Origin of the sequence: Microbacterium sp. (assembly GCF_047972865.1) — a bacterium.
GTDB lineage: Bacteria > Actinomycetota > Actinomycetes > Actinomycetales > Microbacteriaceae > Microbacterium.
Genome location: NZ_JBKEAY010000068.1, coordinates 1 through 49,184, shown reverse-complemented (window position 1 = coordinate 49,184; position 49,184 = coordinate 1). Strand labels below are relative to the sequence as shown.

47 protein-coding genes and 1 tRNA gene are annotated in these 49,184 nt (G+C 69.0%); 24 read left to right on the top strand and 24 right to left on the bottom strand.

Annotated features, from left to right (window positions below; genetic code table 11):
* Window positions 1-895 (top strand): FAD-dependent oxidoreductase (locus ACK5KK_RS04360; RefSeq protein WP_416888868.1); only part of this gene is annotated, 895 nt, incomplete at its 5' end.
* An 82-nt stretch (window positions 896-977) separates the two neighbouring features.
* The gene (gene pyk, locus ACK5KK_RS04355) at window positions 978-2,426 is read left to right on the top strand and encodes a pyruvate kinase (protein WP_416888867.1); all 1,449 of its coding nucleotides are present in this window, start codon (window positions 978-980) and stop codon (window positions 2,424-2,426) included.
* Between the two features lie 21 nt (window positions 2,427-2,447).
* Here pyk and ACK5KK_RS04350 read toward each other — a convergent pair whose 3' ends face one another.
* From ACK5KK_RS04350 to ACK5KK_RS04340, 3 genes are all read right to left on the bottom strand, one after another.
* The gene (locus ACK5KK_RS04350) at window positions 2,448-3,101 is read right to left on the bottom strand and encodes a TetR/AcrR family transcriptional regulator (protein ID WP_416888866.1); all 654 of its coding nucleotides are present in this window, start codon (window positions 3,099-3,101) and stop codon (window positions 2,448-2,450) included.
* A gap of 52 nt (window positions 3,102-3,153) precedes the next feature.
* Entirely contained in the window at window positions 3,154-4,419 is a 1,266-nt protein-coding gene (locus tag ACK5KK_RS04345; protein ID WP_416888865.1) for an MFS transporter, read from the bottom strand.
* Window positions 4,420-4,605: 186 nt separating this feature from the next.
* Window positions 4,606-4,688 (bottom strand) — tRNA-Leu (locus ACK5KK_RS04340).
* A 94-nt stretch (window positions 4,689-4,782) separates the two neighbouring features.
* Between ACK5KK_RS04340 and ACK5KK_RS04335 the strand changes: the two genes are divergently transcribed.
* A complete protein-coding gene (locus ACK5KK_RS04335) occupies window positions 4,783-5,400 on the top strand; it encodes an ANTAR domain-containing response regulator (RefSeq protein WP_416888864.1) in 618 nt (205 codons plus the stop codon).
* A gap of 13 nt (window positions 5,401-5,413) precedes the next feature.
* Here the strand turns inward: ACK5KK_RS04335 and ACK5KK_RS04330 are convergent, their stop codons facing one another.
* Window positions 5,414-5,842 carry a PaaI family thioesterase gene (locus ACK5KK_RS04330; RefSeq protein ID WP_416888863.1) on the bottom strand — a complete coding sequence of 143 codons (429 nt, stop codon included), beginning with the start codon at window positions 5,840-5,842 and terminating at the stop codon, window positions 5,414-5,416.
* A gap of 52 nt (window positions 5,843-5,894) precedes the next feature.
* Here ACK5KK_RS04330 and polA point away from each other — a divergent pair, with 52 nt between their 5' ends.
* Window positions 5,895-8,528: a DNA polymerase I gene (gene polA, locus ACK5KK_RS04325; RefSeq protein WP_416888862.1), complete on the top strand. Its 2,634-nt coding sequence runs from the start codon at window positions 5,895-5,897 to the stop codon at window positions 8,526-8,528.
* Here polA and ACK5KK_RS04320 read toward each other — a convergent pair.
* Window positions 8,522-9,361 carry an alpha/beta hydrolase fold domain-containing protein gene (locus ACK5KK_RS04320; RefSeq protein WP_416888861.1) on the bottom strand — a complete coding sequence of 280 codons (840 nt, stop codon included), beginning with the start codon at window positions 9,359-9,361 and terminating at the stop codon, window positions 8,522-8,524. The two genes, polA and ACK5KK_RS04320, sit on opposite strands and share 7 nt — an antisense overlap.
* Complete coding sequence (locus tag ACK5KK_RS04315; RefSeq protein WP_416888860.1) at window positions 9,358-10,428, bottom strand: LLM class flavin-dependent oxidoreductase; 1,071 nt, start codon at window positions 10,426-10,428, stop codon at window positions 9,358-9,360. The genes ACK5KK_RS04320 and ACK5KK_RS04315 overlap by 4 nt, the downstream gene beginning before the upstream one ends.
* Window positions 10,429-10,503: 75 nt before the next feature.
* On the opposite strand from ACK5KK_RS04315, the gene ACK5KK_RS04310 reads away from it, so the two are divergent.
* A complete protein-coding gene (locus ACK5KK_RS04310; protein WP_416888859.1) occupies window positions 10,504-12,183 on the top strand; it encodes a DUF885 domain-containing protein in 1,680 nt (559 codons plus the stop codon).
* Between the two features lie 6 nt (window positions 12,184-12,189).
* Here ACK5KK_RS04310 and ACK5KK_RS04305 read toward each other — a convergent pair whose 3' ends face one another.
* Window positions 12,190-12,831: an HD domain-containing protein gene (locus tag ACK5KK_RS04305; protein WP_416888858.1), complete on the bottom strand. Its 642-nt coding sequence runs from the start codon at window positions 12,829-12,831 to the stop codon at window positions 12,190-12,192.
* Window positions 12,832-12,983: 152 nt separating this feature from the next.
* On the opposite strand from ACK5KK_RS04305, the gene ACK5KK_RS04300 reads away from it, so the two are divergent.
* From ACK5KK_RS04300 to ACK5KK_RS04255, 10 genes are read left to right on the top strand one after another with little or no spacing between them, the layout of a single operon-like run.
* A complete protein-coding gene (locus tag ACK5KK_RS04300; RefSeq protein ID WP_416888857.1) occupies window positions 12,984-13,784 on the top strand; it encodes an IclR family transcriptional regulator in 801 nt (266 codons plus the stop codon).
* Window positions 13,785-13,837: 53 nt separating this feature from the next.
* Window positions 13,838-15,118: a cytochrome P450 gene (locus ACK5KK_RS04295; protein ID WP_416888856.1), complete on the top strand. Its 1,281-nt coding sequence runs from the start codon at window positions 13,838-13,840 to the stop codon at window positions 15,116-15,118.
* 1 nt (window position 15,119) lies between these two features.
* Window positions 15,120-16,193, top strand: a complete 1,074-nt coding sequence (locus ACK5KK_RS04290; protein ID WP_416888855.1) for a PEP/pyruvate-binding domain-containing protein — start codon at window positions 15,120-15,122, stop codon at window positions 16,191-16,193.
* Between the two features lie 56 nt (window positions 16,194-16,249).
* Entirely contained in the window at window positions 16,250-18,085 is a 1,836-nt protein-coding gene (locus tag ACK5KK_RS04285; protein ID WP_416888854.1) for a PEP-utilizing enzyme, read from the top strand.
* 19 nt (window positions 18,086-18,104) lie between these two features.
* The gene (locus tag ACK5KK_RS04280) at window positions 18,105-18,860 is read left to right on the top strand and encodes an SDR family NAD(P)-dependent oxidoreductase (protein ID WP_416888853.1); all 756 of its coding nucleotides are present in this window, start codon (window positions 18,105-18,107) and stop codon (window positions 18,858-18,860) included.
* Between the two features lie 16 nt (window positions 18,861-18,876).
* A complete protein-coding gene (locus tag ACK5KK_RS04275) occupies window positions 18,877-19,197 on the top strand; it encodes a 2Fe-2S iron-sulfur cluster-binding protein (RefSeq protein ID WP_416888852.1) in 321 nt (106 codons plus the stop codon).
* Between the two features lie 10 nt (window positions 19,198-19,207).
* On the top strand, window positions 19,208-20,497 hold the full coding sequence (locus ACK5KK_RS04270; protein WP_416888851.1) for an NAD(P)/FAD-dependent oxidoreductase: 1,290 nt from the start codon (window positions 19,208-19,210) through the stop codon (window positions 20,495-20,497).
* A gap of 7 nt (window positions 20,498-20,504) precedes the next feature.
* Window positions 20,505-21,146 carry an HD domain-containing protein gene (locus ACK5KK_RS04265; RefSeq protein WP_416888850.1) on the top strand — a complete coding sequence of 214 codons (642 nt, stop codon included), beginning with the start codon at window positions 20,505-20,507 and terminating at the stop codon, window positions 21,144-21,146.
* A complete protein-coding gene (locus ACK5KK_RS04260) occupies window positions 21,143-22,636 on the top strand; it encodes an aldehyde dehydrogenase family protein (RefSeq protein WP_416888849.1) in 1,494 nt (497 codons plus the stop codon). The genes ACK5KK_RS04265 and ACK5KK_RS04260 overlap by 4 nt, the downstream gene beginning before the upstream one ends.
* 9 nt (window positions 22,637-22,645) lie before the next feature.
* Window positions 22,646-23,410, top strand: a complete 765-nt coding sequence (locus ACK5KK_RS04255; RefSeq protein ID WP_416888848.1) for an SGNH/GDSL hydrolase family protein — start codon at window positions 22,646-22,648, stop codon at window positions 23,408-23,410.
* A gap of 12 nt (window positions 23,411-23,422) precedes the next feature.
* Here the strand turns inward: ACK5KK_RS04255 and ACK5KK_RS04250 are convergent, their stop codons facing one another.
* The 4 genes from ACK5KK_RS04250 to ACK5KK_RS04235 form a co-directional block, all read right to left on the bottom strand.
* A complete protein-coding gene (locus ACK5KK_RS04250) occupies window positions 23,423-23,863 on the bottom strand; it encodes a nitroreductase family deazaflavin-dependent oxidoreductase (protein WP_416888847.1) in 441 nt (146 codons plus the stop codon).
* A 398-nt stretch (window positions 23,864-24,261) separates the two neighbouring features.
* Complete coding sequence (locus ACK5KK_RS04245) at window positions 24,262-24,435, bottom strand: aureocin A53 family class IId bacteriocin (protein WP_416888846.1); 174 nt, start codon at window positions 24,433-24,435, stop codon at window positions 24,262-24,264.
* A 512-nt stretch (window positions 24,436-24,947) separates the two neighbouring features.
* The gene (locus tag ACK5KK_RS04240) at window positions 24,948-26,480 is read right to left on the bottom strand and encodes a PH domain-containing protein (protein ID WP_416888845.1); all 1,533 of its coding nucleotides are present in this window, start codon (window positions 26,478-26,480) and stop codon (window positions 24,948-24,950) included.
* Window positions 26,464-27,021 carry a PH domain-containing protein gene (locus ACK5KK_RS04235; RefSeq protein ID WP_416888844.1) on the bottom strand — a complete coding sequence of 186 codons (558 nt, stop codon included), beginning with the start codon at window positions 27,019-27,021 and terminating at the stop codon, window positions 26,464-26,466. Before ACK5KK_RS04235 ends, ACK5KK_RS04240 begins: the two co-directional genes overlap by 17 nt.
* A gap of 184 nt (window positions 27,022-27,205) precedes the next feature.
* Here ACK5KK_RS04235 and ACK5KK_RS04230 point away from each other — a divergent pair, with 184 nt between their 5' ends.
* Window positions 27,206-27,862, top strand: coding sequence for a response regulator (locus ACK5KK_RS04230; protein ID WP_416888843.1), 657 nt, complete (start codon window positions 27,206-27,208; stop codon window positions 27,860-27,862).
* A 142-nt stretch (window positions 27,863-28,004) separates the two neighbouring features.
* Here the strand turns inward: ACK5KK_RS04230 and ACK5KK_RS04225 are convergent, their stop codons facing one another.
* A complete protein-coding gene (locus ACK5KK_RS04225; protein WP_416888842.1) occupies window positions 28,005-29,312 on the bottom strand; it encodes a trypsin-like serine protease in 1,308 nt (435 codons plus the stop codon).
* A gap of 123 nt (window positions 29,313-29,435) precedes the next feature.
* Between ACK5KK_RS04225 and ACK5KK_RS04220 the strand changes: the two genes are divergently transcribed.
* The gene (locus ACK5KK_RS04220; RefSeq protein WP_416888841.1) at window positions 29,436-30,359 is read left to right on the top strand and encodes an AEC family transporter; all 924 of its coding nucleotides are present in this window, start codon (window positions 29,436-29,438) and stop codon (window positions 30,357-30,359) included.
* A gap of 87 nt (window positions 30,360-30,446) precedes the next feature.
* The gene (locus ACK5KK_RS04215; RefSeq protein ID WP_416888840.1) at window positions 30,447-30,992 is read left to right on the top strand and encodes an HdeD family acid-resistance protein; all 546 of its coding nucleotides are present in this window, start codon (window positions 30,447-30,449) and stop codon (window positions 30,990-30,992) included.
* Here the strand turns inward: ACK5KK_RS04215 and ACK5KK_RS04210 are convergent, their stop codons facing one another.
* Window positions 30,993-31,757 carry an SDR family oxidoreductase gene (locus ACK5KK_RS04210; RefSeq protein ID WP_416888839.1) on the bottom strand — a complete coding sequence of 255 codons (765 nt, stop codon included), beginning with the start codon at window positions 31,755-31,757 and terminating at the stop codon, window positions 30,993-30,995.
* 128 nt (window positions 31,758-31,885) lie between these two features.
* Here ACK5KK_RS04210 and ACK5KK_RS04205 point away from each other — a divergent pair, with 128 nt between their 5' ends.
* The 4 genes from ACK5KK_RS04205 (at window position 31,886) to ACK5KK_RS04190 (ending at window position 34,579) form a co-directional block, all read left to right on the top strand.
* Window positions 31,886-32,359 carry an NfeD family protein gene (locus ACK5KK_RS04205; protein ID WP_416888838.1) on the top strand — a complete coding sequence of 158 codons (474 nt, stop codon included), beginning with the start codon at window positions 31,886-31,888 and terminating at the stop codon, window positions 32,357-32,359.
* A complete protein-coding gene (locus tag ACK5KK_RS04200) occupies window positions 32,352-33,278 on the top strand; it encodes an SPFH domain-containing protein (RefSeq protein ID WP_416888837.1) in 927 nt (308 codons plus the stop codon). Before ACK5KK_RS04205 ends, ACK5KK_RS04200 begins: the two co-directional genes overlap by 8 nt.
* Window positions 33,275-34,048, top strand: a complete 774-nt coding sequence (locus ACK5KK_RS04195; RefSeq protein WP_416888836.1) for a glycerophosphodiester phosphodiesterase family protein — start codon at window positions 33,275-33,277, stop codon at window positions 34,046-34,048. Before ACK5KK_RS04200 ends, ACK5KK_RS04195 begins: the two co-directional genes overlap by 4 nt.
* 165 nt (window positions 34,049-34,213) lie before the next feature.
* On the top strand, window positions 34,214-34,579 hold the full coding sequence (locus ACK5KK_RS04190; protein WP_416888835.1) for an RNA polymerase-binding protein RbpA: 366 nt from the start codon (window positions 34,214-34,216) through the stop codon (window positions 34,577-34,579).
* Here ACK5KK_RS04190 and lnt read toward each other — a convergent pair.
* From lnt to ACK5KK_RS04145, 9 genes are all read right to left on the bottom strand, one after another.
* Window positions 34,569-36,134 (bottom strand): apolipoprotein N-acyltransferase, encoded by a 1,566-nt coding sequence (lnt, locus tag ACK5KK_RS04185; RefSeq protein ID WP_416888834.1) that lies wholly within the window; start codon window positions 36,132-36,134, stop codon window positions 34,569-34,571. The genes ACK5KK_RS04190 and lnt overlap by 11 nt on opposite strands.
* 37 nt (window positions 36,135-36,171) lie before the next feature.
* Complete coding sequence (locus tag ACK5KK_RS04180; RefSeq protein WP_416888833.1) at window positions 36,172-38,586, bottom strand: DEAD/DEAH box helicase; 2,415 nt, start codon at window positions 38,584-38,586, stop codon at window positions 36,172-36,174.
* Complete coding sequence (tatC, locus tag ACK5KK_RS04175) at window positions 38,583-39,344, bottom strand: twin-arginine translocase subunit TatC (protein ID WP_416888869.1); 762 nt, start codon at window positions 39,342-39,344, stop codon at window positions 38,583-38,585. The genes ACK5KK_RS04180 and tatC overlap by 4 nt, the downstream gene beginning before the upstream one ends.
* A 66-nt stretch (window positions 39,345-39,410) precedes the next feature.
* Complete coding sequence (tatA, locus tag ACK5KK_RS04170; protein WP_416888832.1) at window positions 39,411-39,659, bottom strand: twin-arginine translocase TatA/TatE family subunit; 249 nt, start codon at window positions 39,657-39,659, stop codon at window positions 39,411-39,413.
* 59 nt (window positions 39,660-39,718) lie between these two features.
* Entirely contained in the window at window positions 39,719-40,678 is a 960-nt protein-coding gene (locus tag ACK5KK_RS04165) for a helix-turn-helix transcriptional regulator (protein ID WP_416888831.1), read from the bottom strand.
* Window positions 40,675-41,670: a helix-turn-helix transcriptional regulator gene (locus ACK5KK_RS04160; RefSeq protein ID WP_416888830.1), complete on the bottom strand. Its 996-nt coding sequence runs from the start codon at window positions 41,668-41,670 to the stop codon at window positions 40,675-40,677. Before ACK5KK_RS04160 ends, ACK5KK_RS04165 begins: the two co-directional genes overlap by 4 nt.
* A 55-nt stretch (window positions 41,671-41,725) precedes the next feature.
* On the bottom strand, window positions 41,726-42,676 hold the full coding sequence (locus ACK5KK_RS04155) for an FKBP-type peptidyl-prolyl cis-trans isomerase (RefSeq protein ID WP_416888829.1): 951 nt from the start codon (window positions 42,674-42,676) through the stop codon (window positions 41,726-41,728).
* Window positions 42,677-42,680: 4 nt separating this feature from the next.
* A complete protein-coding gene (locus ACK5KK_RS04150; protein WP_416888828.1) occupies window positions 42,681-43,694 on the bottom strand; it encodes a tRNA (adenine-N1)-methyltransferase in 1,014 nt (337 codons plus the stop codon).
* On the bottom strand, window positions 43,691-44,371 hold the full coding sequence (locus ACK5KK_RS04145; RefSeq protein ID WP_416888827.1) for an HAD family hydrolase: 681 nt from the start codon (window positions 44,369-44,371) through the stop codon (window positions 43,691-43,693). Before ACK5KK_RS04145 ends, ACK5KK_RS04150 begins: the two co-directional genes overlap by 4 nt.
* A gap of 87 nt (window positions 44,372-44,458) precedes the next feature.
* On the opposite strand from ACK5KK_RS04145, the gene ACK5KK_RS04140 reads away from it, so the two are divergent.
* Window positions 44,459-45,322 carry a PAC2 family protein gene (locus ACK5KK_RS04140; protein ID WP_416888826.1) on the top strand — a complete coding sequence of 288 codons (864 nt, stop codon included), beginning with the start codon at window positions 44,459-44,461 and terminating at the stop codon, window positions 45,320-45,322.
* Between the two features lie 43 nt (window positions 45,323-45,365).
* Here the strand turns inward: ACK5KK_RS04140 and ACK5KK_RS04135 are convergent, their stop codons facing one another.
* Both ACK5KK_RS04135 and ACK5KK_RS04130 read right to left on the bottom strand, forming a co-directional pair.
* A complete protein-coding gene (locus ACK5KK_RS04135) occupies window positions 45,366-46,199 on the bottom strand; it encodes an undecaprenyl-diphosphate phosphatase (protein ID WP_416888825.1) in 834 nt (277 codons plus the stop codon).
* 28 nt (window positions 46,200-46,227) lie between these two features.
* On the bottom strand, window positions 46,228-47,523 hold the full coding sequence (locus ACK5KK_RS04130) for a M20/M25/M40 family metallo-hydrolase (protein ID WP_416888824.1): 1,296 nt from the start codon (window positions 47,521-47,523) through the stop codon (window positions 46,228-46,230).
* 51 nt (window positions 47,524-47,574) lie between these two features.
* Here ACK5KK_RS04130 and ACK5KK_RS04125 point away from each other — a divergent pair, with 51 nt between their 5' ends.
* The gene (locus tag ACK5KK_RS04125; protein ID WP_416888823.1) at window positions 47,575-48,996 is read left to right on the top strand and encodes a phytoene desaturase family protein; all 1,422 of its coding nucleotides are present in this window, start codon (window positions 47,575-47,577) and stop codon (window positions 48,994-48,996) included.
* Window positions 48,997-49,184 lie beyond the last annotated feature (188 nt).

Here is a 49,184-nt window from a genome sequence, read left to right as displayed (position 1 = left end):
CAAGATGGAGAAGCGCCACCTCGAGACGCGGCTGCGTCAGATGCAGGACGAGGGGACGCGGTTCCGCGCCGGCGTCGAGATCGGGTCCGACATCACCTGGTCCGACCTGCGGGCCCGGTATGACGCCGTCGTGGTCGCCACCGGTGCGACGGTGCCGCGGGACCTGCCGCTGCCCGGCCGTGATCTCGATGGGGTGCACTTCGCGATGGAGTACCTGGTCGAGTCGAACAAGGCCGTCGCCGGGGATGCGGTGCCGCAGCAGATCCACGCCGACGGCAAGCACGTGATCGTGATCGGCGGCGGCGACACGGGAGCCGACTGCATCGGCACTGCCCACCGCCACGGAGCGCTCAGCGTCACCAACCTCGCCATCGGCAAGCAGCCCCCCTCCGAGCGACCGGCGCACCAGCCATGGCCGATGTCACCCACCGTCTTCGAAGTGCAGTCGGCCCATGAGGAGGGCGGCGAGCGGTCCTATCTCGCCTCCACCGTCGAGTTCCTCGGCAACGACGCGGGCGAAGTACGCGCGCTCCGCGTCGCGGAGACCGAATACGTCGACGGCCGGCGCATCCCCAAGAGCGGCACGGAGCGTGAGATCCCCGCCGATCTGGTGCTCATCGCCATGGGCTTCACCGGTCCCGAGCGGGAAACGCTCGAACAGTTCGGCGCCAGCTTCAACGATCGCGGCAGCATCTCCCGCGCGGACGACTACCAGACCTCCGCAGAGGGCGTCTTCGTCGCCGGCGATGCCGGACGCGGGCAGTCGCTGATCGTCTGGGCGATCGCGGAGGGACGTGCGGCCGCCGCCGCCGTGGACACGTACCTCATGGGGCACACACTGCTGCCGTCGCCGGTGCGTCCCGGTGACGTCGCGATCGCTGTTCCCTCGGCCTAGGCTGGAAGCCCCATCCGTTCAGCCGGCTCGGCTGAAGTGATCCAAGACCCGTAACCGCCCCCGAAAACCCGGAGTCTGACACGTGAGACGCGCGAAGATCGTTGCTACCCTCGGCCCCGCGACATCCACCTACGAGACGGTTCGTGCCGTCATCGATGCCGGTGTGGACGTCGCCCGATTCAACCTCAGCCACGGGGACTACTCCGTGCACGAAGCCAATTTCGCGAACGTGCGGAAGGCAGCCGACGACGCCGGCCGCGCCGTCGCCGCCCTGATCGACCTGCAGGGCCCGAAGATTCGCCTCGGGCGCTTCGCCGACGGCCCGCACGAGCTCGCCGTGGGCGACACCTTCAAGATCACCACGGCCGATATCCCCGGGACGAAGGACATCGTCTCGACGACCTTCAAGGGCCTGCCCGCCGATGTGAAGCCGGGCGATGACCTGCTCATCGACGACGGCAAGGTGCGCGTGCGCGTCACCGCCGTCGACGGCGACACGGTGACCACCGAGGTCGTCGTGGCTGGTGCGGTGTCGAACAACAAAGGCATCAACCTGCCCGGGGTCGCCGTCAACGTCCCCGCCCTGAGCGAGAAGGACGAAGCCGACCTCCGCTGGGGTCTGCAGGCCGGCGCCGATCTGGTCGCGCTGTCGTTCTTGCGCAGTGCCGCCGACGTCGCCCGCGTGCACGAGATCATGGGCGAGGAGGGACGTAAGATCCCGGTGATCGCCAAGATCGAGAAGCCGCAGGCGGTCGAGGCGCTCGAGGAGATCATCAACGCCTTCGACGGCATCATGGTCGCCCGCGGCGATCTGGGTGTCGAGCTGCCGCTGGAAGCCGTGCCGATCGTGCAGAAGCGTGCGGTGGAGCTGTGCCGCCGGATGGCCAAGCCCGTGATCGTCGCGACGCAGATGCTGGAGTCGATGATCGAGTCGCCGGTTCCCACCCGGGCCGAGACCAGCGACGTCGCCAATGCGGTCCTGGACGGCGCGGACGCGGTGATGCTCTCCGGTGAGACCAGCGTCGGCAAGTATCCTGCCGTCGTCGTCGACACGATGGCCCGCATCATCGAGTCCACCGAGGAGCACGGCCTCGAGCGCATCGCGCCGGTGAACTCGAAGCCCCGCACACAGGCGGGCATCATCACCCTCGCCGCCGAGGAGGTGGCCGAGTTCGTCGAGGCCAAGTACATTTGCATCTTCACCGAGTCCGGTGACACCGCGCGCCGCATGTCGAGGTTGCGGCCCCGCATCCCGATGATGGCGTTCGCGACCGACCCCGCCATCCGGCGGCGCATGGCGCTGACCTGGGGAATCCGTTCCAGCCTGGTCGAACCGGTCGTGCACACCGACCTGATGTACCACCAGGTGGACGACTTCTTCCTCGCCTCCGGCCTCGTCGCCGAGGGCGAGAAGGTCGTCGTGATCTCGGGGTCCCCTCCCGGAATCATGGGATCGACCAACGACATCCGCATTCACAAGGTCGGTGACGCCGCGCACGGCAACGCGCCGGTGTATCAGACCGGGATGTGATCCCGGTCTGATACACCGGCGTCAGCCCTCGCTGGGAGCGAGCGATCGTTCCACGCCGTCGAGCGCGACATGGAGCTTCCGGGCAAACCAGTCCAGCGGGTCGGATGTCATCGCATCGGACATCGCGGTGTGGATCGCCTGGTGTTCCTGCTCGGTCGCGGGCCGTGCAGATGGCGATTCGACCTGATTCGGGGAGCGGACATCGACACCGCGGGTGTTGGAACCTCCGGTGTCGGACCGTGCGGAGTGTACGTGCTCGACACCGCGGCGGTTGTCGGTGACCATGTCGAAGACGATGTCGGCGGCGAGGATCGCGTTCGGCGGGGTGAAACCCTGCCGAAGCAGCGCGGCGCAGAGGTCATCGGTGAGGCACATCATCAGCGGCGGCACGAGGCCGCGGGCTGTTTCGGTGGCGGAGCCGGGATTCGCGGCCAGGAGGTGCCAGAAAGTGAGCGCATAGTCACTCAGTACCTCGCGCCAATGGCCGTCGAGGGAAGGCCAGGTGGCGTGTTCGAAGATGTGGCTGAGGCCGATCCGCACGAGTTCGTCCCGGTCTGTGACGTGGCGGTAGAGCGTGGTGTGGCCGACGCCCAGCTGGTCGCGCACCGCAGCGAACGTCAGGTCGGAGAAACCGACTGTGAGCACGGCCCGTGCGATCGCTTCACGGGTCAACACGGGCGGTCGCCCGATTCTTGCGGCAGACGTCATGGCTGTGGATGCTCCTCGTTCATGCGAGTCGCCGGCTTCGGAAGCTGGGATGGAGCAGCACGAAGACTGAGATCGAGGCCATGACGGTGGCGCCGACGATGATGGGCAACGGTTCCCAGACGCCGTAGAGCAGAGTGCTCGCCGTCGGCGCGACGACGAATGTCAGACCGTTCGTTGCGCCGATGAGCCCGGCGAGGCTGCCCTGTTCGTCACGGTGCATCAGCAGGGTCGGGCCCGCCGTGTATCCCGGCATCGCGATGCCAAGGCCGAGCCCGATCAGCAGAACCGCGGCGATGAGCACCCAGATGCCGAGGCTCGGAATCAAGAGCACGAAACCGCCCAGCGCGACGAACGTGCCGATACGCAGTAGCGTTCCCGCAGACCAGCCGCTCCTGGGAACGATGACTGCTTGCGCGACCACCATGCCGACCCCCGCGGCGAGCAACGATCCACCCGTGACGACGCCGGTGACCTGACCGGTGAGTGCGAAACGATCCTGCACCACGAAGCCGATGAGCACCTGCATGAACCCGAGTGCGGTGAACATGCCGAAACCCGCGAGCAGAAAGGGCCACACCCGCGCATCCGTCGGGCGCACCTTGGCCGGGTCTGGGATCAATTCCTGCCGAGGCTCTCGACGCAACTTCACGGCAACGAGCACGACAGTCACGACCAGCAGCGCGGGCACTGCCGCGATCGGCCAGATCAGCCCGAGTCCTGCGAGAGCTCCGCCGACCGCGGCGCCGGCGATCGTCGACACGCCCTGCACGGCCCCGATGCTGGCCATGCCCTTGGTGCGGGTCGCTTCGTCCGGGGTGACATCTGCGATGTACGCCTGCGCGGTCGGTGGGATGGCGGCGATCGCCGACCCGAACCCGATTCCGCGCAACAGGATGAACAAGGTGAACAGCAGCCCCGCAGGAATGAGCCCCTGCATGCCGAGCGCTGACACGATCGTGAAGCCGATCATGGTGAGGGCGGCCAGGGTGAGAGCCGCGACGAGCACGGGTTTGCGACCCCAGGACTGTGAACGACGCCCCCAGAACTGGCTGCTCACCACCACCATGACCGCTGCGGTGCTGATCGTCACCCCGATCTGCCACTCGGCGAGGCCGACCTCGCGAGCCAGGGGTGCGATGATCGGATTCAGGATCATCTGCCCGAGATACGTGAGGAACACTGTCGCAAGCAGGAGCGGGATCTGCGTCGCCGGGTGTGTTGGAGCCTCTGGAGCACGTCGCGGGGGTGCGACAGCGTCGGTGATCGGTTCTGGCTCGTGGTTCATCGTGTGGTCTCGCCTGCGGCGCGCCGGGCTCGGCTGCCTCGTGTGGTGCTCAGATCCGCGCGCATCTTCTTTTCGGGATGATAGTACCGAAACATAGTGAGAATCGTTACCATTAGATCGACGACGAGGGCGTCGCCGAGAGCGAGGAGAGTGCTCGGACCCCGGATGTCACGTCGGGTCCTTCTGTGCCGGTGGTGGGAGTCGAACCCACACGCCCTTGCGGGCAACCGATTTTGAGTCGGTCGCGTCTGCCATTCCGCCACACCGGCAATCGTGCACATCGACGATACCGCAGTCGCCGACTCGCTCCGTGCCACGGGACCGGTTCGACGAGTCCGGGTGCGGGTGCCGTAGGATTCAAGGGTGACTGATCAGGAACAGAGCACGCCTGCCCCCGGTTCGCCGCGCCGCGTCGTCGTCGCCGAGGACGAATCGCTCATCCGGCTCGACATCGTCGAGATCCTCCGCGACAACGGTTTCGACGTGGTGGCCGAGGCGGGCGACGGTGAGACCGCGGTTCAGCTGGCGACGGAGCTGCGTCCGGACCTGGTCATCATGGACGTGAAGATGCCGGTGCTCGACGGCATCAGTGCGGCCGAGCGTCTGAGCAAGGCCAACATCGCCCCGGTCGTGTTGCTGACCGCGTTCAGCCAGAAGGAACTCGTCGAGCGTGCCAGCGAGGCCGGCGCACTCGCCTACGTCGTCAAGCCGTTCACTCCGAACGACCTCCTCCCGGCCATCGAGATCGCGCTGGCCCGTCACGAGCAGATCATCACCCTCGAGGCCGAGGTCGCCGACATGGTGGAGCGGTTCGAGACGCGCAAACTGGTCGACCGGGCCAAGGGCCTACTCAACGAGAAGATGGGCTTGGGCGAGCCCGAGGCGTTCCGGTGGATTCAGAAGGCCTCGATGGATCGCCGCCTGACGATGCAGGATGTCGCCAAGGCGATCATCGAGCAGCTTTCGCCCAAGAAGAGCTGACGCCGCCCCCGCCTCAGGCGGGGTGATCCTTGATCACATTCGTGATGCGGACGGTGGACAGCCGTCGCTCCCGTTCGTCGGTCACCACGATCTCGTGGACGGTGAGCGAGCGACCGAGGTGCACGGGAGTGCACACGCCGGTCACCGTGCCGGAGGTCGCCGAATGCGTGTGTGTCGCGTTGATGTCGACGCCGACAGCCAACCGCCCCGGGCCGGCGTAGAGGTTCGCAGCCATCGAGCCCAGTGACTCCCCGAGCACGACGTAGGCACCGCCGTGCATGAGGCCGACCGGTTGGGTGTTGCCCTCGACGGGGAGAGTCGCGACGGCGCGCTCGACGGAGAACTCGATGAAACGCATCCCCATCCTCTGCGCGAGAGCGCCCATTCCCCGTTGGGCGACCCAGGCGAGGCCGTCGATCTGTGGTGTCGTATCGCTGCTCATCTCGGGTCTCACGATAGCCGTTCGTGTCCGCGCTCCCGGCTAGGCTGTCGGGGTGAACGACTCGGCACAGTCCACCCTTCTCGTCGTCGACGGCCATTCGCTGGCCTACCGTGCGTTCTACGCGCTGCCGGTCGACAACTTCTCCACGAAGGAGGGCCAGCACACCAACGGCATCTACGGCTTCTTGTCGATGTTCGTGAACCTCGTGAAAGCCGAGCAGCCGACGCACCTCGCGGTTGCGTTCGACACGTCGCGGCAGTCGTTCCGCACGCGCGAGTATCCGGAGTACAAGGCGAACCGCGCCGAGTCCCCGGCCGAGTTCAAGGGTCAGATCCCGCTGCTGCAGGAGTGTCTGGCGGCCATGAACGTGACAGTCCTCACCAAGGAGGATATCGAGGCCGACGACATCCTCGCCACCCTCGCGACCCGCGGCGCCGAAGAAGGGTTCGAGGTGCTGGTGTGCTCGGGGGACCGCGACACCATCCAGCTCGTCACCGACGATGTCACGTTGCTCTACCCGAGCGTGCAGGGCGTGTCGCAGCTGAAGCGGTACACGCCGGATGCGGTCGTCGACAAGTACGGTCTCCCGCCGCACAACTATCCCGACATCGCGGCGCTGGTCGGGGAGACCAGCGACAACCTGCCGGGCGTTCCCAAGGTGGGGGAGAAGACCGCTGTCAAGTGGTTGACGCAGTTCGGCTCGCTCGACGCGCTGCTGGAGCGGGCCGACGAGATCAAGGGCGTCGTCGGGGGGAACCTGCGCGACCACCTCGACGACGTGCGCCGCAACCGTTCCCTCAACGCGCTGGTGCGCGACGTCGACCTTCCCGTCGGTCCCCCCGATCTGACGATGCGGCCCATCGACGCCGAAGCCGTCCGCGACATCTTCGCCCGGCTTGAGTTCCGCACGCTACTGCCGCGGGTCTTCGATGCGTTCGGGGCCGATGCGTCCGACGCCGGTCCGAGCGAGACGTCCGCCGCGCCCACCCCGGTCGAGGCCGATGCCGCCGCGCTGGCGGACTGGACGACGGCAGCCGCCGGCGAGATCGGGGTCACCGTCACGGTCGCCGAGGGGATGCCGGTGCGCATCGGCCTGGCCTCTGTGGACGGCGCGGTCGAGGCGTCGTGGTCGGACGAGGTCGCCGCCGCTGTGGCGGGATGGCTCGCCGGCGACGACCCGAAGGTGTTCTCCGACGCGAAACCGCAGTTGAAGGCCTTGCGTCGTGCCGGCATCCGCGTCGGGGGCGTCGCGTTCGATGTCGTTCTCGCCGGGTGGCTGATCCGGCCGAGCTTCCCCGACAAGTCCCTGGCCGACCTCGTGGGCCGGTACCTTGACGAGAAGCTCCCCGAGTCCGACCCGACCCAGCTCGTCCCCGAGACCGAGGGTGCCACGGCGGGCCAGCTCTCGTGGTACACGTTGCGCGTCGCCGACGCCGTGCGCGAGGCGATGCCGTCGCCGGTGGCGGCCGTGCTCGCCGACATCGAGTTGCCGGTGCTGGACACCCTCGCCGACATGGAGCTGGCCGGTGTCGCCGTCTCCCACCCCACGCTCTCGGGGTTTTCGACCGAGCTGGGGGAGCGGGCCGATGTGATCGCGCAGGAGGCGTTCGAGACGATCGGCCGCGAGGTGAATCTGGGGTCGCCGAAGCAGCTGCAGGAGGTGCTGTTCGACCAGCTCGCGCTCCCCAAGACCCGCAAGACCAAAACGGGTTACTCGACGGATGCCGCCGTGCTCGCCGACCTCCAGGAGACCAACCCCCATCCGTTCCTCGACCTGCTGCTGCGCCATCGGGAAGCCACGAAACTGCGCCAGATCATCGAGTCGCTGGACAGCGCGATCGGCGCCGACGGCCGCATCCGCACGACGTACGTGCAAACCGGCAGCCAGACGGGCCGGCTGTCGAGCACCGACCCGAATCTGCAGAACATCCCGGTACGCACGGAGGAGTCCCGCCGGATCCGCTCCGCCTTCGAGGTGGGGGAGGGGTATGAGACGCTGCTGACCGCGGACTATTCGCAGATCGAGATGCGGATCATGGCGCACCTGTCCGCGGACCCGGGCCTGGTGGAGGCGTTCAATCTCGGTGAGGATCTGCATCGCTTCGTCGGTGCGCGCGTCTTCGGCGTCGGGCCGGCCGATGTCAGTGCGGCGATGCGCACCAAGGTCAAGGCGATGTCATACGGGCTGGTGTACGGGCTGTCGGCGTTCGGGCTGTCCAAGCAGCTGCGAATCGAGCAGTCCGAGGCCAAACAGCTCATGGTCGACTATTTCGACCGCTTCGGAGCGGTGCGCGACTACCTCCGCGGTGCGGTCGCCCAGGCTCGCATCGACGGCTACACCGAGACAATCTTCGGGCGCCGACGCCCGTTCCCCGACCTCGGTAGTCCGAACCGCGTGCTTCGTGAGAACGCGGAGCGGGCCGCGCTGAACGCGCCCATCCAGGGCAGCGCCGCCGACATCATGAAGATCGCGCTGTTCCGCATCCACGACGAGCTGATCGACGCGCACCTGCGGTCGCGGGTGCTGCTGCAGATCCACGACGAGCTCGTCGTGGAGGTGGCGGCCGGCGAATGGGACGCGGTGGAGAGCATCGTGCGTGCCCGCATGGCCGATGCCGCCGAGCTGTCGGTTCCGCTGGACGTGCAGATCGGGCGGGGCGACGACTGGGACCTCGCGGCTCACTGACCGCGGACGCCCGCCATCGCGGTGAACCACGCCGCGGTCGCTCCGGTGACCGCGGGGGAGTCGAACGCGGCGTCCTCGTGGGTGGCACCGGTCACCAGAAGCGCCTCGCAGCGCGCCCCGCGTTCGCGGAGGGCCTCGTACAACCGCACGGACTGCTGCGGGCTGATGAGTCCATCGTGGGTCCCGTGGATCAGGAGTGTCGGCGGCGGCGACGCGCCGAGGTTCCACAGTGGACTGGCGGCTCGCAGCGCGTCAGTCGCGTCGTCGCCGGGCGCGGCCCCGACCAGCTCACGCTCGAAGTCCGGGCGGGGGCCGGCGGGATCGACGAACGGGGGCAGCACGGCCCCCTCGGGCGGGGTGTCGGTCGCCATCGCCGCCAGGTCGGTTGCGGGGAACCACGCGACGACTGAGCGGATCGGGTTGTCGGGCTGGTCGCCCGGCCACACCGACAGATAGCTTGTCATAAGGGCGATCTGCCCACCCGCCGACGCGCCCCACAGACCCACCCTGTCGCGGTCGAGGCCCCACCGTGCGGCGTGGCGGCGGAGGTGGTCGACGGCGGCCACCGCATCGTCGCGTTGCGCTGGCCACAGTGACTCACCGCTGAACCGGTACGATACCGCGGCCACCGCAATGCCGGCGCGGGCGACGGGTTCGAGCCGGTCGGCGCTGCCCGCGGCACGAGACCCCTGGCGCCAGCCGCCGCCGTGGAAGTAGAGGACGACCGGGAGCGGGCCGGGGGCGTGCCGGGGCAGGTAGAGGTCGAACCGTGACTCTCGCTCGCCGAGGCGCGCGTACACGAGGTCGCGTTCCACGACAACCTCGGCGGTCACGTCGTGCCCCGGGGCGAGCGAACCGACGGCACCGCCGCGCGGACGTGGGACATGACCTGAGCGAAACGGGCGAGGTTGTCGTGTGCCTGCGCCGCGGTCATCGTGCCGAAGACGAGTGTCGCCTCGAAGTAGTTGACGGGCGCGGCCGAGAGCTGCGCCAGGATCGCGTCGGTCACCGTCTCGACCGAACCCACCAGTGCGTTTCCCTTGGCCATCATGTTGTCGAGATCGTAGGAGGCGTCGAACGCGGTGTTGTCGTGCTCGTGCCACAGCCGGAGGAGGTCGCTCGTGAAACGCGTTCCCGCGTCGCGGAACAGGTCGAGCGCGGCGTCATCGGTCTCGCCGACCACCACCGATGCCGACGGGCCGACGCGCAAGGGGTGGGGGAGCGCCGCGCCCGGGATGACGGCCTCCCAGTACGCCCGGGCGACCTCAGCGAGTTGCCCGGAGTTCCACCGGCCCGCCAAGCTGATGCCGTTGCTGGCGGCCCAGGTCGACGAGGAGGCGTTGGTGGAGGCGTACCAGAGGGCGGGTCGCGGGTGCTGCACCGGGGTGATCGACAGGGGCACCTGCTCGCCGTCGGCGGTGACGTACGCCCCCGTCTCGAAGGTCTCGCACAGCGAGGCCAGCACGCGGTGGTACTCCGGCATCCGCTGCGGCGCGTCCACGCCGAAGAAGGACAGCTCGAACGGGCTGATGCCGGCCCCGACGCCCACGTCGACACGCCCCTCGGTGAGCCGGTCGAGTGTGGCGATCTCTTCCGCGAGGCGGAGCGGATGGTACATCGGGAGCACGTAGACGAGGGCCCCGATGCGCATGGTGCGGGTGCGCTGTGCGAGTGCGGCGAGGAAGAGGTTGGGGGAGGGGCACACCGACAGCGGCGTGCCGTGATGCTCGGTCACGTGGTAGTGATCGATACCGGCCGCTTCTGCCGCGACGGCGAAATCGAGCCGTTCGCGCAGGACCGCCCCGGGGTCCTTGCCGCCGCGGTCGAAGGAGTCGAACACGCCGAAAGCGATGTCCGTCGCCGGTCCCGCGCACTCGTGGGCACTGTCGACGGGAGTCATGACCCCAGGGTAGCCCCCGGGCGCTGCGCCGCTTCGTCCCTGCTGCCTCCGCGGGGCGCACCGTAGGCTGGTGGGATGACCGACGAATCCGTGAGGACCCCCACCCCCATCGACACCATCGCGGATGCGTGGGTCGACACGGTCGCGGCGATGTCGCCGACCTACGCGACCTACATCGGACGCGCCGAATACAACGACCGACTCGACGACCTGTCGCCGGAGGGCACCGATCGGGCCCGCGCCGCCACGGCGGCGACGTTGTCGGCACTCACTGCGGCGGAACCCGTCGACAGCGTCGACGCCGTCACCAAGGCGGATCTTGCCGCCCGCCTCCAGCTTGATCTGGACCTCCACGACGCCGGCGCGCACCTGCGCGACCTGAACGTGCTCACCTCGCCGTCACAGCAGCTGCGGGAGGTATTCGACCTGATGCCGACCGCAACGGTCGACGACTGGGCGGTCGTCTCTCGTCGCCTGGGAGCGCTCCCGACCGCGCTCGAAGGATACACGCGCACGCTTCGCGCGGGCATCGCGGCCGGTATCACCCCGGCCCGGAGGCAGGTGCGCGAGGTGGCGGCACAGATCGCCCGCTACACCGCGGATCGTGGCTTCTTCGCGCAGTTCGTCGGTGATGCCGCCCCCGATGACGGGCACCTGCCGGCCTCGCTCGCGCGTGAGCTTGCCGACAACGCGGTGGCGGTACGAGTCGCGTATGACAAGCTCGCGGCGTTCCTGCGTACCGAACTCGCGCCCGTCGCGACCGAGCGCGACGCGGTCGGTCGCGAGCGGTACGCGCTGCACTCGCGGCGCGCACTGGGCGCAACGGTCGACCTCGATGAGACCTACGAGTGGGGGATCGGCGAACTGACGCGAATGGTGGCCGAACAGGAGGAGATCGCGCGTCGGATCGTTCCGGGCGGTACCGTCGCGGACGCGGTCGCGTTCCTCGACGCCGACCCGACCCGTCAGCTGCACGGTACCGAGGAGCTGCAGCGATGGATGCAGGAGACGAGTGACCGCGCCGTCACAGAGCTCGGCCGGACGCACTTCGACATCCCGGACCCGCTGCGCCGGCTGGAATGCAGGATCGCGCCGACCAACGACGGCGGGATCTACTACACCGCACCGAGCGACGACTTCTCCCGCCCCGGGCGGATGTGGTGGTCCGTTCCGGAGGGTGTGGACACGTTCGCCACGTGGCGCGAACTGACCACCGTGTACCACGAGGGGGTGCCGGGTCATCACCTGCAGATCGGGCAGGCGGTGTTCAACCGGGGCGAGCTGAATTCGTGGCGACGTCTCATGGCCGGCTCCAGCGGCCACATCGAGGGGTGGGCGCTGTACGCGGAAAGGCTCATGGCCGATCTCGGCTACCTCGACGACCCCGCCGACGCGCTGGGGATGCTGGACGGACAGCGGATGCGCGCGGCGCGCGTCGTGCTCGACATCGGTGTGCACCTGGAAAAGCCCCGACTCGACGGAGAGGGCGTCTGGGACGCCGACTACGCGCTGGAGTTCATGCGGCGCAACGTCAACATGCCCGACGAGTTCGTTCGATTCGAGGTCAACCGCTACCTCGGGTGGCCGGGACAGGCTCCGTCCTACAAGGTGGGGCAGCGCATCTGGGAGGACCTGCGTGCCGACGCGCGGGCGACCGCCGGTGCCGGGTTCGACGAGAAGGCGTTCCACACCCGCGCCCTGAAACTGGGCGGGTTGGGCCTGGACACCCTGCGCACCGCGATGTCGGCGGATTGAGCGGCTTCATTCCAGGCCCTGGCGTTGCGGTGCCAGGTCGATGGAACCCGCCGCGATCAGCGCCGCGGCCATCGCCCGCGCCGGTTCGGTCAACAGTGCGTCCTCGACGCGCGCCGCCGTCAGGCGCAGCGCCTCGCGCGGAGTGAGCGCGAACCACGCCGCAACGGTCGCGATACCGTGCGGGCTCACGCGCCACAGCTTGTCGGCATCTTTGACGATTGCGTCCTCCGCGCTGAGCGCGTGCCGACGCGAGTCGTGCCCGTCAACGATCTCGCTCACCCGATCGATGAGTACACGCGGGCGGTGCTCGGCGGTGAGGATCTCTGTCGCGATGCGTGCGCCCTCGATCTCATGCCGCCGGACGAGGTCCGGCCGGCCACCGCCGGGCGCGATGGCCTCGAGTATGGCGTCCTCGGGAACCGTCGACCATCCGGTGTCGTGGAGCAGGATCGCGGACTGCACGACCTCCCCGTCGGTCCCGGGAAGGCGCGCCAGCAGCGCACGCGCGAATCCGTATGCGTAGAGCGTGTGGCTGTCGTTGTTGCGCACCGCCAGGAACGGGGCGGCGCGCGACCACACGGCGTCGTCGTCGCCGGTGATGCTCACAAGGCCTCCGACGTCGCCGGGGGGCGGGAGGTGGGCGTGCACGTCACGTCCGAGTCTTGTGCTGGAGGTCGATCCCATGTCGGTACCGTGCCACCGTGGTCGTCACGGATCAAATAGACTTTCGGTCACCGGAAGCAGTTCGATCGTGCGAGGTGGCGCGGATGGCCGGTGGTGTGTCTTCCCCGGGACAAACGGTGACAGGCAGGGTGCTGTCGATCCTTGCCGTGTTCGAAGAGAACCTGTCGCCGCGCAGTCTCACCGAGATCAGCGACGAAACCGGTATTCCGTTGAGCACCGCGCACCGACTCGTCGGCGAATTGGAGGCGTGGGACGCACTGCAGCGCGACGGTCACGGCCGCTACCAGATCGGTCTGAGATTGTGGGAGCTGGGCATGCACGCGGGCCGGCAGGTGCGCGACATCGCGCGCCCGTTGCTGCAGGACCTGTATAGCCTCACCCAGGAGACCGTGCACCTGGCCGTGCGGGAAGGGCGAGATGTGCTCTACATCGACCGCGTGTACGGCACCCGCCGGGTGCCGCAGGCGTCCCGTGTCGGGGGACGGCTCCCGCTGCACGCGACCGCCGTCGGGAAGGTGATCTTGGCGTTCGAGGGCGAGTGGGTGCGGGATGCCGTGCTGGCGCAGCCCCTGGAGAGCCGCACCGCGCGCACACGGGTGGACCCGGCGGTGCTGGCTCGGGAGCTGGTGACGGTGCGCGAGCGCGGGTACGCCGTGACGCTCGACGAGGTCAGGGTCGGTTCGGCATCCATCGCGGTTCCGCTGTTCGGGCGGGACGGCGCAGTCGGTGCGGCGGTGGGGCTGGTGACCACGAGCGAGAACGGCGTGAACCTGGAACGCTACCTGCCCGCCATGCGCGGCATCGCCCGGCGTATCGAGTCGAGCGTGGGAGCGTTCCCGCTCGCTTCGTTGCGCCCGGCGAAGCGGCGCGCCGAAGTCGCTTCCGCTGAGCAGAAGACGACGGGGCCTCCGGGCTGACCCGGTCGTTAGATGGGGGCAATCCGAAACGGCAACGATGCGAAGGAGCCTCCATGACTCTGTCTCGGTCCGAAAACACCCGGCCGGCGGTGGGATGCCCCGTCGCGCACGGCACCGCCGACCATCACGGATACCAGCCCTTCCGCATGGACGATCCGTTCCCCGCGTACGCGGAACTGCGCCGGGAGGAGCCGGTGATGTACGACGAGCGGATCGGCTACTGGGTGGTCACGCGGTGGGCCGACGTTCGCGCCGTGTTCGACGACTGGGAGACCTTCTCCAGCGATAACGCGCAGGCACCGGTGCGCGAGCGGAGCGCCGAGGCCACCCGGATCATGAAGGAGGGTGGGTTCACCGCCTATTCGGGGCTGAGCGCCCGGATCCCCCCGGACCACACTCGCATTCGCGCGCTGGCACAGCGCGCGTTGTCGCCCCGGCGCTTCAAGGTGCTCGAGCCGTCCATCCGCGAAAACACCCGAGCGGCGCTGCAGCGGATGCTGGCGGCCGAGGACGGTGCCGGTGACTTCCTGACGGACATCGCCTTCGACATTCCGACCGTCACCATCCTCACCCTTCTCGGCGTCGACCCGGCGATGGTGCCCACGTACAAGAGGTGGTCGGATTCGCGTGCCGCCATGACGTGGGGCGACCTCGACGAGCGGGAGCAGATCCCGCACGCCCACAACCTCGTCGAATACTGGGCGGAGTGCCAGCGGCTCGTCACCGACGCCCACCGCGACGGCGGAGATTCGCTCGTCGCCGACCTGGTCACCGCGCAGGACGGCGGGGCGGAGATCTCCGACCACGAGATCGCCTCGCTGTGCTATAGCCTGCTGTTCGCCGGCCACGAGACCACCACGACCCTGATCTCCCACGCAATCCGGTTGCTGCTGAGCCACCCCGAGTCCTGGTCGGCCCTGGTGGCCGACCCGAGCAGGGTGCCGGGCGCGATCGACGAGGTGCTCCGCTACAGCGGTTCCATCGTCGCCTGGCGACGCCGGGCGACGAAGGCGGCCACGATCGGCTCGGTCGAGGTGCCCGAGGGGGCGAACATCCTGTTGGTGATGGGCTCCGCCAACCGGGACGAGGACGTGTTCGCGCGCCCGGCGGAGTTCGACATCTCGCGCGACGACGCCCGCAACCATCTCTCCTTCGGGTTCGGCATCCACTACTGCCTGGGCAACATGCTCGCCAAGCTGCAGGCGCGGATCGTGCTCGAAGAGACCATCGCGGCGGTTCCGTCGCTGCGGCTCACGCCCGGCGCGGACATCCGGTTCGCCGAGAACCTGTCCTTCCGGGTGCCGACGTCGGTGCCCGTGACCTGGGAGAGCTGACATGACCGACTCACTGTTCATCCGCTTCTTCGACGAGGCGGGGCCGGCTCCCATCGAACGACTCGGCGGGAAGTGCGCGTCGCTGGTGAACCTCACCGGCGCCGGCATGCCGGTGCCGCCCGGGTTCGCCGTGACGACCGACGCCTACACATCCTTCGTCGAGACCACGGGCGTGGCCGACGTCATCCACGAACTGCTCGCGAGCATCCGCCCCGACGACGTCGCCAGCGTCGACGAGGTGTCCGCCCGCATCCGGGAGGAGATCCAGCAGCGCCCGGTGCCCGAGGCGATCCGTGCCGAGTTCACGGCGGCCTACGACCGGCTGCAGAGCCGCTTCGAGGCCGAGGCCCCCGTGGCGGTGCGATCCTCGGCGACGGCCGAAGACCTTCCCGACGCGAGCTTCGCCGGACAGCAGGACACCTACTTGTGGCTGGTCGGTCGCGACGAAGTCGCCGAGCACGTGCGTCGCTGCTGGGCTTCGCTGTACACTTCGCGGGCGGTGGTGTACCGGCTGCGCAACGACATCCCGAACGAGGGACTGTCGATGGCGGTGGCGGTGCAGAAGATGGTGGACGCACGCACGGCGGGCGTCGCGATGACACTCGATCCGTCCAACGGCGACCGTTCCACGATCGTCATCGACGCGGCCTGGGGGCTGGGGGAGCTGGTCGTGTCGGGCGAGGTCACCCCCGACAACCTGCACGTCGACAAGGTCATGCTGACGGTCACCGACGAACACGTCGGCGACAAGCACATCGAGCTCATTCCCGACGTCACCGCACGCGGCATCGTCCACCGAGAGGTCGAGCAGGAGCGGCGCGGCATCCGCAGCCTCACCGACGCCGAGGTGAGCCTGGTCGCGGGCATGGCCAAGCGGGCCGAGCGGCACTTCGGGTGCCCGCAGGACATCGAGTGGGCCATCGACCGGTCGCTCCCCGAGGGCGAGAATCTGCTGCTGCTGCAGTCGCGCCCCGAGACCGTGTGGTCTACGAAACCGGACGCGCCGACGTCGAAGACGTCCGGGTTCGGCATTTCCAGTATCACCCAAGCCCTCATGGCCCAGATCGGCCGCTGAGGTCCCCACCGCCCATCCCGGGCATCCGCCTACCCGAGGCACCCGAAAGGACCGCCATGTCAGAGACGACTGTCGCCGCACCCGCACGCAAGACCTTCCCGAGCCCCTACGACCAGGCACCCCCGGCCGGCGCTGAGGGGTGGAAGGAGCTGTACGCCTACAACCTGGTCTTCCAGGACAACCGTCGCCAGATCGAAGAGGCGAAGTTCTGGTTCTGCGACAGCCAGCACTGGCCGACGGTCACCAAGCCGTTCGAGACGATCGGGTTCGAGTTCGCCGTCGGATGCCTGGGGCAGTACAACTCGCGTCAGCTGCTGATCCCGACGGCGAACGGCATCGAGTACCGGATCCACAACGGGTACGTCTTCATGTCGCCCGTCGCCGTCGACCCCGCCGAGATCGAGGCACGCGTCCCACAGTTCATGGAACGCGCCGGACACTATTTCCAGAACTGGGAGAACTTGCTGGAGCAGTGGCACCGGAAGCTCCGCGCCACGATCGACGAGATGGAGGCGATTGAGTTCACCGCGCTGCCGGATGCGATCGCGCTGCAGGACGTGCTCGACGGGAAAGGCACCGGTCCCGCCACCGAACTCCTCGCGGACTACGACCGACTGATCGCGTTGGCCTACCGCGCCTGGCAGTACCACTTCGAATTCCTGAACCTCGGCTACGTCGCTTACCTCGACCTGTTCATGTTCTGCAAGGAGGCGTTCCCGCGCATTCCGGACCAGGCGATCGCGACGCTCGTGCAGGGCGTCGACATGGAACTGTTCCGCCCCGACGACGAGCTGAAGAAGCTCGCCAAGATCGCCGTGCGCGACGGGCTCACCGCGCTGTTCGCCGACACGTCCGACGCCGAGGCCACACTGACCGCGCTGCGGACCCACCCCTCCGGGGGAGCCTGGTCCGAGGCGTGGGCAGCCGCCCAGGACCCGTGGTTCAACTTCACCACCGGGAACGGGTTCTACGCGCACGACGAGTACTGGCGCGACGTCCCCTCGATCGCGCTGGGCTTCATCGCCGGGTACATCGAACGGCTGCAGGCCGGCGCCGATATCGACCGGCACGTGGCGGAGCTGGTGGCCGAACGCGACCGGATCACGACCGAGTACGCCGAGCTGCTCTCGGGGGACATGCTCGACACGTTCCAGGGCAAGCTCGGTCTGGCGCGCACGGTGTACCCGTACGTCGAGAACCACAACTTCTACATCGAGCACTGGACGATGGGAGTGTTCTGGCGGAAGATCCGGCAGTTGTCGGCGCTGCTGCAGCAACAGGGCTTCTGGCCGGGCGCCGGAGACATGATGTACCTGCGGCGCGACGAGGTGCGCGAAGTGCTGTTCGACTATGTCAACGGCTGGATGGTGGGCGCACCGGCCATCGGCCCCGACTACTGGCCCACCGAGGTGGAGCGGCGCCGCGGCATCGTCGACGCGCTGTCCACGGCGCGGCCGCAGCCGGCGCTGAACCGGCCGCCGGCGGTCATCACCGAGCCGTTCACCCTGATGCTGTGGGGGATCACCGACGACCAGATCCAGAACTGGCTGGGCACCGGTGATGTCCCCGAGGGCACGCTCAAGGGCATGGCCGCGTCGCCCGGTGTCGCCGAGGGCCCCGCCCGCGTCATCGCGACCGCCGACCAGCTCGCCGACGTGCAGGAGGGAGAGATCCTGGTGGCCCCGGTCACCGCTCCCAGCTGGGGGCCGATCTTCGGCAAGATCCGCGCGACCGTCACCGACATCGGCGGCATGATGAGCCACGCCGCCATCGTCTGTCGCGAGTACGGCATGCCCGCCGTCACCGGGACCGGCACGGCATCCAGCGAGATCCGCACCGGTCAGCGACTGCGCGTCGACGGCAACACCGGCATCGTGACCTTGATCGACTGAGCCCGAGGAGAACACGACCATGGAGACCACCACGAGGTCGCCCCGCACGGTACTCATCACCGGTGGGGCGCGCGGACTCGGCCGGGCCTTCGCCCACGGGTTTGCGCGAGCGGGCGACATCGTGGTCCTGGCCGACATCGATGAGGAGGCGGCGGTGCGCACGGCCGCCGACCTCAGCGGAGCGGGGCTGTCGGCCGTGGGCACCGGCGTCGATGTCGGCGACGCCGACTCGGTGCGTGCCCTGGCCGCGTTCGCGGCGCAGGTCGGTGGGGGCATCGACGTGATCGTCAACAACGCGGCGATCTACGCGACGCTGACCCGAAGCCCGTTCCACGAGATCGACGAGGCCGAGTGGGACCGCGTCATGTCGGTGAACCTCAAGGGGCCGTGGCTCGTCGCCCGCGCGTGCGCCTCGGTGCTGCGCGACGGCGGCCGCATCGTGAACATCGCTTCGGCGACCGTCATGAGCGGGTCGGCGCAGTGGGCGCACTACGTGGCCAGCAAAGCCGGCGTGATCGGTCTCACCCGGGTCCTCGCCACCGAGCTGGGCGCACGGGGCATCACCGTCAACGCGGTCGCGCCCGGGTTCACCCTCACCGAGGCCAGTCACGATCTGATTGCCGGCGCCGACACGTACGGCGTCGATCGCGGCGCCATCAAACGCGCCATCCACCCCGACGACATCGTCGGTGCCGTCCTGTTCCTGGCTTCGCCGCAGGCGGAGTTCATCACCGGCCAGACCGTCGTCGTCGACGGTGGCCGGCAGTACCTGTGACCCGAGAGGAAGACACGTGAGCAAGGTGAACTACACCGCCGACGACGGGACGGTGACCCGGATCGACGGCAGGCCCGGCGACTCCGTCATGGAGACCGCTGTCCGCAACGGCGTACCGGGGATCGTCGGCGAGTGCGGCGGCAGCCTGTCGTGCGCGACGTGCCACGTCTTCGCCGCCCCGGAGACGTTCGCCCTCGTCGGCGGTCCCGATGACCTGGAGGACGAGATGCTCGACGGCACCGCCGTCGAACGCGCCGAGAACTCGCGGCTGTCGTGCCAGATCCGGCTCGAAGACGGCTGCGAGTACCACGTCACCACCCCGAGCACACAGATCTGAGGAGGCCCGCATGTCCACCACTTTGATCGTCGGCGCCTGCCAGGCAGGCGTGCAGTTGGCCGCCGTCCTTCGCGACCTCGGCGACCGCGATCCCATCGTCCTCGTCGGCGAGGAAGCGCACCGGCCGTACCAGCGACCGCCTCTCTCGAAGGGATGGCTGAAGGGCGAGCTGCAGCCCGACGACGTCATCCTGCGCACCCGCGAGTGGTTCGCCGAACGCGACATCGAACTGGTCACCGGTGACCGCGTGGTCACCCTGACCCGGGACGGGGACGGCGACGGAACCGCGACGACCGAGGGTGGTCGGCAGATCGCCTTCGGCCGGCTGGCGCTCACGACCGGTGCCGCCGCGCGCCGGTTGCCCGTTCCGGGAACCGACTACCAGGGCGTGCACTACCTGCGCGACGCCGACGACGCGATCGGCCTGGAGCCGGCCCTGCGCGACGAGGCCGTGCGGCGGGTGGTGGTCATCGGCGGCGGATTCATCGGGCTGGAGACCGCCGCCGTGGCCCGCACGCTCGGCCGGGAGGTCACCGTCGTCGAGGCTGGTCCGCGCCTGGTCGGGCGTGTCGTGGCCGAGCAGACCAGTGCGTTCTACCTCGCGGCACACCGCAGGCGTGGTACCGAGGTGATCCTGGGTGCCTCGGTGATCCGGATCGTAGGAGCGGATGCCGCCGTCGCCGGCGCACCCGGACGTGTCACCGGCGTGGAACTGGGCGACGGCACCGTCGTGCCGGCCGACCTCGTGGTGATCGGCATCGGCGTGGTTCCCCGGGTCGAGCTCGCGCAACAGCTGGGGCTTGCCGTCGAGGGCGGCATCGTCGTCGACGAAGCGGCGCGGGCCTCCGACGGGCGCACGGTGGCCGCCGGTGACTGTGCGGTCATGCCCAACCCGTACCCGCTCGGTGCCGGCGGCACCGTCCGGATCGAGAGCGTCAACAACGCGCTGGAACAGGCGAAGATCGCCGCCGCGACGCTGCTCGGACAGCGCGAGGTCGCCTACCGGACCGTGCCGTGGTTCTGGTCGGACCAGGCGGATCTGAAGTTGCAGATCGCCGGCCTGTCCACCGGCTACGACGAGGTGGTGGTGCGGGGCGCGCCCGACGACGAGAAGTTCACGGTGCTGTACTACCGCGGCGGCCACCTCATCGCCGCCGACTGCGTGAACCGTCCCGCCGAGTTCATGACGATCAGGGGTGCGCTCACGAAAGGGCAGACCATCCCCGCCGACACAGCGGCCGACCCCGAGGTGCCGCTCAAGCAATCCGTGCGCGACGTCACCGTCGCCGTCTCCGACTGAGGTGGACATGCCTGTTCCCACGACGCTCCCGATTGACGTTTCGCCGATCCACGCCGCCCCCGACGCCGCGCTCGACCCGCTCTGGCAGGCCATCGTGGCCGAGTCGCGCGCCCGCTCCAACGACATCCACCTGCCGATCTCGTTCGCCTACGCGCAACGGTTGTGCGTCGCGTACCCGGAGGCGGATGCCGTCGTCGTGAAGGTGGCGATCCTGCTGCACGACACCGGCTGGGCCCGCGTCGAGGAGGACCGCATCCTCTCCGAGGGTTTCACGGGGGATTGGCGCAAGGCCGACGTGCGGTTCGAACACGAACGTCACGGGTGCGCGATCGCGCGGGAGGTGCTGCCCCCGCTCGGCTACGATGCCGACCTCATCGGCCGGGTGACCGAGATCATCGACGGACACGACACTCGCGCCGTGTCGCGGTCGCTGGAGGACTCCCTCGTGCGCGACGCCGACCGGCTCTGGAGGTTCACCCCCACCGGGATCGCGCTGGCGTCGAGCTGGTTCGGCCTCACCCCGGCCGAGTACTGTCGGCGGTTGCGGTCCGAGATCGTGCCGGAGTTGCTCACCGAGGCCGCCGTCGAGATGGCCATGACCGAGCTGGCCCGGTCGGAAGCCCTGCTGAAGACGGAGCAGCTGGCATGACAACGGCATCCGCGATCGCGCGGCGGCACGCCGAGGCGATCAGCCGCCTGCCGTTCACGGACACCGACGACCTATGGATCGACGGGGCCTGGGTCGCCGCGGCCGGCGATCGGCGAACACCCGTCGTCGACCCGGCTACCGGGGTCGCGTGGGGCTGCGTCGCCGAGGCCACATCGGGCGACGTCGACCGCGCGGTCGCTGCCGCCGGGGCCGCCCTGCCGGGGTGGGCGGCGCGCACCCCGGCCGAGCGCGCAGAGCTGCTGCGGCGGTTCGCGGTCGCTCTGGAGCGACGCGGCGACCCGCTGTCGGTCACCAACACCCTCGAGAACGGCTCCCCGGTGGCGGAGACGGCCGGCGCGGCGGCGAGTGCCGCCGGCATCCTGCGCGCCTTCGCCACACTGTCCGAGTGGCTGGAGGCGCCGGATGTGAGGCCCTTCCCCGACGGTCGGCACGAGACCGCGGTGCTGCGCGACCCGATCGGGGTGTGCGCGCTGATCGCGCCGTGGAACTTCCCGATCAACCTGGTGATGATCAAGCTGGCTCCCGCGCTTCTGGCCGGATGCACGGTCGTGATCAAACCCGCGAGCCCCACGCCGCTGTCGCTGAGGTTCGTGCTCGAGGCCGCGCACGAGGCCGGTGTTCCGCATGGGGTGATCAACGCGGTCACCGGGGGAGGGGAGGTCGGTGACGCGCTCGTGAGGCACCGTGGCATCGCGAAAGTGGCGTTCACGGGGTCGACGCCGGTCGGGCGCCGGATCGCCGCGGCGTGCGGAGAACTGTTGCGCCCGGTGACGCTGGAACTCGGCGGAAAGTCGTCGGCGATCGTGCTGCCGGATGCCGACCTCGACGCGCTGTCGAGCATCCTGGTGCGCAGTTGTCTGCGCAACACGGGACAGACCTGCTACATCTCGACGCGCCTGCTGGTCACCCCGGAACGGTACGACGATGTCGTGTCGATGGTCGCGGAGACCATCTCGGCGGCCGCAGTGGGTGACCCGCTCGACCCAGCGACGGTGTTCGGTCCGGTCGCGACGGCGACGCAACGGGACACTGTGCGGTCGTACATCGAGGCGGGCATCGCCGAGGGCGCCCGGGTCGTCGTCGGGGGAGATGTGCCCCCGCCCATCCCCGACGGCGCGTTCATCGCGCCGACCGTGTTCGCCGACGTCACGGCGTCGATGCGGGTCGCCCGCGAGGAGATTTTCGGTCCGGTGTTGACGATCCTGCCGTGCCGCGACGAACGCCACGCGGTCGAGGTCGCCAACGACACCGATTTCGGACTCGGCGGGATCGTGTTCGGAGCCGATGAGGACCACGCGTTCGAGGTCGCGCGGCGCGTGGATTCGGGCTCGGTCGGGGTGAACTTCTTCGGCTCGAACCACTTCGCGCCGTTCGGCGGCAGGCGTGACTCCGGGCTCGGCGTCGAGTACGGCATCGAGGGCCTGAGCGCCTACCTCACCGTGAAGTCCGTGCATCGGAGCCACCGATAGTGTGAGGTGATGGCATCCGTTCGATTGGTCGCGCTGGGGGACTCGTTCACGGAAGGTGTCGGCGATGAACTCCCGAACGGTCGGGTGCGGGGGTGGGCGGATCTGGCTGCGCAGGGCTGGGCGGCGTCCCGCGGGGAACCGATCCAGTACGCGAACCTGGCGATTCGGGGAAAACTGGTGTGGCCCATCGTCGACGAGCAACTGGAGCGCGCGCTTTCGCTGGAGCCCACGCACCTGTCGTTCAACGGCGGCGGGAACGACATGTTGCGCCCGCGTGCGCCGATCGAGCGGATCGCCGACGCGTTCACGCGGGTGCGGGACCGGTGTCGCGCCGAAGGGGTGACGCTGGTCGTGCTGTCGGGGGCGAACCCGTCGGGCCAGTTGCCGCTCCGCCGGCTGATCCAGCGCCGCGGCGACGCGCTCTCACGTGCCGTGCTCGCACGTCTCGACGGGCAGGACACGGTCATGGTGCTCAATCGGGACGACACCGAGCTGGCGATGCCGACGTACTGGGCCGCTGACCGATTGCACATGAATTTCCGCGGTCATCACCGTGTGGCTGCGCGCGTGCTCGACGCGGTGGGGGAGCGGGTGCCGGACGGCTGGTGGTCGCAGCCGGAGCTGCCCGGCTGGACACGCCTGAGCCGCACCGAGTACCTGCGGGACCACCTCGGGCCGTGGGTGCGGCGGCGGCTGACCGGGACGTCGTCGGGCGACGGCCGTGAGCCCAAGCATCCGTCGTGGGTCACCGTGGCCCCCGAGGCGCTGGACTGAGAAAGCGGCGCGTCAGGCCGACTGAGGTTCCAGGACGAAGATCGCGATCTGACGGTCGGTCTTGCTCTGGTACTCGTTGTAGTCCGGCCAGACGTTCGCGGCACGCGCCCACCACATCTCGCGCTCGGTGCCGGTGGCTTCGTGCGCGGTGTAGTCGCGTGTGACGTCGCGATCCTGGAGTTCGACGTGGGGATGCCGGCGCATGTTGCCGGCCCAGTGCGGTTCGTCGGGGGCGCCGCCCTTGGAGGCGACCACGGCGTACGACCCGTCGTGCTCGACGCGCATGAGTGCGGTCTTGCGCAGCGCGCCGGTGCGCGCGCCGACCGTAGTGAGAACGATGATCGGTACGCCGCGCAGTTCGTTGGCTTCCGCTCCGCCGGAGGCCTCGAAGGTCTCGGCCTGGGTTCGCGCCCACTCGGATGTGGACGGCTTGTACTCTCCGTGCAGTGGCATGGTGTCCAGAGTAGTCCCGATGGTGCGGGGGCAGCCCGCCGACACCGCCGTTGTAGAGGTCGCTGCCGCGCGCGCAATTCCGCAAAGTCCAGATCTGCCTGGTCGTCGAAGTACCCGAGGATCGTCTTCGTGAAGTTATCCGCCCGTGTTGTGGAATCGTTCGTGTTCACCTCCCTCGTCAGCCTCAAAGCCGACGCGTCCGACAACCCGAGTAACCTCGGCGGGAGAGTGAGGCGAGATTGCCTCTGATGCCTTGCTGCTTCGTTGAGCTGACATAATGTGCATTATCAGTATCCGAATCGGAGCAGCGGCGTCAGGTGACGGGTGACGCAGTTGAGGCTCCACACGCGATGCGTGCGGAGCCTCAACCGGCGGTTCACGGATGAACCGGCGCTGGATCAGCGAACGGCGTTGTAGATCCAGCCCGCGATGGTGCCGTAGGTGATGCCGATCTCGAGCCAGCGCGTGACCCGTGCGCGGTTCGCCCAGGCCCAGCGGACCATCCGAGCCAGAACCGTGCGGTACTTCCAGATCTGACGAGCGAGCCAAGCGACGAAGCGAAGGAATGCCATGGGAGTTGCCTTTCGTTGAGCGTCCCTCACTCGGTGTGAGGTCGTACTTCGACGGTAGGAATTCAAGGGCGTCCCCCTCGCCGTTCGCGGGACGCAATGGGGTCCATCGTTCGGATGGTCCTCGGCCGGACCGACGGATGACCCCTGCGGCGCGAAACCCGCCCGAACGTCGACGGCGGGGTTCTGTGCTTCGTGCCAGCATCGGGCGGAAGCGCACATCGCGAGGGGCACGACGGCCCCGCTTCGGTGTGCCCGTGTCTAGCGGCGGATACCTGGGCCAACCCCGACTGGTCTCGCAGGCACCCCGGGCGCAGACACTCGCAACCGGCGCTGAACCTACGGCGCCCCTGACCAAGCGTCGCGATCCCCACACTGGATGCGCTGAACCTACGGCGGGGCCGTGGTGCTCACCTCTCTCATGACGCGACTCATGAGAGAGGTGGTGGCAGGGGTGAAAGGTGGCGTGACGCCGTTCCGCGGCAACGCAGGCGCCGGGAGTACGGCGCGGGAGGTCAGGGGGCTTCGTCGACCAGCTGAGCGATCCTGGCGCGGCGGGCGGCGTGCGCGCGACGCGCCGACCGCACCTGCGTGATCCGCGGTCCGCGCTCAGCGATGCGGCCTTGCAGGCGAGCGACATCGAGCTCTGAGAGCCGCACCGCCGTGCCACGATGCGGCCGTCCGGCGTAATAGTGGACGGCGGCGAGTCGCGGCCGGCCGAACAGATCCCAGGACGAGAGCCAGTGCACCGCGAGTGCGCGGAGGACGACCTGACGCTCGGAGGCATGATGCGTTGTCAGCGCGACCATCCCTCGCTCGCCCATCCGAAGACGCGTGCCCACGACACGCCCCAGGCCCAGGAGTGTGCGCGCCACGATCAGGGCGGCCACAACGGCCAGCAGTAACGGCCACTGCATTGTCACGAAGCCCCAAGCCGCCCCGCAGGCGGGGACCACGACCGTCAGGGCGGCCCCGAGACTGCGCCAGGCGGCGCCGGGTCGGGTGAGCAGCGTCACGTCGTCGACGTGCGCGGGAAAGCTGCGCTGTGCGATGTCGGCGACGATGCCGCGCGTCAGCGAGGGGATGACGAGGTTCCCGCCGAGCTGGCGGGCGGAGTCGGTGCTCAGGATGGACATCCGCGCGCGCCCCAACAGGATCTCGACAAGGTTACGGTGAACGACGATGCCCTCGATCGCCGATGCGTCGATGCGTCGATCGCGTCGCGTCAGCAAGCCGTAGGCGATGCGGATGCTTCCGTCATCTCGCTGCCACACCTGGAAACGCCCATAACGGACCAGTGTGGAAGCGAACCCGCCTGCGATGACGATCAGGCCGAGGAACACGCCGAAGACCCAGGGGCCGGCGGCGGCGAGCGCGAGCAGCCCGTCGGTGAGCTCGAACGTGTCCAACAGCTCGAACAGGGCGTAGCCCAGCGCCACGCCGAGCAGGGCGAACTGTCCGTAGACCAGAGCGGCGATCAGCAACTGCGTGAGCGTCGCGCGGTAGATGAGCTGCTCGTCGCGGTCCGGCCCGCGCTCGGCGACGAGCAGGTCGTCGGTGTCATACTCCGTGGCGCCGGACGTCTTGCTGGTCGCATTCCGGGGGGCGAAGGAACGGAGGCGATCGAGTTCCGGCGCGAGCACCGCCGGCAGCACGAGCTGTGCCGACTCTTCGCCGCCCTGCAAGACGGTCACGCGAGTCAGGCGGAACGGACGCAACGACCAGGTCTCCTCCGCCTGCAGCGCTGTCACATCCGACCACCGCAGACTCCGGGTGTGGCGGCTGATCAGACCATGCCGGAGCACGATCACGTCGGGGTCGGAGCGGTAGCGTACCGTTGCGTACTCGTAGACGGGATCGACGATCCGAAACAGGATGAAGGCTCCGAACAGCGCCGCCGCCCACTGCCCCGGCCAGACGTCCGGACGTGTGACGAACACCCAGAGGCCGAGCACGCTGGTGACGATCGACGGCGCATGACCGAGGTAGCCGGCGACGATCGTCCGCGCGGGCAGCCTGCGCAACTCGTTCTCAACGTGGATAGACATCGCGAGCATCCGTCTGGGAGTCGAGCACCAGTGCGCGGATCCGTTCGGCCTCCTGCGACCTTACCGGAGAGATCGACTTCTCCTCGGTGAGGCAGGTGAAGCTCACCTTGACGACGCCGAACGCCCGCAGCAGGGGGCCTTCGACGATCTCGACGTTGAGGATCTGGGCGGTCGAGATGACGAGCGAACGACGAAAGAACCTCCCGCGGCGGATGTAGACGAAGTCCGCTGTGACGGTATAGGAGGTGTACGCGATCTCCAGCGGGTTGAGAATGACGAGGTCGAGGACCACTCCCCCGACAACGAGGGTCCCCAGTGCGATCAGCAGGGCGGGGCGCCACCAGGGGTCGTGCACCCACAGCAGAATCGCCGCGAGGGCAACACCGCCCCCGAACAGGGTGCCGAGCAGGCCCGTCGCGGCGAGGTAGCCGTGCGCGGCCGGTGCCAACCGTCGATCGCCCGGCGCGCCCGCGACCGGCAACTCCGGAGTATGGTGCTGCTCCATGAGGGTCGTGGCCTCTTCCTCTGTTGTGGTCAACACCACCATCATCCTCCTCCGGGGTTCACCGAGCACGTGTGTCTGAACTCCACGGTAGGGGGAACTATTGCGGTCCCCCTCATGCACATGGCGGGGTCTGCCTCATCCATTCGAAGGAGCGGTCTGGCATCGCCGGTGGCGGAAAGCCGCCAGTTTCGTCGGCCCGCGCGAGTCTATACTTGCGCCCGTGTCGAACATCGCCGTACTCATCGTTGACGATGAGGCACTTGTGCGCACCGCGTTGCGGGTGTTCATCGACGACACTTCGGGGATGAACGTGGTCGGTGAGGCCCGCGACGGCGAGGGCGTCGAAGCACTGTGCGACGCGTGTGCACCCGATGTGGCGCTGATCGATCTACGGATGCCGAAACGTGACGGCATCTCGACGATCCGCGCACTCCACGACACCCGAACGGCCGTTCGGTGCATCGCGCTGACCACCTTCAGCGGTGATTCGGCCGTTGCGGACGCCCTCGAGGCCGGCGCGCGCGGCTATCTCGTCAAGGACTCGGAACCAGATGAACTGGTGGCCGCCATTCGCACTGTGTACCGGGGCGGCTACGCGTTCTCGGCGCGCGCGGCCGAACAACTCCTCACGGGAGCGGCGCGTAGCCGGGCGCTTCGCGGAGACGGCTTCTCCGACTCCGAGAAGCTGTCGGATCGAGAACTCGACGTCGTCGTTTTGCTCGCGGAGGGAAAATCCAATCTCGAGATCGCCCATGAGCTGTTCTTGTCGGAGGCGACGGTGAAATCACATCTGCGTCGCATCATGACCAAATGGGGCGTCCGTGACCGGGTTCAGGTGTTGGTGCGCGCTTCGAGGCACGGTCTCGTGGTGATGTAGGCGCGCCGACCGCGCCGTCCCCCGGCCCGCGAGACTACACGCTCGGTATCGAGACCGTGCGGATGCGGTGCGGACTCGATACCGGCGCTGTAGTCTCGCGGGTTCAGGGTGTGGGGGGTGGTGGCGGTGTGGGGTGGGGTTGTTACTTCAGGCGGACGTTCAGTTCGTCGAGGACGCTGGCGACGTTTCCGATGTAGAACACGTCGTGGCCGCAGACGACACTGGCGTCGCGGTAGGCCAGGGTCTGACCGTTGCAGTCGCCGGAGTCGCCGGACAACCCGCTGATGAAACCCAGCAGGTAGCGTCCCGAACTCGTCTCTCGGATCACCGGCCCGCCGCTGTCACCCTGGGCGACCGCGCCGCCCGATGACGTCGCCCAGACGACGTTCTGCACGACCTGGCCGGAGAGTTCGTACACGAAGTTCTTCGCCTTCACCGTGAAGTCGCAATGGGTGCCGGAGTTCGCGCCACTCGGACACACCGTCGCGCCGATCGGTGACGTGGAGGCGGCATCGACCTCGCGGGTCTGACTGGATGATGGTGACCCCCAATATACTTTGCCCGATCCGGTCGCGCCGCTACGGATGGGCAGGATCGCAGCGTCCCGATCCAGCTCGACCCATGAGGCGCTCGTGGTCCATGCCCCCACCGTCTCCAGCGCACCGAACGTCTTGACGACGCCGGATTCGTGGCCGGTGTTGAGGACCACCGCACGGTTGCAGTGCGCGGCGGTCGTCAAGTAGTCCCGGCCGCTTGACTTGCCGACCACGGCGACCCCCGACGAGCAGTAGGCGGACGAATCGCCGCCGTACAGCCGGATCCCGGCTCCTCCCGAATACGGGCTCTCATCGGACTGACGTGCCACGGCCGGAACGATCTCGGGGACATCGACCTCCACGACCACGCGTACGCCGGTGCGGGCCGTCAGCATCGCGTCCACCGACCGCGCCTCACCCGCCGAAACAGCACCCAACAGCACCGTGATGCCGCTGGAATCCGGCAGCGGGCCGATCGCGACGCGGTCGAGCCGCGCGAACCGCCCGACCTGCATCAGGTCGAAGGCAGCATCCCGCGCCGCGACCAGCTCGTCCAGGCTCCAGCGCGCCTCGTGCAGTCGCACACGGATCCCCGGGTTCGCGGCGAGCACGGCGGCGACACGGGGCGGGATGCGGCCCTTCCAGTACAGGTCGGCGACGGAGCTGCCGGGTTGGGTCACCAGACTGCCGTATCCGCTCCCCTCCCCCGTCTCTGCCGCACGCGCGGAGACCTCGGAGGCCCCACTCACGTCGGCGTCGAGCGCGGCCACGAGTTCATCGAGGTCGAACGCTTCGGATGCGGAAACTGGCGCGGCCACAGCCGTGGCCTCGGCCGACGGTGCGTGAAGTGCGTGCAGGCATCCGAGGGCGGCGAGCACAGCGACGGCGGTGATACGGGAAGTGCGGGGGGACACAACTTGCTCCAAGCGTCAATCCCCGAATCACCTCGATGATACCAACCGAGACCTCGCCGGTCTATGGGTGTGGGAGCGCTTCCGGGGTTCGCGTCGGCCCCCGCACGCCCATAGGCTCAACGCATGCTGGATACGCTCACAGGTTTCGTCGTTGTGGGCACCGCCATCTTCGTCGGGTGGATTCTGGGGCGCACCGACCTGCTGGGACCGCACGCACGCTACGTGCTGAGCAGGCTCACCTTCTTCGTGCTGTCCCCGTTCCTGCTGTTCGTCGTGCTGGCCGAAGCGGACGTGCAGTCCCTGTTCTCGGCCCTGCTCCCGGTCTCGGCGATCGCGGCGGTCACGGTGTTCGCCGTCTACGCCGTGGTCGCGCGCGTCGTGTGGAGGCGCAACATGGCCGAGACGCTCATCGGGACCCTTTCGTCCGGTCAGGTCAACTCCAACAACATCGGAATCCCGATCTCGCTGTATCTCCTCGGCAGCGCGGCCTACCCCGCGCCCGTGATCCTGCTGCAGTTGCTCGTGTTCACACCGGTGAGCATGGCGCTGTTCGAGGCCATCACGAGCGGCCAGCGGCGGCTGCTCCCGATTCTGCGACGCACCGTGACGAACCCTGTCGTGGTGGGCTCGGTGCTGGGGGTCGCCGTCTCGCTCTCCGGGATCGAGCTGCCGCCGATCGTCATGGACCCGGCCCGGTTGATCGGGGATGCGTGCATCGCGGTGCTGCTGATCAGCTACGGCATCTCGCTGCACGGCCAGCGCGTCCTGGGAGCGGCCGGTCGGCGCCGCGACGTGCTCCTGGCCTCGGCTCTGAAACTGGTCGTGATGCCGCTGACGGCGTGGGCGGTGGCCCGGTTCGTCTTCGCCCTCGCCCCGCACGATGTGCTGGTGATCACTGTCCTGGCGGCGCTGCCCACGGCGCAGAACGTGTTCAACTACGCTCAGCGCTACGGCGTGGGTGAGACGATCGCCCGCGACACGGTCTTCGTCACCACCGTGGGCTGTGTCCCGATCCTGCTGTTCATCGTGACCGTCCTCGGAGGCTGACCCGTTCGGCCGTCCCCGTGGCCGGGGACGCGGCTGCGGCACTAGTGTGGGACACGATCTGCCAAGCAGGATGCGGGAGGGCATCACATGTTCGCGACACCACTGCAATCAGAACGCAACAGCATCCGCACCGCCTTCGGCGTCGGCGGCGTGCTCGCGATCATCACCGGCATACTGATCCTGGTATGGCCCGGCCGCACCGCCGCGGTCGCCACCGGCATCATCGCCGTTTACGCGATCGCCGCAGGGCTGGCGTATGCCGGACTCGGCATCTTCTCGAAGGACCGGGGCGGCTGGTCCCGCGTCGGGCACATCCTGCTCGGCGTCCTGTTCATCATCTCCGGCATCGTCGCGTTCGCGAACCTCGGCGCCACGGCCACGTGGCTCGGGATCTTCCTGGGCATTCTCGTGGGCATCATGTGGGTCGTCGAGGGTGTCGTGGCACTGTCGACGCTGAGCCTCGCCGTCTCGCGGGGATGGACGGTGTTCTTCGCGATCGTCTCGACCGTGGCGGGTGTCACGCTCCTGTTCTCCCCGCTGCTGGGCGCCGCAGTGCTGTGGTGGCTCCTCGGTGTCTCGGCGATCGTGCTGGGCGTCGTTCAGGTGGTGCGGGCGTTCACCTTCGGCAAATAGTCAGCGACCGCCGAACGAACTGGTGTCGCCGACCAGGCGGGTGTGGTCGGCCGGGATCGGATCGACGGCGGCACGGGCGACCTCGGCGGCGAACTCCGACACGTTGTACAGCTTGCCCGCCGATTCCTTGCGGGCGGCGATCGCTCCGGGGTTGGCGCGCTCGAGCAGCGTCGCGGTGATGGTGCCTTCAATCATGTCGCCGGAAACGACGACGAAGCCGATGCCGCGTGCCGTCAGCTCGTCGACGCGTTCCCGCAGGGCGTCCTCCCCCGCGCGCTTGGAGAGGGCGACCGGCTCGTACTCCGGCATGGTCGGGGTCGTGCGGATGAAGTGGGCCTGGTGGCTGGTCACGAACACCACGCGAGACCCGTCGCCCAGCAGCGGCAATCCACCGGCGAGCACACCCAGCTGTGCGTCCCGGTTCAGCGTCATCGCGTAGTCCGCGGCCATACCGCTCTCCATCCCACCGGAGGCGTTGAGCACCAGGATGTCGAGCGCCCCGAACGTCTCCTCCACCGTCAGGAACATCTGTGCGACCGACTGTGCATCCGTCAGGTCGGCTCCGACGGTGAGGACCTCGACGCCCAACTCGCGCAGCTCGGCGGCGAGCTTCTCGGCCCGCGGCGCCTTGTTTCGGAAGTTGATCACGACGTTGGCTCCGGCCTGCGCCAGGTAGCGGGCGGTGTCGGCGCCGATGCCGCGTGAGGATCCGGTGACGAGGGCGGTACGGCCCGTGAGCGAGCCGGCGGGGAGGGGCTGGGACATCGGTGTTGCGCTCCTGATCGAGGTGGGCTGCCCGCACACGCGGGCGCTCCGACATTATCAACCGTCGTCGGCTCCGTGGCGGTGTTATGGTTCGAGAGTGAGCACGAGGTGAGCGGAGGCAGGCGGTGATGCCGGATCTGGCGCAATACCTGTGGATCGCGTGGCTGGTCCTTGCGGTGGTCTTCGTCATCGTCGAGCTGATCACGCTCGAGTTCACCTTCTTGATGCTCGCCACCGGCACACTGATCGGCGGCCTCGGGGTGAACCTGCTCGGCGGTCCCTGGTGGTTGCAGGTGCTCGCCGCCGCCGTGGTGTCCGCCCTGCTGCTGTTCACGATCCGACCGCTCCTGCTCCGGCTGCTCCACCGCAGCAGCCGGGCGGTGCCCACGAACGTGGATGCCCTCACCGGAATGGGGGCACGAGTGACCGCTGCGTTCGTCGACGGCGACGGCACGGTGAAGCTGGACAATGGAGAGACCTGGACGGCACGCGCATCGGCGACCGGCGGTGCACCCGCCGTTGGCAGCCGGGTGATCGTGCAAAGTGTGCGCGGGGCCATCGTCGAGGTGGCGCCCGAGGAAAGGAGTGATGCCCATGGTTGACATCGGAGAGTTCATCGGACAGGTGTTCATCGCCGTCCTGCTAGTGGTCGTGGCGATCTTCGTCGTGGTCGTGCTCTTCCGCTCGATCCGGATCATCCCGCAGGCGTACTCCGGCATCGTGGAGCGGCTCGGACGCTACCAGCGCACCCTCAGTCCGGGGCTGAACCTGCTGGTCCCCTTCATCGACCGGCTCCGCCCGCTGGTCGACATGCGCGAACAGGTGGTGTCGTTCCCGCCGCAACCGGTGATCACCGAGGACAACCTCGTCGTCTCCATCGACACCGTGGTGTACTTCCAGGTGACCGATGCCCGGGCCGCGACCTACGAGATCGCGAACTATCTGAGCGCCGTCGAGCAGCTGACCACGACCACGCTGCGCAACGTCGTCGGTGGGCTGAACCTCGAGGAGGCGCTCACCAGCCGCGACGAGATCAACAGCAAATTGCGGATCGTCCTGGACGAAGCAACCGGCAAATGGGGTCTGCGAGTGTCGCGGGTGGAGCTGAAGGCGATCGACCCGCCCGCGTCCATTCAGGACTCCATGGAGAAGCAGATGCGTGCGGAGCGCGACCGACGCGCCGCGATCCTCACGGCCGAGGGGTCGAAGCAGTCTCAGATCCTCGAGGCCGAAGGGCGCCGTCAGGCCTCCATCCTCGGCGCGGAGGGCGACAAGGCTGCCGCGGTGCTCCGCGCCGAGGGCGAGGCCGAGGCGATCCAGTCGGTGTTCTCGGCGATCCACGCCGGCAACCCCGACGACAAGCTTCTCGCCTACCAGTACTTGCAGACGCTGCCGAAGATCAGCGAGGGTGCCGCGAGCAAACTGTGGATCATTCCGAGCGAGTTCACCGATGCGCTCAAAGGACTCAGCAAGGGATTCGGCGCCGGGACCTCCGGCGCGTCCAACGACGCCACACCATGACCCACGCGTGGTTCCGTGGGGCGGCGTCCCCCCGCATCCTGGCGCATCGGGGATTCGTGCCGCCGGATGCGGAAGGCGTGGCGGAGAACTCGTTCGCGGCCGTGGCCGCAGCCCACGCCGCCGGTGCCGACTACGTGGAATCCGACTGCCGCCTCACCGGCGACGGGGTCGTCGTGCTCGCCCACGACGAACGCCTCGATCGGGTCCTGGGTGATCCTCGCCCGGTGTCGACGGTCACCGCCGCCGAGCTCGAGCACCTGATGGCCGACCGCGGCGGGTTGATCAGGCTGGAACAAGCGTTGGAGTCCTTTCCGACGTTGCGCTTCAACCTCGACGCGAAATCGGATGACGTGTCCGCACCGATGGGCCGCGCCATCGCTCGGCACGCGGAGCGTGTCCTCGTGTCGAGTTTCTCCGATGCCCGTCGCCGGGTCGCCGTCGCCGCCGCGCACCGATCGGGCGGGACGCCCGCCGCTTCGGGCGGGCGCGGCACGGTCGCGAACGTCCTTCTGGCCGTTGCGCTCCGATCTGACCGCCTGCTCTCCCGTGTACTGCGTGGCATCGATGCCTTGCAGATCCCCGAGCGTCTCCGGGGCGTGGGGCTGGCCACTCCCCGGCTCATCACCGCGGCCCACCGGCACGGCGTGGAGGTGCACGTGTGGACCGTGAACGAGCCCGACGAGATGGCGCGGCTGCTCGACCTGGGCGTCGATGGGATCGTCACCGACCGGTGCGATCTCGGGCTCGCCGTCGTGGCCAGCAACCGGTGAGACGCGCTGTCGGCTGGCCCCGGCGTGCTGACGGGCAAGGCTCCCCCGATCTCCGCGGTCGCGTCGCGCTGTGCATCCGCTGTGAAAACCGGATCCAGGGCCGTCGTTCGGATTCCCCGCACAGGTCCAGTCGTTATACCTGATGAGCGAGGAGAGGACCACACAATGGCAGACCGCAGCTTGCGCGGCATCCGACTCGGCGCCACCAGCCTGCAGAGCGAGGAAGGCGTCGTGTTCCACGAGCGCACCGACCACACCTACGCCTGCATGCAGTGCGAGCGCGAGACGGTGCTGACTTTCGCCGCTGACGCGGAGGTACCCGAGACGTGGGAGTGCCGCACGTGCGGTGCAGAAGCACGTCTGCGTGTCGGCGACAAGCTCGCCGACGTCGATCACTCCGGCGACAAGGCCGCGCGCACGCACTGGGACATGCTCTTGGAACGGCGCACCATCCCCGAGCTGGAGGAACTCCTCGAGGAACGCCTCGCTCTGCTGCGTGAGCGGCGCGGCGAGTCGCGCCTCACCGCCTGACGTCACGAGCGATACCGGGGTCGGCCGACCCCGGTATCGCTGTGTTCCGGCGGCGAACGACCACGCCGACCACGGCGAGGCACACCGGGCTCCCCCACAACAGCAGGGCCTTCAGCCACGGCCCCACGACCACCGCCGGGGTCAACCCGGTACGCAGCGGCACGCGGGTGAGCATCGCACCCGGTTCCCCGGCGGGAAGGGCGTCCAGCGTCGTGCCGTCGGGGGCGATCACCTGGCTCGTGCCGACGGTCGACAGGTTGACGACGGCCCGGCCGGTTTCGATCGCCCGCATGCGGGCAACGGCGAGCTGCTGCAGATTTTCATCGGTGTCACGGAAATCGGCGTTGTTGGTCTGGAACATATACACCTGGGCGCCGTCGGCGGCGCCCGCCCAGATGACGTCGTCGTAGATGACGTCGAAGCAGATCGCCAGCCCGACGCCGATGCCGTTCACCTCGAAGAACGGCGCGTTGGTGCCCGGTGTGTACTCACGTTGGATGAGTCCGATGAGATCGGGCGCGAGGGCCTCGTAGAACCAACGGTCGGGGACATACTCACCCATCGGCACCGGGTTGGCCTTGTCGTGGATCGCAACGGGGTTGTCCGCGCCGGACTGCCACAGCATCGACGTGTTGTAACCCGACCCGCCGCGGGTGGTTGCGGCGTTCACGATGAGTGGTGCGTCCACGGCGACCGCGAGGCGGTCCAGCACGGTCGCCACGGAGGCGTTCGAGAGCGGGTCGCCGTCGACGCCGCCCTCCGGCCACAGCAGCACGTCGATGTCCTCGCCCACGAGCGGCGTCGTCGCCGCCAGCTGCGCGTCGAGCACCGCCCACGGTTCGTGCTCGTCGAAGTACGCGGCCGGGCCGTTGCCCTGGACCGCTCCCACCCGCATCGACCCGGCGTCGGTGGTCGGGAACGCGGGCACGGCGACCAGCGCCACGGCGGCGAGGCCGGCCGGCAGCGCGGCGCGGATCTCACGCCACCTCCCCCACCGCGCCCACTCGACCACCGCGGCGACGACGAACACCATGAGGAACGTGAGGCCCGACACGCCCGTCCACGAGGCCAGATCGGCGAGCGGGCTCTCGGCCTGGCTGACGCTGATCCGCGCCCACGGGAATCCGGTGTAGGGCCACGAGCCCAGAAAGATCTCGCGCGCCGTCCACAGGCCCGCAACGAGCGCGGGAAGGGCCACCAGGTGCCCCCAGGGTCCCGGCGCGACGCGGGGCAGCCAGCGGTATGCCAGCGCGATCAGGACGGCCCCGGCGGCGGACAGCACCGTCTCTACGCCCGCCAGCGCGAACCACGGCACGACCCCTAGGTAGCGGGTGATCCACACGATGTGGATCAGCCAGAACGACGCCGCGAACACCCCGCCGACCAGGAACGCTCCCCAGGCGCTGCGGCCCATCAGCGACAGCAGCGACAGTGCGACGCCGACGAACGCCAGCGGCCACCACCCCACGGAAGGGAACGCGAGGTCGAGGACCGCTCCACCCACAGCGGCGCACAGAGCGGCGGCCCACAGCGGTAGCAGGGGACGATCGGGCACCGCACCAGCCTACGTCGGTCAGAGGGGGGTGCTCCGCTCAGAGCGACGAGTAGGCCACGATCCCGCGTCTCACGGCATCCAGGGCCTTGCGTGCGGTCGACGCGACCGGGGGGTCGGCCACGAGGGAGAGCTGGTCCAGCAGGTCGATGGTCTGCTTGGCCCACCGCACGAAGTCGCCGGCGGCAAGATCGGCGTCTGCGAGGGCGCGATCCAGCGGGGCGCCACGCGCCCACGTGTGCATGGTGGGGGCCAGCCCGGTGGCGATCGGCGCGGTGCCCGGCAGGTGATGGTGCTGCTCCGCCTCGTCCAGCTGCGCCCAGAGGTCCTCCGTGCGGCCAAGTGCATCCCGGAACGCTCCCCGGGGAAGGCGCCCCTCCCCCGTCTCGTCCCGCCGCGGCTCATACACCAGGCAGCACGCCATGGCGGCCAGACCGGCCGCGTCGAGGTCGCTCCACAGGCCTCGGCGCAACGATTCGGCGACCAGCAGGTCGCGTTCGCCGTAGATGCGCTTGAGGGTCGAGCCGGCCGGGGTCACGCGGGCGGTGGAACCGGCGGCGGTGAGGTACTCCCGCGCGGCGAGCACTTCCACGACGCGGTCGAAGACACGGGCGACCGTGCCCGTGCGGGTTTCGATCTGCGCGCGCAGCGCATCGGTGTCGCGGCGCAGTTTCGTGTACCGCTGTGCCCACCGCGCGTGCGCCTCGCGATCGGGGCAGGCATGGCTCGGGTGCCGTGCCAGGTTGCGGCGCAGTGTGGCGATGCGCTGCGTCCGCTGCTGCTGAACCGTCTTGGGGGCCGCGCGAGCGGCACGGTTCTTCTTCTCAAGATCGGTGAGCTCGCGCCTCATGCGGCCGTACTCGAGGAAATCACCGCGATCGCAGGCCATCGCGTCCCGGTAGCCGGCGAGGGACTCCTCGGCCTCCTTCACGCGACGCGCCAGACCGACCACCGAGCGATCGGCCTGGAACTGGGCGAAGGACGACTCCAGTACTTCGCGAGCCCGATCCCGCCCGAACTGGGCGATGAGATTGACGGCCATGTTGTAGGTCGGCCGGAAACTGGAGGTGAGTGGGTACGTGCGGCGAGACGCCAGCGCGGCGACCGATGCCGGATCCACGCTGGAGGTCCACGGGATCACCGCGTGACCTTCGATGTCGATGCCGCGGCGGCCGGCCCGGCCGGTCAGCTGTGTGTTCTCGCCCGAGGTGATGGCCACGCGCGCCTCGCCGTTGAACTTCTCGAGCTTTTCGAGAACGACGGTGCGGGCGGGCATGTTGATCCCGAGGGCGAGCGTCTCGGTGGCGAACACGACCTTGACGAGCTTGAGCTGGAACAGCTCCTCGACCACTTCTTTGAAGGCTGGGAGGAGCCCGGCGTGGTGCGCTGCCACCCCGCGTTCCAGATTCTCCCGCCACTCCCACAAGCCCAGCACAGCGAGGTCGTCGTCCGGCAGCGAGCCGGTGCGCTCGTCGACGATGCGACGGATCTCGTCGCGCTCCTCGCGGCTGGTCAGGCGGATGCCGGCCCGCCGCATCTGCTGCACGGCGGCATCGCACCCGACACGGCTGAAGATGAAGAAGATGGCCGGGAGCAACCCCGACCTTCCCAGCAGTTCGACGACCTGGGGACGGTCAACCCGCTCCCCCCGGGGCGGCCGGGGCGGCCGGGGCGGTCGTTTGCCACTCTTGCGGTGGCGCACGTAGTCGTCGTCCATTGCCTTGGCCGAGCCTAGGCGGAGAAGCTCTCGATTCACCTCCGCCGTCGCGAACCCGGAGCGGTCGTCGAACAGCGGCAACAGGTCGCCGCGCACCAGGACATGCTGCTCCAGCGGCACCGGCCGCACCTCGGAGACGATGACCTCGGTGTCACCGCGGACGGTGTCGAGCCAGTCGCCGAACTCCTCGGCGTTGGAGACGGTCGCCGACAGCGATACCAAGCGGACATCGGCGGGGAGATGGATGATGACCTCCTCCCAGACGGCCCCGCGGAAGCGGTCGGCCAGGTAGTGCACCTCGTCCATCACGACGTACCGCAGCCCGTGCACGGCGGTGGAGTCGGCGTACAGCATGTTGCGCAGAACCTCGGTGGTCATCACGACGACACGAGCGGATCCGTTGATATTGGTGTCGCCAGTGAGCAGGCCCACTTCGTCGGCACCGTAGCGCGCCTGCAACTCCCGGAACTTCTGGTTCGACAGCGCCTTCATCGGCGTCGTGTAGAACGCCTTCGCCCCCGGCTCTCGCATCGCGAGATCTACCGCGAACTCGCCGACGATCGTCTTGCCGGCCCCGGTGGGGGCGGCCACCAGCACGCTGCGGCCGTCTTCCAGGGCGTGGCACGCGGCGACCTGGAACGGGTCGAGCGCGAACGGTTGCGCATCGGCGAACGCGGTGGAACGCGGGTGCGCGCGGGCGGACTCGGCGCGTACGTACCGGTCGGCGGCGTCGCTCACGCGGGCGGGCCGAACGTCGACCGGTCACGTTTGCGTCGACGGCGGTCGACAAGGAGCGACAGGCCGGCCGCACTGAAGTACAGCACGATGAGAATGGCGGCCAGCAGGAGCATGCTGACGATGTCCGCCGCCGGCGTCGCGATACCCGCAAAGACCACCGTGATGAGAATGGCCACGCGCCACCCTTTGAGGATCGCCTTGCCGCTGACGATCCCGGCGAGGTTGAGGGCGACCAGGAACACCGGCACCACGAATGAGATGCCGACGACGACCAGGAGTTTGAAGACGAAGTCGTAGTAGTACTTGCCCTCGTAGAGGTTGGCCGACCCGGTCGGCGAGAACGATGCCATGATCTCGACGATGTGGGGCATCACCCACCAGCCGACGAAACACCCGGCGAAGAACAGCGGAATCGCGGCGGCCATGAAGCCCACCGTGTAACGGATCTCTTTGCGGGTCAGTCCGGGCATGAGGAACGCCCACAGCTGCCACAGCCACACCGGTGCCGACAGGATGATGCCGACGGCGAAGGCGATGCGCAACCGCATGTCGAACGGCCCCGTGACCGTCGAGTACATCAACTGCACGATGGCGTCGGGATCGTCGCCCCGGCGGTCGGCGACGATGCGGATCGGTTCTGACATCGCCTGGATGATGGACTCGGTGAAGATGAACGAGATCACCATCCCGACCACCAACGCGATCGCCCCGATGATCAGTCGCCTGCGCAACTCCTTCAGGTGGGAGCCCAGCGACATGCGCTTGTCGCGCTTCGGTTCCTCGCCTTCTCCGAGGCGAGGCTGTTCGGCCGTGGCCACGGCCCGCTAAGACTTGGGGATGTCGGGGCTGGTTCCCGGGTCTGCCTGCGAGGTGGTCGTGGGTGCGGTCGCATCGGCGGGCGCGACGTCATCGGCGGATGCGCCGTCGTCCTTCATGGCTTTCATCTCGCCGCGGAAGATGCGTGCGGATTGTCCCATGCTCTTGGCGAGCGCGGGGAGCTTGGCCGCCCCGAACAGCAGCAGGATGACGATGAGAATGATCCACAGGTGCGGACCTGCGAAAAGGTTGCCCATGAGTGATCTCCTCGTTCGAGCGATTTCGACAAGTGTACCCGCCGAAGCAGACGCTGTGGTCAGCGGTACTGGGCGAGCCCGGCATCCGCCCAGGCTCGCACCGCCCGCCGTGCCGCCGCGGGACCGAGCACTTCGAGGTCTCCGCCAAGGCGCGCGGCCAGGCGCTTGACGCTGCGTTCATCGGCCATGCGGAACCGCCCGATGCGGGTGGGGCCGGGCTGGGAGGTGACCGGCTCGTCCAGATACTCCGTCAACAGCGGAGCGACCGCCGCGGGGAACCGCACGTGCACAACGGCATCGTCGGCGCTGGCGGCGAAAAGATCCGGTACCGGGTCCGTGGCGTGGCTGATGGGGATGTCGGTTAGCGACACACCGCTGACGCGGTCGAGGTGAAACGTGCGCATCGCGCGACGCAGATGACACCACCCCTGCAGATACCACTGCCCGTCGGCGATGTGGACCTTCACCGGATCGACCGTGCGGGTGGTGCTGGGGTGATCGGGGGCACTGTAGGAGAACGACACCGCGACCGACCGGCGCAGTGCGTCGGCGACGGTCACCCGGACGTCATCGACGGCATCGGGCACCACGACGACCTCGGGCGGTGCGGCGGCCGCCGCGGCCGCCAGCTTCGCGAGCAGCCCCTGCACGACCCCGCTGTCACCGACTCCGGGGAGCGCGACGGCCAGCTGCAGTCCGGCCAGCAGCGCGGCCGCTTCACGCGCGGTGAGCCGGGGGCTCTGCTCCAGACCCACCGTGTTCGTGATGGAGATGATGCCCTGCGTGTCGAGCAGGTCCCAGTCGATGTCGAACAGGTCGTTGGCCATCTGCCAGAACCCGCCATCGCCGGGTAGGCCGATGACGGTGAGCTTCTCGACCATCCGGGTCATCTCGGTCGCCGACACGTCGAACTCCGCCGCCGCCTCGGCCACGCTGACCTCGCCCTTTCCGATGAGGTACGGCACGAGTTGCAGAATGAGGGCGGCGCGTTCGGTGGCAACCGCGGGGCGGGCCGTCACGGCGCGACCGCCGCGTGCGCTTCGGAGGTGCGACGGAGCCGGTCGATCACGCCGGAGCGCAGTTCGGGCGGCGAGACGACCCGCACTTCCGGGCCGTAGGACGCCAGCTCGTCGGCGAACACGTGCAGATCGACGTAGCTGACGTACACGCCCTGGTCGGCCGGCGTCGCGCGGCGCCCGAGCCGGAGTGCCGCCTCCGTGCCCGGATCGACCTCCAACTGCGCGCGGTTGCGTGCCGCGACCGCGCGCAGACCCTCGATCGCGCGCTCCCCCGCGCCGGTGCGTAGACCCGCGTCGAACCGGGTGCGGGTCACGGTGACGTCGGTGACGATGCGTGACAGGAGGAACGTGCGATCGCTCTGGACGCCGAGGTCAATGCCGAACAGGTGCCACCGCGCCTCGTACTCGATCAAGGCCAGCGGCTGGACCCGGCGTACACGCGGCGCGGTGTCACCGCCCTTCAGGTAGGAGAACTCGACGACGCGCGCCTGTTCGATCGCGTGCTGCAGCGGCGCGAACGAGGGTTCGTGCAGGCTGATGCGCGGCGAGTACCCGATGATGGGTGCGTCCACCTCGATGCCGAGCGCGCGGATCTTGCGCAGCCCGCTGCGCGCGGGTGCCGACATGGAGCTCTCGCTCCACACGCCGCCGGCGAGGTTCAGCACCGCCAGTTCGGACGGGGTGAACTCGACATCGACGGGGAGCGCGTACTCTGCCACCGGGATGCGGTAGCGCGCGTCGCGCAGGTCCTGGGGGTCGGCGTGGTCGCCGATCGTCTCGATGGGGACGCCGAGACCGCGAAGATTCTCTTTGTCGCGCTCGAACATCTTCTCCAGCGCGTCCTTGCCGGCCCCGCCCTCCGCCTGCTCGCGGTACCCCGCGACCGACGACAGGATGGCCTCCTTCGTCAGCCCCTGTTCGGTGGCCAGGAGCGCGACGACGAGGTTGACCAGGCGTTCTTCCGGTGCGGTGGACGTCGACTCGATGGGCACCAGCCCATCCTAGGGTCGGGGTCGCGGCGTGCGGGGGAACACCGCGGGCGTTCGCCTACGGCGTCGTCGCCTCGTCGACGCCGAGGATGTCGATGACGAACACGAGCGTGGAGCCGGCCGGGATCGACGCCGACTCCTGGTCGCCGTACCCGAGGTCGGGCGGAATGATGGCAAGGATCTGGGACCCGACGGTCTGCCCCTCGAGCGCCTGCGCGAAACCGGGCACGACACCGTCGAGGGTGAAGGTGGCCGATGCGCCCTTCTGCCAGCTCGAGTCGAAGACCGTCTTTTCGGCCCAGGTCAGGCCGGTGTAGTGCACGCGCACGGCGTCGGCGGCGGTGACGGGCGCGCCGGTGCCCTTCTTCAGCACCTGAACCACGAGCTGTGAGGGCGCGACGGCGTTGGGGATGACGACCCCGGGGCGGCCGTCGGGAGCCAGCACGACCGCCGGAAGACCGGCCCCGTCGTTGTACTGGGGCGCGCCGTTCGCGGCGGGGAGGTATACCCGGTCGACGTCGATGACGGCGACGACGGCGTCGTTCTCGCCCAGCGCGACACCCTGCACGACCTGCTCGGACAGGTCGGAGGCGGGGATCGCCCCGACGATGCGCGAGCCTTCCCGCGCGCAGTCGAGCATCTTGACGATCCCCTCGTAGTTGACGGCGAAGTCGTTGAGATTCGTCTCGGCGGGCGCGGCGATGATGGTCTGGCCGGTCGATCCGTTGGCGAGGACGGCGGTGAACTTCACGTCCTGGGAACGAGAGGTGATCGCGGTGCCGTCGCCGACCGTGGCGTCCGAGTAGACCGTCTCCGTCACGTGCACGGGTGCATCGAGCGTCACCTGTGGAGCATCGGTGGGACCGGTGGCCTCGATGAGGTCGAACGCCGTGGAGTCGGGTTCTGCCCGCTCGCACGATGCTGCGTCGCCGCCGCCCGCAGCGGTGCAGCCCACGAGGGCAAGGGACGACAGGGCGAGGGCGGTGACAACTGCTGAGATCCGACGCACCGGATCAGTCTACGTCGTCGCCGAGGCGCTCCCCCGCCGCCCGACGCGCACCGTCTGCGGCACGCTGGGCGTCACGGACCCGCTTGCGCAGGTTCTTGTCGGTGATCTCGCGGTCGCCCACCGCCCCGGGCGTCCACAACTCGACATCCGTGTCGTCATAGCTCGGCTTCTTGAGCGCACGTTTGCGCACATCGGGCGGAACCGCCCCCGGCGCGAGCCGGCGCGCAGTGAGGAGGAAGCCGGTGTGAGCCACCATCCGGTGATCGGGCCGGACGGCGAGGCCCTCGACGTGCCAGCCGCGCACCAGCGTCTCGGTCGCGACGGGATCGGTGAACAGCCCCGTGCCGCGCAGATACTCCGCGACGCGGCTGAGCTGGGTCGCCGTCGCGTCGTAGCACAGCACGACACCCCCGGGGGTGTGGGCGGTGGCGACGGCGTCGATGCACTCCCACGGCGCGAGCATGTCGAGCACGACACGGTCGACCGTCGCGGGCGCCGCGGCATCGGGCAACTCTTCCACGAGGTCGCCGACGATGACCCGCCACGACGGCGGCACGTCACCGAGGAAGGCGGTGATGTTCGCGGTGGCGACCTCGGCGAACTCCGTTCGCCGCTCGAACGAGAGCAGGCGTCCGGTGGGTCCGAGTGCGCGCAGCAGCCACAGCGACAGTGCGCCGGACCCGACGCCCGCTTCCACGACGGTGGCGCCGGGGAAGATGTCGGCGGCCGCGAGAATGTGCGCGGCGTCCTTCGGATACACGATCGCGGCGCCGCGCGGCATGGACATGACGAAATCCTGGAGCAGCGGCCGCAGGGCCAGGTAGTGGTGTCCGCCGCTGCCGATGACGACCGAGCCGTCGGGCTGGCCGATGATCGAGTCGTGCCGGAGCACCCCGAGGTGCGTGTGCAGTTCGCCATCCGGGCGCAGCGTGACGGTGTGCATGCGCCCCTTCGGGCCCGTCAACTGGACGCGGTCGCCGGGACGGAACGGACCGCTCGGACGCAGGTCGGCGCTCACGCCGGTGCCTCGGCACGGTGGGCAGTGTAGAAGCCGGCGATGTCGGCTGCGGTGCGGTCACGCAAGGACGGCCACAGCGCGTGGGCACCGACGTCCGTCAGCGGCACGATGTGGGGCACACCGATCGTCGCGATCCCCGCCGCGAGCGCGGAGCGCAGGCCGCTCGGCGAGTCCTCGACGGCGACGGCATCCGCCGGATCGACCCCCAGTGCCTCACACGCGTGCAGGTACGGGTCCGGGTGGGGCTTGGGGCGGGCGACATCGTCTCCGCCGAGTACCAGGTCGAACGCGTCGAAGTCGATCAGTTCCACGATCGTGTCGGCCATGCGGCGCATCGACATCGTCACGAGAGCCGTGCGCACTCCCGCGCGGCGGAGGTCGCGGAGTAGCTCCCGCGCCCCCGGCCGGAAGGGCACGCCGAACTCACGGGCCCGACGCATCACGTCGTCGGTGAGGCGATCGACGATGTCGGGAATGTCGAGGGTGACGCCGGCTCGCTGCAGCACCGCGGCCGCGTCGCTGAGGCCCGCACCCACCAGCTCCAGCGACTGCTCGTGACTCCACGTGCCGCCGAAGCTCTCCACGAGGGGCGTCTCGGCAGCCATCCAGTACGGCTCGGTGTCGACAAGGGTGCCGTCCATGTCCCACAGAACGGCGGCGGGTGAGGTTACGGTCACCCGATCGATTCTACCGAGCGGGGCGTCGCGCCCCCGTGCACCGGTCCCGGCGTATCGTGGGGGGATCGACCTAGCGAAAGGAGCCCGGTGACAGGTCTGGGACGACGCGTGCTCGTGATCGCATTCGACGGGTGGAACGATGCCGGTGAGGCGGCGTCGGCGGCAGCCCGACGGGTGCGGTCGGCTCACCGGTACGAAGCGGTCTTCTCGGTCGACCCCGAGCTCTATTTCGACTACCAGTACACGCGACCGCACATGCGCGCCGAGGGCGACGGCGGGCGCGCGCTGGTCTGGCCGGAGGCGACGATGTTCCGCCCCGTGGCCGGGGACGACCCGGTTGAGTTGTGGGTGTTGACCGGGGTGGAGCCGGCGCGCGCGTGGCAGGCGTTCGCGGGTGAGCTGATCGACGCCGCACTCAGTCACGACATCACGGGCGTGGTCGCGCTGGGATCGATGATGTCCGACGTGCCACACACCCGCCCGATCTCAGTGTTCGCGGGCAGCGACAACGAGGCGCTGCGGGCCGAGCTCGATCTGGAACGCTCCACCTACGAGGGGCCGGTGGGCATTCTCAGCGTGCTCGCGCAGGCCGCCGGGGTCGCCGGCATCCCGACCGCGGGGTTGTGGGCGAGCGTGCCGCACTACGTCGCCGGGCAGTCCCCCTCGCCGAAGGCGACGCTGGCGCTCCTGTCGAAGCTCGAGGAACTCACCGGGGGCCGGGTCGAGCGCGGCGAGTTGCCCGCGGAGGCGCTGGCGTGGGAAGCGTCGATCGATGCGGCGGCCGCCGACGACGAGGAGATGACGGAGTACATCCGTCAGCGGGAGCAGACCCGGGACGCGTGGGACTCGCCGGCGGCATCCGGAGACGCGATCGCGCAGGAGTTCGAGCGGTATCTGCGCCGTGACGGCGAGGGGCCTACGAAGCCAGGCCGCGAGGACCCCCGTCGCTGAGTGGGCAACCCCCGGGCACCGGCGCACAGCGCCCGCAACGGGCTCAGTACGGCTGCAGCACGCCGAGGCTCAGCAGGACGATCAGGAGCCCCCCCAGCGCGATGCGGTACAACACGAACGGCAGGAAGCTGCCGCGCTTGAGGTAGCGCATCAGGAACGCGATGACCGCCAGGCCCACCCCGAAGGCGAACACGGTCGCGACGGCGGTTTCGGTGAGCGAGAACACCGCCGCTCCCGGCTCTTCGATGGCTTGGATCAGTTCGTAGACGCCGCTACCGAACACGGCCGGCACCGCCAGCAAAAACGCGACCTCCGCCGCCGCCGGCCGCGTGTAGCCCAGCGCGAGGCCCATGGTCGTGGTGGCCCCGGACCGGGAGACGCCCGGAATCAGCGCCAGGGATTGCGCCAACCCCAACGCCAGCCCGTGCGGGTAGGTCAGGTCGGCCTCGGTGCGGGTACGGCTGCCCAGCGCGTCGGCCACGCCCAGGAGGATGCCGAACACGATGAGCACGATCGCGACGAGCCAGAGGTTGCGGAAGGTGTCGCGGATGACGTCCTGGAAGAGGAAGCCGAGGACGCCGATGGGCACGGTGCCGATGATGACGATCCAGCCCATCCGGGCATCGGGATCGTTGCGCGGTACCGCACCGGTCAGTGAGCGGAACCACTGCACGATGATGTGCACGATCTTCTTCCAGAAGTAGATCAGCACCGCCAGTTCGGTGCCGATCTGCGTGATCGCGGTGAAAGTCGCGCCGGGGTCCTGCGCGGACGGGAGGAATTCCCCCACGATGCGCAGGTGCGCACTCGACGAGATCGGCAGGAACTCGGTGAGTCCCTGAATGATGCCCAGGAAGATCGCCTCGAGCAGGTGCATGTCGGTCCTTCGGGTGAGACGGCGCGCGTCAGGCGGTACGGATCAGGTCGGTGAGCACCCGCTGACCGAAGGTCAGTGCGTCGATCGGGACGCGCTCATCGACACCGTGAAACATACCGGTGAAGTCCAGGTCGGCCGGAAGGCGCAACGGCGCGAACCCGAATCCGTCGATGCCGAGCTCCGCGAGGGCCTTATTGTCGGTGCCGCCGCCCATGAGATAGGGCAGCACCGGTACCCCGGGATCGTGACGGGCGAGGGTGGCGAGCATGGCGTCGACGAGCGCGCCCTGGAACGGCACCTCCAGTCCGATGTCCTGATGGACCGCCTCCAGCCGGATGTCGTCGCCGACGATCCGCTGCACCTCGGCGAGAACGGCCGCCTCTTGGCCGGGGAGGGTGCGGATGTCGATCGCCGCGACCGCCGCGTCGGGAATCACGTTGTGTTTGTACCCGGCCGTCAGCCCGGTCGGGTTCGCGGTGGTACGGAACGTGGATTGCAGGAAGGGTGCGGCGGGGCCGGTGGCGTCGGCCACGGCATCCGGGTCGCCCGGGTCGGCGCCGGCGAGGTCGGCGAGTCGGGTCACGAGTTCTCGGGTGGTCGCGGTCAGCTCGATCGGCCACGCCGCCCGGCCGAGCGCCGTGACCGCTTCCGCCAGCCGGGTGACGGCGTTGCCGGCGTGGAAGCGGCTGCCGTGGCCTGCCAGACCGTGCGCATGCAGCCGGATCCAGATCAGCGCCTTCTCGCCCACCTGCAAGAGGTAGGCGCGCTTCCCTCCGACGGCGATGGAGTAGCCGCCTACCTCGCTGATGGCCTCGGTCGCTCCAGCAAACCAGTGCGTCCGGTCGCGCGCGACGAGCTGTGACCCCTCGACGCCCCCGTTCTCTTCATCGGCGAAGAAGGTCAGGATCAGATCGCGATCGGGTGCCTCACCGGACCGCAGGAGTTCGGCCACGGAGCAGAGGATCATGGCATCCATGTTCTTCATGTCCACAGCGCCGCGGCCCCACAGCATGCCGTCGCGGATGACCCCCGCGAACGGGTCGACGGACCAATCCTCGGAGATGGCGGGCACCACGTCGAGGTGGCCGTGCAGCACGAGCGCGGGTCGGGTGCGATCACGTCCCGGCACGCGTGCGGTGACGTTCGTGCGGCGCGGGGCCGGCTCGTAATACTCCGTCGCCAAGTCGAGCGACTCCAAGAAAGCTCCGACGTACTCCGCCGCCTCGCGCTCGCCCCGCGCCTTGCCCTCGCCCCAGTTGGTCGTGTCGAAGCGGATCAAGTCCCGCGCGATGACGGCAACCTCGGGGAGCACACTGGCGGTCATGCCCCAACGCTATACGCGGTCGAAGGTCAGCGGTGGGGCATGATGGGCGCAATGGACGCGTACGTGATCGGTGCCGGGCCGAACGGGCTGACGGCAGCGGTGACGATGGCGCGCGCGGGCCTGCGCGTCACCGTGCTCGAGGCAGAGTCGACGATCGGCGGCGGGTTGCAGTCGTTCCGGCGCGGCGAGACGGTGTTCGACCGGTACTCCGCGGTGCATCCGCTGGCCCTCGCGTCGCCGTTCTTCCGTGCCTGGGGTCTGCAGCGGCGGGTACCGTACGTCATCCCCGACGTCGCCTACGCGCACCCGCGCGGCGCGACAGCCGCGATCGCACACCGAGACCTTGCCGTGACTGTCGACGGCCTCGGAGCGGACGGCCCGGCGTGGCGACGCCTGTTCGACCCGCTCACCGCCGACGGCGACGGCGTCATTGCGACGGCGTTGGCCCCGATGCTGCGGTTCCCTCGGCATCCGGCGGCTGCGGCGCGGGTGGCATCGCGAGTCTGGCATGCCTCGCGGTGGGGCCCGCTGCCGGTGCGCGTCCCCGCGGCGCGGGCGCTGCTGGCCGGCGTCTTCGCGCACGCCGGCGAGCCGCTGGGGTCGTTCGGGGCCGCCGCCTCGGGTCTGGTCCTTGCCGCACAGGCACACGTGCGAGGGTGGGGCCTGCCGGTCGGCGGCGCGCAGCGGGTCGCCGACGCCCTCGCGGCCGACCTGGTCGCCCACGGCGGTCGCATCGAGACGTCGGCCCCGGTCACCGACCTCGGTGAGTTGCTCGGCGACGGCATCGTGTGCGCCGATGTCAGCCCGGCCGCGATGCGGTCAATGCTCCCGCCGCCATTGCAGCGCCACGCGCCGCGGGCGATGCGTCCCGGCAACGGCGTGGCCCGGGTCGATCTGCTGCTCGACGGTCCGATCCCCTGGTCCGATGAGCGGGTGACCGGCGCAGCCACGGTGCACCTCGGCGGAGACTGGGACGACATCGCCCGCGCCGAGCACACCGTGGCGCGTGGCAGGCACGCCGAGCGTCCCTACGTGCTGCTCTCGCAGCCGACGACCCACGATCCGGGCCGAGCACCCGGCGGTCAGACGGTGGTGTGGGCGTACGCCCATGTGCCGCATGGATCGACGCGCGACCTTCGTGATGCCGTGCTGGCCGAGATCGAGCGCCACGCCCCCGGAGTGCGCGATCGGGTGCTGGATTCCTGGGGAGTGCCCGCATCGCGGCTGGACGAGCACGACCGCAGCATCGTCGGCGGAGACATCACCGGGGGCGCCGCCACCCTGCACGGATTGATCGCCCGGCCACGGTGGTCGCCGCATCCGTGGCGCACGCGAGTGCCGGGACTGTACCTCTGCTCGGCCTCAACGACACCTGGGCCCGGTGTGCACGGGATGCCCGGCTGGTGGACGGCGCGCACAGCGCTGCGTGACCAGTACGGGATCCGCGCTCGACTGAGCGACCTCTCGGCATGAGCGGGCCGACCGTCTTGGGACTGCCGGTCGTGCCCACTGAGAGAGCCGTCGCCCGCGCACGGGCGCACTCACGCGATCGCGGTGCGGCGGGTCAGCTCCGGGCGGCGCGGCGGAACCAGCCACGACGCCGCGGTGACCAGCACCGGCAGCCCGACGGCGAGCACCGCCAGCCACAGCCAGGGCGCGTC

Bases quoted from the DNA above. Each gene is read 5' to 3' on its own strand.
- ACK5KK_RS04315 (WP_416888860.1), bottom strand. From the start codon at position 10,428: ATGACTCCCGTCGACAGTGCCCACGAGTGCGCGGGACCGGCGACGGAC.
- ACK5KK_RS04240 (WP_416888845.1), bottom strand. From the start codon at position 26,480: ATGTCTATCCACGTTGAGAACGAGTTGCGCAGGCTGCCCGCGCGGACG.
- ACK5KK_RS04125 (WP_416888823.1), top strand. From the start codon at position 47,575: ATGGACGCGTACGTGATCGGTGCCGGGCCGAACGGGCTGACGGCAGCG.
- ACK5KK_RS04190 (WP_416888835.1), top strand. From the start codon at position 34,214: ATGGCAGACCGCAGCTTGCGCGGCATCCGACTCGGCGCCACCAGCCTG.
- ACK5KK_RS04250 (WP_416888847.1), bottom strand. From the start codon at position 23,863: ATGCCACTGCACGGAGAGTACAAGCCGTCCACATCCGAGTGGGCGCGA.
- ACK5KK_RS04220 (WP_416888841.1), top strand. From the start codon at position 29,436: ATGCTGGATACGCTCACAGGTTTCGTCGTTGTGGGCACCGCCATCTTC.
- ACK5KK_RS04200 (WP_416888837.1), top strand. From the start codon at position 32,352: ATGGTTGACATCGGAGAGTTCATCGGACAGGTGTTCATCGCCGTCCTG.
- ACK5KK_RS04310 (WP_416888859.1), top strand. From the start codon at position 10,504: ATGACCGACGAATCCGTGAGGACCCCCACCCCCATCGACACCATCGCG.
- ACK5KK_RS04345 (WP_416888865.1), bottom strand. From the start codon at position 4,419: ATGAACCACGAGCCAGAACCGATCACCGACGCTGTCGCACCCCCGCGA.
- ACK5KK_RS04330 (WP_416888863.1), bottom strand. From the start codon at position 5,842: ATGAGCAGCGATACGACACCACAGATCGACGGCCTCGCCTGGGTCGCC.
- ACK5KK_RS04260 (WP_416888849.1), top strand. From the start codon at position 21,143: ATGACAACGGCATCCGCGATCGCGCGGCGGCACGCCGAGGCGATCAGC.
- ACK5KK_RS04290 (WP_416888855.1), top strand. From the start codon at position 15,120: ATGACCGACTCACTGTTCATCCGCTTCTTCGACGAGGCGGGGCCGGCT.
- ACK5KK_RS04270 (WP_416888851.1), top strand. From the start codon at position 19,208: ATGTCCACCACTTTGATCGTCGGCGCCTGCCAGGCAGGCGTGCAGTTG.
- ACK5KK_RS04135 (WP_416888825.1), bottom strand. From the start codon at position 46,199: ATGCACCTGCTCGAGGCGATCTTCCTGGGCATCATTCAGGGACTCACC.
- ACK5KK_RS04265 (WP_416888850.1), top strand. From the start codon at position 20,505: ATGCCTGTTCCCACGACGCTCCCGATTGACGTTTCGCCGATCCACGCC.
- ACK5KK_RS04130 (WP_416888824.1), bottom strand. From the start codon at position 47,523: ATGACCGCCAGTGTGCTCCCCGAGGTTGCCGTCATCGCGCGGGACTTG.
- ACK5KK_RS04210 (WP_416888839.1), bottom strand. From the start codon at position 31,757: ATGTCCCAGCCCCTCCCCGCCGGCTCGCTCACGGGCCGTACCGCCCTC.
- ACK5KK_RS04215 (WP_416888840.1), top strand. From the start codon at position 30,447: ATGTTCGCGACACCACTGCAATCAGAACGCAACAGCATCCGCACCGCC.
- ACK5KK_RS04295 (WP_416888856.1), top strand. From the start codon at position 13,838: ATGACTCTGTCTCGGTCCGAAAACACCCGGCCGGCGGTGGGATGCCCC.
- ACK5KK_RS04285 (WP_416888854.1), top strand. From the start codon at position 16,250: ATGTCAGAGACGACTGTCGCCGCACCCGCACGCAAGACCTTCCCGAGC.
- ACK5KK_RS04255 (WP_416888848.1), top strand. From the start codon at position 22,646: ATGGCATCCGTTCGATTGGTCGCGCTGGGGGACTCGTTCACGGAAGGT.
- tatA (WP_416888832.1), bottom strand. From the start codon at position 39,659: ATGGGCAACCTTTTCGCAGGTCCGCACCTGTGGATCATTCTCATCGTC.
- ACK5KK_RS04205 (WP_416888838.1), top strand. From the start codon at position 31,886: ATGCCGGATCTGGCGCAATACCTGTGGATCGCGTGGCTGGTCCTTGCG.
- tatC (WP_416888869.1), bottom strand. From the start codon at position 39,344: ATGTCGCTGGGCTCCCACCTGAAGGAGTTGCGCAGGCGACTGATCATC.
- ACK5KK_RS04280 (WP_416888853.1), top strand. From the start codon at position 18,105: ATGGAGACCACCACGAGGTCGCCCCGCACGGTACTCATCACCGGTGGG.
- ACK5KK_RS04245 (WP_416888846.1), bottom strand. From the start codon at position 24,435: ATGGCATTCCTTCGCTTCGTCGCTTGGCTCGCTCGTCAGATCTGGAAG.
- ACK5KK_RS04195 (WP_416888836.1), top strand. From the start codon at position 33,275: ATGACCCACGCGTGGTTCCGTGGGGCGGCGTCCCCCCGCATCCTGGCG.